At 70.2% G+C, this 56,880-nt stretch carries 54 protein-coding genes and 3 pseudogenes (2 of these 57 running past the window's edge); 21 read left to right on the top strand and 36 right to left on the bottom strand.

Translation table 11 applies throughout. The annotated features are described in order from the left end of the window. From QE381_RS11000 to dnaB, 3 genes are all read right to left on the bottom strand, one after another. Positions 1-1,209, bottom strand: the 5' portion of a protein-coding gene (locus tag QE381_RS11000; RefSeq protein ID WP_307218129.1) for a ThiF family adenylyltransferase. The gene continues 255 nt to the left of window position 1, outside the view; only the first 1,209 of its 1,464 coding nucleotides appear in the window; the start codon lies at positions 1,207-1,209; its stop codon lies off the left edge, out of view. Next, positions 1,206-2,213 carry a nucleotidyltransferase gene (locus QE381_RS10995; RefSeq protein ID WP_307218128.1) on the bottom strand — a complete coding sequence of 336 codons (1,008 nt, stop codon included), beginning with the start codon at positions 2,211-2,213 and terminating at the stop codon, positions 1,206-1,208. Before QE381_RS10995 ends, QE381_RS11000 begins: the two co-directional genes overlap by 4 nt. 358 nt (positions 2,214-2,571) lie before the next feature. Further along, on the bottom strand, positions 2,572-3,942 hold the full coding sequence (gene dnaB, locus QE381_RS10990; RefSeq protein WP_307218126.1) for a replicative DNA helicase: 1,371 nt from the start codon (positions 3,940-3,942) through the stop codon (positions 2,572-2,574). 683 nt (positions 3,943-4,625) lie between these two features. On the opposite strand from dnaB, the gene QE381_RS10985 reads away from it, so the two are divergent. Continuing rightward, positions 4,626-5,381: a hypothetical protein gene (locus QE381_RS10985; RefSeq protein WP_307218124.1), complete on the top strand. Its 756-nt coding sequence runs from the start codon at positions 4,626-4,628 to the stop codon at positions 5,379-5,381. A gap of 80 nt (positions 5,382-5,461) precedes the next feature. Next, positions 5,462-6,973, top strand: a complete 1,512-nt coding sequence (locus tag QE381_RS10980) for a chaplin family protein (RefSeq protein WP_307218122.1) — start codon at positions 5,462-5,464, stop codon at positions 6,971-6,973. A gap of 82 nt (positions 6,974-7,055) precedes the next feature. On the opposite strand, the gene rplI is transcribed toward QE381_RS10980, so the two are convergent. The 4 genes and pseudogenes from rplI to rpsF all read right to left on the bottom strand — a co-directional run bounded on the left by rplI (position 7,056) and on the right by rpsF (position 8,711). Then, on the bottom strand, positions 7,056-7,508 hold the full coding sequence (rplI, locus tag QE381_RS10975; RefSeq protein WP_307218121.1) for a 50S ribosomal protein L9: 453 nt from the start codon (positions 7,506-7,508) through the stop codon (positions 7,056-7,058). Positions 7,509-7,519: 11 nt separating this feature from the next. Beyond that, on the bottom strand, positions 7,520-7,774 hold the full coding sequence (gene rpsR / locus QE381_RS10970; protein ID WP_133541417.1) for a 30S ribosomal protein S18: 255 nt from the start codon (positions 7,772-7,774) through the stop codon (positions 7,520-7,522). A gap of 66 nt (positions 7,775-7,840) precedes the next feature. Further along, positions 7,841-8,348 (bottom strand): annotated as a pseudogene (locus tag QE381_RS10965) (single-stranded DNA-binding protein). Between the two features lie 6 nt (positions 8,349-8,354). Next, on the bottom strand, positions 8,355-8,711 hold the full coding sequence (gene rpsF / locus QE381_RS10960) for a 30S ribosomal protein S6 (protein ID WP_307220482.1): 357 nt from the start codon (positions 8,709-8,711) through the stop codon (positions 8,355-8,357). 229 nt (positions 8,712-8,940) lie between these two features. Here rpsF and QE381_RS10955 point away from each other — a divergent pair, with 229 nt between their 5' ends. Continuing rightward, positions 8,941-10,041, top strand: a complete 1,101-nt coding sequence (locus tag QE381_RS10955; RefSeq protein ID WP_307218118.1) for a hypothetical protein — start codon at positions 8,941-8,943, stop codon at positions 10,039-10,041. Between the two features lie 10 nt (positions 10,042-10,051). Here the strand turns inward: QE381_RS10955 and QE381_RS10950 are convergent, their stop codons facing one another. The 10 genes and pseudogenes from QE381_RS10950 to QE381_RS10910 form a co-directional block, all read right to left on the bottom strand. After that, positions 10,052-10,879 carry a DeoR/GlpR family DNA-binding transcription regulator gene (locus QE381_RS10950; RefSeq protein WP_307218116.1) on the bottom strand — a complete coding sequence of 276 codons (828 nt, stop codon included), beginning with the start codon at positions 10,877-10,879 and terminating at the stop codon, positions 10,052-10,054. 9 nt (positions 10,880-10,888) lie between these two features. Continuing rightward, on the bottom strand, positions 10,889-11,701 hold the full coding sequence (locus QE381_RS10945; protein ID WP_307218114.1) for a triose-phosphate isomerase family protein: 813 nt from the start codon (positions 11,699-11,701) through the stop codon (positions 10,889-10,891). Beyond that, the gene (locus QE381_RS10940) at positions 11,676-12,152 is read right to left on the bottom strand and encodes a ribose-5-phosphate isomerase (RefSeq protein ID WP_307218112.1); all 477 of its coding nucleotides are present in this window, start codon (positions 12,150-12,152) and stop codon (positions 11,676-11,678) included. Before QE381_RS10940 ends, QE381_RS10945 begins: the two co-directional genes overlap by 26 nt. After that, positions 12,152-13,909, bottom strand: coding sequence for a dihydroxyacetone kinase family protein (locus QE381_RS10935; protein WP_307218110.1), 1,758 nt, complete (start codon positions 13,907-13,909; stop codon positions 12,152-12,154). Before QE381_RS10935 ends, QE381_RS10940 begins: the two co-directional genes overlap by 1 nt. A gap of 89 nt (positions 13,910-13,998) precedes the next feature. Further along, a complete protein-coding gene (locus QE381_RS10930) occupies positions 13,999-14,982 on the bottom strand; it encodes a D-ribose ABC transporter substrate-binding protein (protein ID WP_307218108.1) in 984 nt (327 codons plus the stop codon). A gap of 14 nt (positions 14,983-14,996) precedes the next feature. Further along, a complete protein-coding gene (locus QE381_RS10925; protein ID WP_307218107.1) occupies positions 14,997-16,139 on the bottom strand; it encodes an ABC transporter permease in 1,143 nt (380 codons plus the stop codon). Between the two features lie 22 nt (positions 16,140-16,161). Continuing rightward, positions 16,162-17,688, bottom strand: coding sequence for a sugar ABC transporter ATP-binding protein (locus QE381_RS10920; protein ID WP_307218105.1), 1,527 nt, complete (start codon positions 17,686-17,688; stop codon positions 16,162-16,164). Then, a complete protein-coding gene (locus QE381_RS10915) occupies positions 17,685-18,116 on the bottom strand; it encodes a DUF2291 family protein (protein ID WP_307218103.1) in 432 nt (143 codons plus the stop codon). Before QE381_RS10915 ends, QE381_RS10920 begins: the two co-directional genes overlap by 4 nt. A gap of 10 nt (positions 18,117-18,126) precedes the next feature. Beyond that, positions 18,127-18,225, bottom strand: a pseudogene (locus QE381_RS17895) (DUF2291 domain-containing protein); the annotation flags it as partial. Between the two features lie 119 nt (positions 18,226-18,344). Further along, positions 18,345-19,379, bottom strand: coding sequence for a zinc-dependent alcohol dehydrogenase family protein (locus QE381_RS10910; protein WP_307218101.1), 1,035 nt, complete (start codon positions 19,377-19,379; stop codon positions 18,345-18,347). 243 nt (positions 19,380-19,622) lie between these two features. On the opposite strand from QE381_RS10910, the gene QE381_RS10905 reads away from it, so the two are divergent. Together QE381_RS10905 and QE381_RS10900 are read left to right on the top strand one after the other, a co-directional pair. Then, positions 19,623-20,636 (top strand): NAD(P)-dependent alcohol dehydrogenase, encoded by a 1,014-nt coding sequence (locus QE381_RS10905; RefSeq protein ID WP_307220479.1) that lies wholly within the window; start codon positions 19,623-19,625, stop codon positions 20,634-20,636. A 29-nt stretch (positions 20,637-20,665) separates the two neighbouring features. After that, positions 20,666-21,658 carry a hypothetical protein gene (locus QE381_RS10900; RefSeq protein ID WP_307218099.1) on the top strand — a complete coding sequence of 331 codons (993 nt, stop codon included), beginning with the start codon at positions 20,666-20,668 and terminating at the stop codon, positions 21,656-21,658. Here QE381_RS10900 and QE381_RS10895 read toward each other — a convergent pair. Then, entirely contained in the window at positions 21,655-22,338 is a 684-nt protein-coding gene (locus QE381_RS10895) for a DNA-binding response regulator (RefSeq protein WP_307218098.1), read from the bottom strand. The two genes, QE381_RS10900 and QE381_RS10895, sit on opposite strands and share 4 nt — an antisense overlap. 108 nt (positions 22,339-22,446) lie before the next feature. Continuing rightward, positions 22,447-23,826: an FUSC family protein gene (locus tag QE381_RS10890; RefSeq protein WP_307218097.1), complete on the bottom strand. Its 1,380-nt coding sequence runs from the start codon at positions 23,824-23,826 to the stop codon at positions 22,447-22,449. 106 nt (positions 23,827-23,932) lie between these two features. Here QE381_RS10890 and QE381_RS10885 point away from each other — a divergent pair. From QE381_RS10885 to QE381_RS10870, 4 genes and pseudogenes are all read left to right on the top strand, one after another. Further along, positions 23,933-24,872, top strand: a pseudogene (locus QE381_RS10885) (ABC transporter ATP-binding protein). Then, a complete protein-coding gene (locus tag QE381_RS10880; RefSeq protein WP_307218096.1) occupies positions 24,869-25,741 on the top strand; it encodes an ABC transporter permease in 873 nt (290 codons plus the stop codon). Before QE381_RS10885 ends, QE381_RS10880 begins: the two are co-directional and overlap by 4 nt. Positions 25,742-25,751: 10 nt before the next feature. Then, positions 25,752-26,954 carry a sensor histidine kinase gene (locus QE381_RS10875; RefSeq protein ID WP_307218095.1) on the top strand — a complete coding sequence of 401 codons (1,203 nt, stop codon included), beginning with the start codon at positions 25,752-25,754 and terminating at the stop codon, positions 26,952-26,954. A gap of 2 nt (positions 26,955-26,956) precedes the next feature. Next, complete coding sequence (locus tag QE381_RS10870) at positions 26,957-27,577, top strand: response regulator transcription factor (RefSeq protein ID WP_307218094.1); 621 nt, start codon at positions 26,957-26,959, stop codon at positions 27,575-27,577. Positions 27,578-27,586: 9 nt separating this feature from the next. Here the strand turns inward: QE381_RS10870 and QE381_RS10865 are convergent, their stop codons facing one another. From QE381_RS10865 to QE381_RS10855, 3 genes are read right to left on the bottom strand one after another with little or no spacing between them, the layout of a single operon-like run. Then, entirely contained in the window at positions 27,587-28,033 is a 447-nt protein-coding gene (locus QE381_RS10865) for a cupin domain-containing protein (RefSeq protein WP_307218093.1), read from the bottom strand. 32 nt (positions 28,034-28,065) lie between these two features. Beyond that, positions 28,066-28,551, bottom strand: a complete 486-nt coding sequence (locus QE381_RS10860; protein WP_307218091.1) for a DoxX family membrane protein — start codon at positions 28,549-28,551, stop codon at positions 28,066-28,068. Next, a complete protein-coding gene (locus QE381_RS10855) occupies positions 28,551-29,009 on the bottom strand; it encodes a DM13 domain-containing protein (RefSeq protein ID WP_307218089.1) in 459 nt (152 codons plus the stop codon). Before QE381_RS10855 ends, QE381_RS10860 begins: the two co-directional genes overlap by 1 nt. Before the next feature lie 138 nt (positions 29,010-29,147). Here QE381_RS10855 and QE381_RS10850 point away from each other — a divergent pair, with 138 nt between their 5' ends. Both QE381_RS10850 and QE381_RS10845 read left to right on the top strand, forming a co-directional pair. Continuing rightward, entirely contained in the window at positions 29,148-29,876 is a 729-nt protein-coding gene (locus tag QE381_RS10850) for a response regulator transcription factor (protein ID WP_307218088.1), read from the top strand. Further along, positions 29,873-31,006, top strand: coding sequence for a sensor histidine kinase KdpD (locus QE381_RS10845; protein WP_307218086.1), 1,134 nt, complete (start codon positions 29,873-29,875; stop codon positions 31,004-31,006). The genes QE381_RS10850 and QE381_RS10845 overlap by 4 nt, the downstream gene beginning before the upstream one ends. 22 nt (positions 31,007-31,028) lie before the next feature. On the opposite strand, the gene QE381_RS10840 is transcribed toward QE381_RS10845, so the two are convergent. From QE381_RS10840 to QE381_RS10820, 5 genes are all read right to left on the bottom strand, one after another. Continuing rightward, positions 31,029-31,415: a DUF779 domain-containing protein gene (locus tag QE381_RS10840; RefSeq protein WP_307218084.1), complete on the bottom strand. Its 387-nt coding sequence runs from the start codon at positions 31,413-31,415 to the stop codon at positions 31,029-31,031. Between the two features lie 148 nt (positions 31,416-31,563). Next, positions 31,564-33,111 carry an aldehyde dehydrogenase family protein gene (locus tag QE381_RS10835; RefSeq protein ID WP_307218083.1) on the bottom strand — a complete coding sequence of 516 codons (1,548 nt, stop codon included), beginning with the start codon at positions 33,109-33,111 and terminating at the stop codon, positions 31,564-31,566. A gap of 188 nt (positions 33,112-33,299) precedes the next feature. After that, positions 33,300-34,628 carry a GAF domain-containing protein gene (locus tag QE381_RS10830; protein WP_307218081.1) on the bottom strand — a complete coding sequence of 443 codons (1,329 nt, stop codon included), beginning with the start codon at positions 34,626-34,628 and terminating at the stop codon, positions 33,300-33,302. A 145-nt stretch (positions 34,629-34,773) separates the two neighbouring features. Next, positions 34,774-36,204: a CCA tRNA nucleotidyltransferase gene (locus QE381_RS10825; RefSeq protein WP_307218080.1), complete on the bottom strand. Its 1,431-nt coding sequence runs from the start codon at positions 36,202-36,204 to the stop codon at positions 34,774-34,776. Positions 36,205-36,264: 60 nt separating this feature from the next. After that, the gene (locus tag QE381_RS10820) at positions 36,265-37,557 is read right to left on the bottom strand and encodes a methyltransferase (protein WP_307218078.1); all 1,293 of its coding nucleotides are present in this window, start codon (positions 37,555-37,557) and stop codon (positions 36,265-36,267) included. 272 nt (positions 37,558-37,829) lie between these two features. Between QE381_RS10820 and QE381_RS10815 the strand changes: the two genes are divergently transcribed. The 4 genes from QE381_RS10815 to trxA all read left to right on the top strand — a co-directional run bounded on the left by QE381_RS10815 (position 37,830) and on the right by trxA (position 42,989). Then, the gene (locus tag QE381_RS10815; RefSeq protein ID WP_307218076.1) at positions 37,830-39,938 is read left to right on the top strand and encodes a DUF6049 family protein; all 2,109 of its coding nucleotides are present in this window, start codon (positions 37,830-37,832) and stop codon (positions 39,936-39,938) included. Continuing rightward, entirely contained in the window at positions 39,935-41,539 is a 1,605-nt protein-coding gene (murJ, locus tag QE381_RS10810; protein WP_307218074.1) for a murein biosynthesis integral membrane protein MurJ, read from the top strand. Before QE381_RS10815 ends, murJ begins: the two co-directional genes overlap by 4 nt. An 84-nt stretch (positions 41,540-41,623) precedes the next feature. Continuing rightward, positions 41,624-42,601 carry a thioredoxin-disulfide reductase gene (gene trxB, locus QE381_RS10805; protein WP_307218072.1) on the top strand — a complete coding sequence of 326 codons (978 nt, stop codon included), beginning with the start codon at positions 41,624-41,626 and terminating at the stop codon, positions 42,599-42,601. A 64-nt stretch (positions 42,602-42,665) separates the two neighbouring features. Then, complete coding sequence (gene trxA, locus QE381_RS10800) at positions 42,666-42,989, top strand: thioredoxin (RefSeq protein ID WP_307218070.1); 324 nt, start codon at positions 42,666-42,668, stop codon at positions 42,987-42,989. A gap of 151 nt (positions 42,990-43,140) precedes the next feature. On the opposite strand, the gene QE381_RS10795 is transcribed toward trxA, so the two are convergent. The 9 genes from QE381_RS10795 to rpmH form a co-directional block, all read right to left on the bottom strand. Next, positions 43,141-43,485, bottom strand: a complete 345-nt coding sequence (locus QE381_RS10795; protein WP_307218069.1) for a tryptophan synthase subunit alpha — start codon at positions 43,483-43,485, stop codon at positions 43,141-43,143. A gap of 20 nt (positions 43,486-43,505) precedes the next feature. Beyond that, positions 43,506-44,444, bottom strand: coding sequence for a ParB/RepB/Spo0J family partition protein (locus QE381_RS10790; protein WP_307218066.1), 939 nt, complete (start codon positions 44,442-44,444; stop codon positions 43,506-43,508). Beyond that, positions 44,444-45,370 (bottom strand): ParA family protein, encoded by a 927-nt coding sequence (locus QE381_RS10785; RefSeq protein WP_373426936.1) that lies wholly within the window; start codon positions 45,368-45,370, stop codon positions 44,444-44,446. The genes QE381_RS10790 and QE381_RS10785 overlap by 1 nt, the downstream gene beginning before the upstream one ends. Before the next feature lie 154 nt (positions 45,371-45,524). Further along, positions 45,525-46,166, bottom strand: a complete 642-nt coding sequence (gene rsmG, locus QE381_RS10780; RefSeq protein WP_307218062.1) for a 16S rRNA (guanine(527)-N(7))-methyltransferase RsmG — start codon at positions 46,164-46,166, stop codon at positions 45,525-45,527. After that, entirely contained in the window at positions 46,166-46,663 is a 498-nt protein-coding gene (locus QE381_RS10775) for a R3H domain-containing nucleic acid-binding protein (protein ID WP_307218060.1), read from the bottom strand. The genes rsmG and QE381_RS10775 overlap by 1 nt, the downstream gene beginning before the upstream one ends. Then, positions 46,660-47,793 carry a membrane protein insertase YidC gene (gene yidC, locus QE381_RS10770; protein WP_373426935.1) on the bottom strand — a complete coding sequence of 378 codons (1,134 nt, stop codon included), beginning with the start codon at positions 47,791-47,793 and terminating at the stop codon, positions 46,660-46,662. Before yidC ends, QE381_RS10775 begins: the two co-directional genes overlap by 4 nt. A gap of 3 nt (positions 47,794-47,796) precedes the next feature. After that, complete coding sequence (gene yidD, locus QE381_RS10765) at positions 47,797-48,159, bottom strand: membrane protein insertion efficiency factor YidD (RefSeq protein WP_307218058.1); 363 nt, start codon at positions 48,157-48,159, stop codon at positions 47,797-47,799. Beyond that, positions 48,156-48,491 carry a ribonuclease P protein component gene (gene rnpA, locus QE381_RS10760; RefSeq protein WP_307218057.1) on the bottom strand — a complete coding sequence of 112 codons (336 nt, stop codon included), beginning with the start codon at positions 48,489-48,491 and terminating at the stop codon, positions 48,156-48,158. Before rnpA ends, yidD begins: the two co-directional genes overlap by 4 nt. Positions 48,492-48,498: 7 nt before the next feature. After that, on the bottom strand, positions 48,499-48,636 hold the full coding sequence (rpmH, locus tag QE381_RS10755) for a 50S ribosomal protein L34 (RefSeq protein WP_022879826.1): 138 nt from the start codon (positions 48,634-48,636) through the stop codon (positions 48,499-48,501). A 290-nt stretch (positions 48,637-48,926) separates the two neighbouring features. On the opposite strand from rpmH, the gene dnaA reads away from it, so the two are divergent. The 6 genes from dnaA to gyrA form a co-directional block, all read left to right on the top strand. Continuing rightward, positions 48,927-50,333 carry a chromosomal replication initiator protein DnaA gene (gene dnaA / locus QE381_RS10750; protein ID WP_307218038.1) on the top strand — a complete coding sequence of 469 codons (1,407 nt, stop codon included), beginning with the start codon at positions 48,927-48,929 and terminating at the stop codon, positions 50,331-50,333. Positions 50,334-50,738: 405 nt separating this feature from the next. Then, positions 50,739-51,884: a DNA polymerase III subunit beta gene (gene dnaN, locus QE381_RS10745; protein WP_307218036.1), complete on the top strand. Its 1,146-nt coding sequence runs from the start codon at positions 50,739-50,741 to the stop codon at positions 51,882-51,884. Between the two features lie 28 nt (positions 51,885-51,912). Continuing rightward, the gene (gene recF / locus QE381_RS10740; RefSeq protein ID WP_307218033.1) at positions 51,913-53,070 is read left to right on the top strand and encodes a DNA replication/repair protein RecF; all 1,158 of its coding nucleotides are present in this window, start codon (positions 51,913-51,915) and stop codon (positions 53,068-53,070) included. Beyond that, a complete protein-coding gene (locus QE381_RS10735) occupies positions 53,063-53,542 on the top strand; it encodes a DUF721 domain-containing protein (protein WP_307218031.1) in 480 nt (159 codons plus the stop codon). The genes recF and QE381_RS10735 overlap by 8 nt, the downstream gene beginning before the upstream one ends. A 122-nt stretch (positions 53,543-53,664) precedes the next feature. Then, on the top strand, positions 53,665-55,695 hold the full coding sequence (gene gyrB / locus QE381_RS10730) for a DNA topoisomerase (ATP-hydrolyzing) subunit B (protein WP_307218029.1): 2,031 nt from the start codon (positions 53,665-53,667) through the stop codon (positions 55,693-55,695). 29 nt (positions 55,696-55,724) lie between these two features. Then, positions 55,725-56,880, top strand: partial view of a DNA gyrase subunit A gene (gene gyrA, locus QE381_RS10725; protein WP_307218027.1) — the 5' end (the start) only. Its footprint extends 1,385 nt past the window's final position; the window shows 1,156 of its 2,541 coding nt (coding positions 1-1,156); it begins with the start codon at positions 55,725-55,727; its stop codon lies beyond the right edge, outside the window.

The following is a 56,880-nucleotide window of genomic DNA, read 5'->3' as shown; positions in this document are numbered from 1 at the left end:
GGCGCCGTCGTTCTGAATCGAGGCAGAGATGATCCGTTTCCGCGCGGACCTGGCCGCGATATGCAGGAGCGCGGTCGTGGCGAAGTCGGCGCTGGTATCCACGACGAGATCGTGACTCGTCAGAAGCTCCATGGCGACGTCACCGGACGAGACAGCATCGTCGAGCTCTTCAATGCCGTCTGCGGCGATCTCATGCCGGACGATGAGATGTCGTCTGACCGCGGTGACTTTCGACAACCCGACCATCTCCGGCCCGACGAGGTGGCGGATGACGTTGCCAGGCATGACGATGTCGTCGTCAACAAGCGTCAAGTGGCGCACGCCGGCGCGCACGAGCAGATCGGCTGTGAAGGAGCCAAGCGCGCCGACACCGACGATCGCGATCCGAGCTTCGTGGAGCAGAGGCGCAGCTGCACCTGCGCGGGCCGTCTTCGCCGCGGTGGTGTCGGCTGCTGCGCGGAGGCGCCGGACGGCAGTGCCCCCATCCTTCGTCGGCCATACTTCGAGGACGATCGCACCGTCATGGATGCCGCGACGGTAGATGAGCACCACGATGTCGACGAGGTGGTTTCGGATCCGCCGGTCGAGGTCCACGTCGGGGGCGATGCGAACCGCCACGTCCTGCCAGGATCTCGGTGGAACGTCTATGTCGCCGAGATCGGCGACATAGCCAAAACGGTCCTTACTGTGCCTGGAGGCCTTCGGCGGGCGGGTGCCGCTTCCGATCCGCATCGTGTTATTGCTACTGGGGCGGAATCGCACGAAGCCGTTCGGGTACCCGGCGAGGTCGTCGTAGAGATAAAGGCGCCCGTCTTCAGATGCGCGGAAGTATCGCTCGAGATCCAGATCGGGCCGATCATTGGGCCACCCGGCATCCGCCTGCTCGAACCACGCGGTCACGTGCTCCAGGAAGGCCGACGCTTCTGTCCACCACAGGTCGTCGTGGTCGTCTTCCGCGACCAAACAGAGCGCGCCGTCCAGCTCTCGATGCCACGACCAGGCGACGCTGTCTGGGTCGACGGGAACGACGCGTGGCGGGTGGAACGGAAAACGGGCGCGAAACGAGATCACGACCTCTGTCGACCCGTCCGGATGTGCGATCGTGCCTCGCCACCCGGTTTCGCCTTCGACGAAGCCCCCGCGAATCAAGCCTTCTTCGAAGTGCTGACGGGAGTAGGCGACGTACTCGTCGTACTCGGCGATCGTCAACCGAAGGTCCTGCTTCCCGCCGGCACGGTCCGTTCACCAGCGGAGATAGCGAACTCCCGTTTCGACCCGTCGTCGTTAAAGCCTGGCGGCATCGGAAAGACGGTGTCGTCGTCGCCGTTCTTGCCGAGCAGCTTCTGGAACGCGAGGGCAGCTTTGCCCTCGTCCTCCTCCTGGAGCGCGTCCTGTGCGTCGGCGGCGGCGGCGATGAAGCGACTCCGAGCTGCCTCCAGTTCGTCTTCGGTCGCGCGGATGCGGATGGTGTGCCCGGGGAGTGTGGGGTCGCTAATCGCGATGCCGTATGTGACGAAGTTCTCGACAATCTTTCTCACCTCCTCGAGCGCCGACACGTAATACTCCGCGTGATCACTGCCCGTCACCAGACCCGAGGCGAAGGCCTGGTAGGTCGCGACCTCGAAGAAGAAACCCCCCGGCTTCTTCCTGCCGAGGAGCGCGCGCCTCGTCTGGCGAAGCAGCTTCACCGTCGGGACGTAAAAGCCGTCGTGCGCGGTGTTCATCGCCGTCGACAGCGATGTCAGCGATTCGGGGTTGGTGCGCACCCACTGGTTGTCGTCGCCCTTCTGCGGGATCTCCCACGTCTCGCCATCCCAATACGGACGCGCGGGAACGGCATCGACGTAGAGGTCGTAGTCGGGGAACGAGACCTGCAGACTTCGATCCTGTCGCTTGGTCCGCTGACGGCCGTCGTCATCACGCCCGAACTCGGCATGGAGAACGGTGAAGAACCGGTCGAGGATCTCCTTCGAGGTGACGTCGCTAGGCAGATCGGGGAGACGGACGAACACGTCAACGTCCTTCACCCGTTTGATCGACGTGCTTCGCTTGTAGGAACCGATTAACACCGGGTTCACTCCGTACTCGGAGAGCTTGACGTCAGCCAGGAGAGCTTCGCGGACTAACCGATGCGCCTCCGGTGCATTGGCTTTGTCGTCGCCAGGCTCGATGGAACTCAACGCATCCTTGAACTGCTGCTTCAGGTGAGCCATCGGGGCGTACTCCGCTTTCGGTCGGGCTTTTCTATCGAGTGTACGAAGGGGGTCCGACATCGCCGTCCGATGCTCGGGGACGCCAGCCTTCTCGAACTCACCGAGTGCACGGCTGTCCCGCGGGGCGTCGATTCGCCCTCGACGCGGCCGCCAAGATCGACCGACGGCGCCCTGCTAGAAGTCCGTGTTGTCTGCCTTGACCTCCTCGTACATGCCGTGACCGACGTAGCGGTTGAACTTGTCAGCGTCGTCAGCGAGCGACCGATCTCAACCGCCGAAGTGTCCATTTGGACACCGCGTGGACATCTCACCTGCGAAATGGACATTTCAGAAGAATCCCTACAAAACCTACAACGACCTACTGCATCCCCGCGGCCATGTCGGTGAAGCGCGAGAAATGGCCCTGGAAGGCGACCGTCACGGTGTCGGTCGGGCCGTTACGGTGCTTGGCCACGATCAGGTCGGCCTCACCCGCTCGCGGGCTCTCCTTGTCGTAGGCGGACTCGCGGTGCAGCAGGATGACCATGTCCGCGTCCTGCTCGATCGAGCCGGACTCACGCAGGTCGCTGATCGCGGGTTTCTTGTCCTGCCGCTGCTCGGGACCACGGTTCAGCTGTGACAGCGCGATCACGGGGACCTGCAGCTCCTTCGCGAGCAGCTTCAGCGCACGCGAGAACTCACTGACCTCCTGCTGACGCGACTCGACACGCTTGCCGCTCGTCATGAGCTGGAGGTAGTCGATCACGACCATACGCAGCCCCACACGCTGCTTGAGGCGTCGGCACTTGGCCCGGATCTCGACGAGCGTCATGTTCGGGCTGTCGTCGATATAGAGGGGAGCGTCGTTGATGCGGCCGCGCGTCGCGGCGATCGTCGTCCAGTCGCGCTGGTCGAGCGTGCCCTTGCGCATCGCCTGAAGCGGGATCGCCGCCTCGGCGCTCATCAGGCGCATCGCGATCTCGCTGCGCCCCATCTCGAGCGAGAAGAAGATCGTCGGGAAGTTGTGCTTGATCGCCGACGCGCGCGCGAAGTCGAGCGCGAGCGTCGACTTTCCCATCGCGGGACGCGCCGCCACGACGATCATCTGACCGCCGTGCAGACCGTTCGTCAGCTGGTCGAGGCCCTCGAAGCCGGTCGGGATGCCGGTCATCTGACCGTCGCGCCCCCGCGCCGCCTCGATCTCCTCGACCGCGGCGTCGACCGCCACCGTCAGCGGCACGTAGTCCTCGGCCGTTTCGGCGCCCGTCACACCGTAGATCTCGGCCTGCGCGTTGTTGACGAGATCGACCGCCTCGCCCTGACCCGAGTAGCCCATCTGCACGATGCGCGTGCCGGCTTCCACGAGCCGCCGCAGCAGCGCCCGCTCCGACACGATGCTCGCGTAGTAGCCCGCGTTCGCCGCGGTGGGAACGATCGAGGTCAACGTGTGCAGGTAGTCGGCCCCGCCGGCTCGCTGGAGGTCACCCGTCTTGATGAGCTCGTCGGTGACCGCGATCACATCCGTCGGCTCACCGTGGGAGTAGAGGGTGAGGATGGCCTCGAAGATCACCTCGTGCTTCGGGATGTAGAAGTCCGTGCCGCGGATCGACTCGATGACGTCCGCCACCGCATCCTTGGACAGCAGCATGCCGCCCAGGGTCGACTGCTCGGCCAGCACATCGTGAGGAGGCGTGCGCTCGTGCTCTCGGGGTGCACCCAGACGGTCCTGCGAGATGTCCGCAATCGACACGATCCGATCGTCCTCCCTCTTCCCACGTCGCGCGGGCACATTGCCGGAACCTCACGGCACGCGGAAACACCGTCACCTCGCCGGCACGGCCGACGACATCATGGGATCACGAGCCCCGGACATCGCGTCGGACACCGTGTCCCTGCGAGGTTGCCCCCACGCTAGGCGCGACCCGTCCCTCGACAAAATGACCCTGTGGATAACTGTGTGGACAAATTGCGGAACACGCCGCCGAGCTTGTGCACAACTCCTGTGGAAAGTGGCGGCCATAGCCGCCTCCCAGACTTTTTTATGCGACTTGATCTGGGATTTAACCGATCACACCCTGTGGGAAGTGCTGTGGTTGAAGTAGGAGTTGAGACTTGACAACTGCCCACAGCTGGGTGTGCACAACTCGGTTGGATCACGACGTCAGCGATTTCACAAGCCCCTTCCCCTGCGGGACCCGCATTTTCTAGCCTGATGGTGCTGCCCAGAGCGCTCCCTGGCGTTCCGCCGAGATGGAGGTGAGACCGTGGACGAGGTGACGACACCCGCACCCCGGTACCTCCTGCGCCTTCTCCTCGTAGCGGCAGGCGTGGCCTTCGGGTGGCTGATCCTCGCGTTCCTGCTGGCGCCCGGTTGCGGCTCACGCCGACGACGACACGCCGCACGGCGGTGTCCTCGGACTCACCGACACGGTGGTGGGCGCCGTCACCCAAGTGGTCGCGCCCGTCGCTCCTCCCCTCACGGCGCCGCTGGCCGACACGGTCGATTCGACCGTCGACACGGTCACGGGCGTCGTCGCCGATGTCGCGACATCCTCGCCCGTGACGAGCGTCGTCGCTCCCGTCACCGACACCGTGCAGGATGTCGTGTCCACCGTGACCGAGAAGGTGCCGGTCGTCGGTCACGTCGTGGAGCAGCTGCCGGTGGAGGAGATCCTCGCCGGCACCGTCGACACGGTGACGGGGACGACTCAGGTCGTCGATGGCACGGTCCAGACGGTCGTGGCGGGCGCGCCCGCGCCGCCCGTCACGGAACCAGGCAGCGACACCGACCCCGTCTCGCCCGAGGCGGCGGAGACGTCCGAGCTCGACCTCGCCCCCGCGGGCAATGCGACGCTCCCTGCGTCCTCGGCGGTGCCCTCGGTCCCGGCGGGCGTCCCCCTCCGGCACACTGCGACGGCGCTTCCGCCGGCGGGTGCCGCGTTCCTCGTCTCGCCTCCGCAGCCGCTCGTCACGGACGAGCCCACGGGGGACGTGCCCGGGTCTCCTCCCGCAACACCCGGATCCGGCTCGAGCTCGAGCGCCGGCCAGAGCGGTGGCGCCGTCGGCGCGGCCGCGACCGTCGTGCCGAACTTCGCCGTTCCCCGTGAGGACTACGCCGTGCCGCGTCCGCAGGCGGACGACGACCTTCCTTCCAGTCCTGTCTTCGAGACGGACACCTCCCCCGACTGATCGGTGATGGGCCACGCCTTGCCGTGGCAGAGGATCACGCGCGCTCGCGCGCACATCACCTACTCATTCAGGGAGAAATCATGAAAACGTTCGTTTCGCGCGCCCTCTGGGGTGCGCTCATCGGGGGCGGCATCGTCGTCCTCGGTGCCACCGTGGCCAACGCGGCCGAGACCACCGGGGACGATGGGCTGCTCTCCGGCACCCAGGGCATCATCGGTATCCACGTCCCCGTGACCGTCGGCGGCAACGCCATCTCACTCGTGGGCGACAGTGCCACCGAGGATGCGTCCACGCTGGTCCCGGCGCCGGCAGAGGCCCCCGCCGCCAGCACAGGCGGAGACGACGGCGCCGGATCGGGCACACAGGCCCTCGTCACCGTGTCGATCCCCGTCACGGTCGCCGGGAACGGTGTATCGGTCGTCGGCGACAGCTCGTCCACCGATGCCGCCACCGCGCCGGAGGCGGCCCCCGCCGTTGAAGTCGGCTCACCTGCCACGAGCGGCGACGACGCGATCCTGGGCGGAACCCAGGCGATCGTCGACGCGACCGTCCCGGTGACCGTCGGAGGCAACGCCATCTCGGTGCTCGGCGACAGCACGTCCACCGACGCGTCGACCGCGACCGCTCCCGCCACGGGCTCCCCGAGCGCCGGCGCGAGCGCCGCGCCCTCGACCTCGGGTGAGGACGGGGTCCTCAGCGGAACCCAGGTGCTCGCACCCATCGCCGCGCCTGTCACCGTCGGCGGCAACGCCATCTCCGCCCTCGGCGACAGCACGAGCACGGACGCCACCACCGCCACCGGCACGACCGGCACGACCGGCAACGCCACCACCGCAGGAGACGACAGCATCCTCGGCGGCACCCAGGCGATCGTCCCGGTCACCGCGCCCGTCACCGTCGGCGGCAACGCCATCTCCGCCCTCGGCGACAGCACGAGCACGGACGCCACCACCGCCACCGGCACGACCGGCACGACCGGCAACGCCACCACCGCAGGAGACGACAGCATCCTCGGCGGCACCCAGGCGATCGTCCCGGTCACCGCGCCCGTCACCGTCGGCGGCAACGCCATCTCCGCCCTCGGCGACAGCACGAGCACGGACGCCACCACCGCCACCGGCACCCCGGGCTCCGGCGCCTCGCCGGCCGTCACCTCGGGCGATGACGGGATCCTCGGCGGCACACAGCTGGGCCTGCCTCTGTCGGCGCCGATCACGCTGGGCGGCAACGCCGTCTCGGTCATCGGCGACAGCACGACGACGAGCCCTACCACCGGCACGCCGACGACTCCCGGCACCCCGGGGAACCCCGGCACGCCCGGCAACCCGGGAAACCCGGGAGACCCCGGCACGCCCGGTAACCCCGGCACGCCCGGTAACCCCGGCACCCCGGCCGACCCGGGCACGTCGAACGTCCCGGCGAGCCTGGTGACCGGCGGGCTGGGCACGCCCGCCGCGCTCTCGGTCGGCGCCCTCGCTCAGACCGGTGGCACGGACGCGCTGCCGGGAGCGCTCTGGGCGTTCGCCCTTCTCGGCGCAGGACTCGCTCTGCTTCTCGTGACGCGGCGCGGCCGCACGTCGGCGAAGGGCTGACCCGCGCAGAAGGACGGATGGCGCGGAGCCGTGTTCGGCTCCGCGCCATCCGCGAAAACGTGCCCGGGTGTGGGCACGGGCATTACTTGGCCGCGACCACCTGCAGGGTGATCACCGCGGTGAGGTCGTCACGCAGGCGAACAGTCGCCTCGTGCTCGCCGACGGCCTTGATCGCAGACGGGATCTGGATCTTGCGCTTGTCGAGGTCGCCGAGGCCGGCGGCCTTGACCGCGTCGGCCACGTCGCCGGTCTTGACCGCGCCGAACAGACGCCCCTCGGCGCCGGCCTTGACGGTCAGCTTGACCTTGTTGGTCTCGAGGGCGTCCTTCAGCGCCACGGCCTCTTCGTGGTCGTGGATCGCGCGCGCCTGACGGGCCGCGCGGATCGACGCGACCTGCTTCTCGCCGCCCCGGGTCCATGCGACCGCGAAGCCCTGCGGGATGAGGTAGTTGCGGGCGTACCCGTTCTTGACCTCGACCACGTCACCGGCGCTTCCGAGCCCGGTGACCTCGTTCGTGAGAATCAGCTTTGCCATGTCGGTGCCCCTTACCGGCCCGCACCCGCGTAGGGCAGGAGCGCCATCTCGCGCGCGTTCTTGATCGCCTTCGCGATCAGACGCTGCTCCTGCACCGAGACGCCGGTGATGCGACGGGCGCGGATCTTGCCGCGCTCCGAGATGAACTTGCGAAGCGTGGCGACATCCTTGTAGTCGATGACGCCGACGCGGATCGCCTTCGCGGGAGCGGCGTTCTTCGCGCCCTTCCGCGGCTTGCGGCGATCGCCGCTCGACTTTCCAGCCATGGTGTGTCCTTCAGAGTTGTCAGACGGATGCGGCTGCCCGCCGCATCCGGGATGTTCGTTGTGAGATCAGAACGGGGTGTCGTCGCCGTAGGCGCCGGGAGCGCCCCACGCGTCGGCGCCGTTCGACGAACCGGGGGTCGCCCACGGCTCGTCAGCCGGTGCCTGCGACACCTGGCCGCCACCGCGGGACTGACCGCCCCCGCCGCCACCGGCGGCACGGGTGATCTGTGCCGTGGCGTAGCGCAGGCTCGGCCCGATCTCGTCGATCTCGAGCTCGATCGCGGTGCGGTTGGTTGCCCTCGCGGTCCTGGTAGGAGCGCTGCTTCAGACGCCCGGTCGCGATGACCCGGCTGCCCTTGGTCAGCGAGCCCGCCACGTGCTCGGCGAACTCGCGCCAGACCGACGCGCGGAGGAACAGCGCTTCGCCGTCCTTCCACTCACCGGAGGCACGGTCGAAGTTGCGCGGCGTCGATGCGATCGTGAAGTTCGCGACGGGGAGCCCGTTCTGCGTGTAACGCAGCTCGGGGTCCGCCGTGAGGTTGCCCACGACGGTGATGATCGTCTCGCCGGCCATGTCCCGTTACGCCTTCGCAGCCTTGGCGGGAGCGGCAGCCTTGCGGGCGGCCTTCTCCTCGGCGCGCTTGGCCTCGGCGGCCACCAGAGCGATGGCCTCCTCGGCGCGGAGCACCTTGGTCCGCATGATGATCTCGCTCAGCTTCAGCTGACGGTCGAGCTCCTGCGTGGCCTCGCTGGTCGCGGTGAAGTTGACGACGGCGTAGATGCCCTCGTTCTTCTTCTGGATCTCGTACGCGAGACGGCGCTTGCCCCACACGTCGACGTTGTCGATCGAGCCACCATCAGCGGTGATGACCTTCAGGAACTTGTCGAGGTTCGGGGCGACCTGACGCTCGTCGATCGCGGGGTCGATGATGACCATGAGCTCGTACTGGTGCGTGTGCGTCACTAACCCACCTCCTTCGGACTGAACGGCTGTCGGGCATTTCCCGGCAGCAGGAGGGTTGATGCACGTGTCTGCCCGGCAGCCGCGGGTGCGGCGCAGACAGACAACCACAACACTCTACCCGATCCCGCCTCCACGTGTGGCGCCCACTGGCGCCGAGGGAGAAGCGGGGCAAGGGAGCACGGCGGCGCCTACGCTGGCACACATGCACGCAGGCCGCGCTGACGCCGTCCGGCTCGACACCCGGGCCCTGTTGGAGCCCGCCGACCGCGAGACGATACGCGCCGGCGTGCGCCAGCTCGAACGCGACCGGCTGCTGCCTCCGGGCGTCGCCCGTTACGGCCGAGGGCTCGGATGCCTCGGGGTCGCCCTGTTCGCGATCCTCTGGGGGGTGCTGCTGCTGATCCTCGTCGGCGGTGCCGGGGGAATCATCGCGATCCTGATCGCGGCCGGGGCACCGGCGTACGTCCCTCTCATGATCGGCGGCTGGGCCGTCTTCCTGGTCGCCGTCATCGCCGTGTCCCGGCGACGGAGACAGACCGGGGAACGCTGGTGGCGGTTGGAACGATTCGCCCGCGCCAACGGCATGACCTGGCGCTACGAGGACCCGAGACCGCAACTGCCCGGCCTGCTCTTCGCCGTCGGCCGCAGCCACACCTCGACCGACCTGGTGGACCGACCGGGCACCCACCCCGCGACGTTCGCGAACCACAGCTACACGACCGGATCGACCCGTCATCCCCGAACGCACCGCTGGGGGTACGTCGCCGTCCGCCTCTCCGCCCCGCTCCCGCACATCGTCCTGGACGCCAAGGGCAACGACTCGCTGTTCTCCTCGACGCTGCCGGTGGCGCTCGCCCGCAGTCAGCGCGTCTCGCTCGAGGGTGACTTCGACCGTCACTTCACGCTCTACTGCCCGGCCGGCTACGAGGCGGACGCCCGCTACCTGTTTCCGCCCGACATCATGGCGCGTTTCATCGACCGGGTCGCGCTGCTGGATGTCGAGATCGTCGACGACTGGCTGCTGCTCTACAGCCGTCGCCCGCTCGTGACGCTCGACCCGGCCACGTGGGAGTGGCTCGTCTCCGTCGTCGACGCGCTCGAGGGAAAGATCGGCCAGTGGGACCGCTGGCGCGACGGACGCCTGCTCCCCGCCGACACCGCGCCCGAGCCGGTCCCGCCGCCCAAGGGCGTCGCCGCCGCCGGCACCCGGCTGCGGCGCGCGCGCCGCTGGGTCCCGGTCGCGGCCCTCGGTGCGATCCTCGCCGCGCTCACGATCGCGCAGCTGCTCATGCTCGCGGCCTGACGGGGCGCTGTCACCGGGCGGTCGAGCGGCGGGCGACGACCACGTTGACGCCCGCCTGACGCAGCCGCGTCACATGACGCTCGTCCGTCGCGGCGTCCACGACCACCGCGTCGAAGTCGGCGAGGGGCAGCATCGCGTGGAGGGCGCGCTTGTCGAACTTGGTGTGGTCGGCGAGCAGGATGCGCACCCGCGCGGCGTCGAACATCGCGCGCTTGACGTCGACCGTCTCCAGCGTCTGGTGGAACGCGATGTCGTCGGTGATGGCCGAGGTCGACATCACCAGCACGTCGGCGCGCAGCGACGCGATCGCCTCGGTCGTCATCCGCCCCATGTAGGCGCTGCACCAGTTGTAGTACTGCCCGCCGAGTCCGAGCAGCGTCACGCCGCTCGTGTCGCGCAGCTCGTTCATGATCGTGAGCGTGTTCGTGATCACCGTGAGCGGCTTCCGCGCCTGCAGGAGCGGCACCAGCTTCAGCACGGTGGTCGAGTCGTCGAGCATGACCGCCTGCCCGGTCTCGATGAACTCCAGCGCGGCGTGCGCGATCGCCTCCTTCTCGGCGAGCTGGCGACCGGAGCGGTAGACATCGCTCGACTCGACGAGCGCCGTCGACATCGCCGTCGCGACGCCGCGGCTCTTCCGCAGCAGACCGCGCGCCTCCAGCTCGTCGAGATCGCGGTGCACCGTCATCTGGCTGATCTGGAATCGGGTCGCGATCTCCTCGATCCGCATCGCCCCCGCCGCCATGACCGCCTCGCTGATCTCGCGCTGCCTGGCCGCCTGGCGCCCCTGGCGAGAGTCCGGCGACACGTCGGACAGGCCGTCCGGATGAAGCGACATCGTGCCTCCTCAGGCTTTTCGAAGCGCGTGGGCCTCATCCAGGATGCGGGCCAGTTCGGCGGGATCGTGGGCGAACCGGCCGAGGAACAGCCCGTCCACGGCGGATCCGAGGTCTCGCAGGGTCCCCCGCTGCGCGCTTCCTCCGTAGATTACCGACGACTCGTGCACGCGGGGGTCATCAGCGAGCACGCTCCGGAGCCGCGCGACGACGTCGGCGACGTGCTCCGCGGTCGCGGGGGTCGGCATCCCGATGGCCCACACGGGCTCGTACGCGACCACGAGACGCGGGCAGTCGAGCGTCCCGATGCCCGCGAGCACATCGGTCAGCTGACGCGCGCACTCGTCGGCGGCCGCGGCGGGAGAGCCGGGGGCCGCCTCGCCGATGCAGAGCACCGGCGTGAGCCCGTTGCGCACCGCCGCCGCGAACTTCCGGCGGGTGATCTCCTCCCCCTCGCCGAAGACGAGGCGCCGCTCGGCGTGGCCGACCTCCACGAGCTCGCAGCCGACCTCGCGCAGGTCCGCACCGCTGACCGCCCCGGTGAACGGGCCCCGGTCCTCCCAGTGGATGTCCTGCGCCCCCACCCGCACATCGGTCGCCGCGAGCGCGTCCCTGACCGCCGGAAGCGCAGGCAGGGAGGGCATCACGAACAGCCGCACCGCGCCGTCTCGGACCGCGGGATGCGACCGCACGACGGTCGCCACCCTCCTGGCCCACGTCGTCGTGGTCGGCACATCGAGATAGAGCTTCAGACTGACGCCGAGGACGATCGGCGCGCGGCCGCCGTCCTCGGCGCGGTCATGCGTCGTCGCCGGAGTGCTCATACTCGGAGAGCACCGCGACCTTCTCGGCCGAGGCCGACGTCGGATCGAACTCGTAGCCCAGCCACTCGTGCACCAGGCGGCGGGCGAGCTCCAGCCCGATCACGCGCTGGCCGAGCGTCAGCACCTGCGCGTCGTTGCTCAGCACGCTGCGCTCGACACTGAAGCTGTCGTGCGCGGTGACGGCCCGGATGCCGGGCACCTTGTTGGCGGCGATCGCGACGCCGAGCCCCGTGCCGCACACGAGGAGCGCACGATCGGCCTCGCCCGCACGGACCTTCTCGGCGGCGGTGATGGCGACACGGGGATAGGGCGTGTGCCCGTCGGCGTCGACGCCGACATCGATCACCTCGGCCACCCGGGGATCGGCTTCGAGATCCTCGCGGAGCTTCTCCTTGTAGAGGTATCCGGCATCGTCGCTTCCCACGACGACACGCCACTGGCGTTCGGTCATCACTCGTCCTCCGTACTCTGCGTGTGTCCCGCCGCCAGCACCTCGCCGACGGCGGTCATGGCCAGGGCGAACGAGATCGCCCCGGGATCGGGGGTCCCGATGCTCTTGGCGGCGTGCGGGCGGGCGCGCCCCAGCCTCGGCGTGAGGGCGGCGGTGTCGGCCGCCGCCGTGCTCGCCGCCGTGGCGGCGTGGCCCCAGGCGACCGCGAGTCGCTCGCCGGCCGCGGTCCGCTCCCGGAGCTCCGCCACGAAGGGCACGAGCGCGTCGACGAGCGTCTTGTCGCCCACCTCGGCCTTGCCGTAGTCCTGCACGACGTCGCGCGCGGCGACGAGGGCCTCGGCCGCGGTCGCGGCGTCGGGCGCCTCCACGTCACCCAGGCGTGCGCCGACCGCCTGCAGCCCCGCGCCCCACAGCGCGCCGGAGGTGCCCCCGGCACGGTGCGCCCACGCGGCACCCGCGCGGGCGAGGACGCTTCCGGCGCCCGCACCGGCGTCCACGGCCTCGGCGGCCACCTCCGCCGCGGCCCGCGCGCCCCGCTGCATCCCGATGCCGTGGTCGCCGTCGCCGGCGATCGCGTCCAGCCGGCCGAGCTCCGCTGCGGCGTCGTCGATGACCCGCCGGATGGCGGCGAGCGCAGCGGCGGCGATGCGCCCCGCAGCGACCGACTCGGCGGTGGCGGTGGCGGCATCCGTGGCCTCCCCGGACGGTGCCGAGGACGTCGGAGTCGGGCTCTCGAGGGCCGCAGGGTCGAGCACGCCCTTGCGGTAGGCGGGCGTGTACGCCGGGGAGGTCCATGCCCGCTCCAGCTCGTCGTCGAGCCAGAGGAGGGTGAGGGAGAGCCCGGCCATCTCGAAGCTCGTCGCGTACTCGCCCACATCGGGCTGCACGATCACGAGCCCGTGCTGCGTGAGGAGCCGCTGCACGGCGCCGTAGACGACGAAGAGCTCCTCCGACTTGACCGAGCCGAGCCCGTTGACGATCACGGCGACGCGCGCGCCGTCGGCGCTCGGGATGTCGTCGGGCCGCTCATCCAGCAGGGCGGTCACCAGCAGTTCGGCCAGCGCCGACGCGGGAAGCAGCGGACGCACGTCCAGTCCCGGCTCGCCGTGGATGCCCATCCCGACCCCCATCTGTCCGGCCGGCACGGTGAACAGCGGCTCGTCGGCGCCGGGGAGCGTGCAGCCCGTGAAGGCGATCCCCAGGGAGCGGGTGCGCTCGTTGGCGCGGGCGGCGACGTCTGCGACCCGGTCGAGCTCCCAGCCCTGCTCGGCCGCCCACGCCGCGGCGCGGAAGACCGCGAGGTCACCGGCGACCCCGCGGCGCTTGTCCCGCTGATCACGGGGCGCGCTGTAGATGTCGTCCGTGACGCGCACCGTGCGGGCGGGGATCCCGGCCTCGCGCAGCTGCGCCTCGGCGCGGTCGAAGTTCAGGACGTCGCCCGCGTAGTTGCCGTAGCCGAGCAGGACGCCGCCGCCCGCCTCCGCAGCGAGCGCCACGTCGTGCACCTGCTGCGCGCTGGGCGAGGCGAAGACGTTGCCCATCGCGGCGGCGTGCGCGAGTCCCGGGCCGACCAGGCCCGCGAAGGCGGGGTAGTGGCCGGAGCCGCCGCCGACCACGACCGCGACGTGTCCGCGCGGGGTGCCGGACGCTCGGACGACGCCGCCCGGCACCGGCCGCACCAGATCGGGGTATGCCGCGGCGAACCCCGCCGCGGACTCCTCGGCGAAATCGACGGGATCGTTCAGTACGTAGCTCATGCTGCCTCTGTGTGTCGGTGGTGGGGGCGGATGCCGGCGGCACCCGCCCCGTTCCGCACGCACGCACGCGTGCGGTCGATCGGCTCCGGTCAGCCGGAGTAGGTGAACGGACCCGTCATCTTGCCGACGTTGTCCTTCGTGATGAGGATGCAGTCGAACGCCTGCTTCTCGGTGTCGGGGGCCTTGCCGGTGCGGATGTACTCGTCCGCGAGCTCGACGGCCTTCTTCGAGAACTCGGCGACGGGCTGCAGCACCGTGTAGGCGAGCTCGCCGGAGGAGATCGCGTCGATCGCGTCCGGGGCTCCGTCGAAGCCGCCCACGACGACGCCGTTGAGCTTGCCGGCCTCCTTGAGCGCCGCGATCGCGCCCAGCGCCATCTCGTCATTGCCCGAGATCACACCGTTGAGCGACGGGTTGGCCTGCAGCAGCGACTGCATCTTGTCGTGACCCTTCGTGCGGTCCCAGTCGGCGACCTCCTGGCCCACCTTGACGAGATCGGGGTACTGGCTCAGCACCGTCGCATAGCCGTTCGAGCGGGTCTGCGCGTTGTTGTCAGAGGGTGCGCCCAGCAGCTCGACGTAGGTGCCCTTGCCGCCCATCTGCGACTCCCACTGCTGCGCGCCGAGGGCCGCGCCCTGGGCGTTGTTGGAGACGAGCTGGGCCTTCGCGATGCCCGACTGGTTGATCTCGGCGTTGACCAGGAACACCGGGATGCCCGCGGCATCCGCCTTCTTGACGGCGGCGATCGAGCCGTCCGCGTTGGCCGGGTCCAGGATGATGGCCACCGACTTGTTCGCGATCGCGGTGTCGATCAGGGTGTTCTCGGTGTTCGTGTCGCCCTTGTGCGCGCCCACCGTGGCCTGATAGCCGAGCTGCTTCGCCTCGGCCGCGGCGATGTCGCCCTCCGTCTTCCAGTAGGGGTTCGCGGGGTCGTTGACGATGATCGTGATGAGGCCGCCGGCCGCGCCGCCGCTGTTCGTCGCGCCTCCGGTGGTTCCGCCCGCGCATCCGCTCAGGCCCATGACGAGCGCGCCCGCAGCGGCGAGGGCGACGAGTGCTTTTCTACGCACCATGTGATTGTCCTTTCTCAGTGATCGGCAGCGCTGTTCGCGGCCGGGGTGCGGTCAGGGGCGGCGCCGGCACTGGCCACCGCGCCCTTTCCCGACGTCGGGGCGCCCGTGTTCGAGGCGGGCGCGGACGGGCGTCGGCGACGTCCGTACTGGAGCGTGTTGAGCAGCACGGCCACGACGATGACGGTGCCCATGAAGACCATCTGCCAGTAGGCCGAGACGCCCACGATCACCAGGCCGTCCGAGAGGAACCCGATCACGAACGCTCCGAGCAGGGTGCCCCGCACGTTGCCCCTCCCGCCCGTGAGCGCGGCGCCACCGATGACGACCGCGGCGATCGCCGTCAGCTCGTAGGTGTTTCCGGCGGTCGGGCTGGCGCTCGTGAGCGTCGAGGCGAGGATCAGTCCGGCGATCGCTGCGCAGACGCCGGAGATCACGTAGACCGAGATCTTCACACGACGCACGGGGACCCCGGACAGCTCCGCCGCGCGCTCGTTCCCGCCGGAGGCGTAGAGCCAGCGGCCGAACCGGGTGCGGCCGAGGACGTAGCCGAGCACGAGCGCGACCACCGCCATGATCAGGACGCCCACCGGGATCCCGAGGATGCGGTTGAACCCGAGCCAGTCGAAGCCCGTGTTGCCCAGCTCGGGCTTTCCGGCGAGGTCGTTGATCGTGAGGCCGTTCGTCATCAGCAGCGCGAGCCCGCGCACGGCGTAGAGCATGCCGAGCGTGGCGACGAAGGGCGCCACGTTGAACCGGGCGACGAGGATGCCGTTGACGAGCCCGACGAGCGCGCCGACCCCGCAGGAGAGGAGCACGACCACCGGAACGCTCGGGTAGAGGGTGACGCCGAGGAACTGGATGGGCACGCCCTGCAGCAGGTACCCCGCGATGATCGCCGAGAACCCCAGGGTCGAGCCGACGGACAGGTCGATGCCGCCGTTGAGGATGACCATCAGCATCCCCATGCCGAGGATCGCGTAGATCGCGACGTGCGACGCCATGATCAGGACGTTGTCGACCGTGAGGTAGTTCGGCGACAGCATCGCGAAGACGACGACGATGATGATGAGGGCGAGGAAGGCCCGCCCCTCGAGGAGCAGCTTGGCCACCGAGAACTTCTTGCGGTTCTCGACGATGAGAGTTGTTGTCGTGGTCATTTGGTGTGGTCCGTTCCGGGCGTCAGGCGGCCGCGGCCTCGCCGGAGGCGGCCATGATCATGTCTTTGGATGCATCCGGCCCGAACTCCGCCGAGATCCGGCCGCGGCGCATGACGACGATGCGGTGCGCGATGCTGAGGCATTCGCCCACCTCTGAGGTGGAGTAGATGACGGCGAGCCCCCGCCGCGCGCGGTCCGCGAGCAGCCGGAAGACCTCGGCCTTCGCGCCGACGTCGATCCCGCGACTGGGCTCGTCGAGCAGCATGACCCGCGGCTCGGTCGCGACGACCTTGCCGATGACGACCTTCTGCTGGTTGCCGCCGGAGAGCGAGCCGATGGGCATCTCCGGTCCCGAGGTCTTCACCGTGACGGCGGAGATGAGCTCCTGCGCGCGCTGCCTCTCGCGTCGGCGCGAGATGACCCCGCGCACGAGGCTCTGCCCGAGGCTCGCGAGGGTGAGGTTGGTCCCGACGTCGAAGGTCTGCACCAGCCCGTCGCGCTGGCGATCCTCGGGGACGAGACCCACTCCCGCGTCGATCCGCTGGGCGATCGAGCTCGAGCGCAGGGACGCCCCCTCGAGCAGGATGTCGCCGGCCGCGATCGGCTCGCGGCCCGCGATCGCCTCCAGCAGCTCGGTGCGCCCCGCGCCCATGAGCCCGTAGATGCAGACGATCTCGCCGGCGCGCACGTCCAGGGAGAGGCCGTTCACGATCGCACGCTCGGGGTTGTCGCGGTCGAGCACCGTGATCTCGCGCACGCTGATCGCGGTGTCGCCGAAGTCGTAGCCGCTGGGCGGTGAGCCCAGATCGAAGTTCTCACCGACCATGTGGCGCACGATCCACTCCAGATCGATCTCGGACCGGTCGCCGCGCGCGGTCATGGTGCCGTCACGGAGGACGACCGCATGGTCCGTGATCTCGAGCGCCTCCTCGAGATGGTGCGAGATGTAGACGATCGCGACGCCGCGCGAGAGCAGCTCCCGGATCAGACCGAACAGCACCTCCACCTCGCCCGCCGCCAGGGCGGAGGTCGGCTCGTCCATGATCAGGATGCGCGAGTTCACCGAGAGGGCACGGGCGATCTCGACGACCTGCTGCTGTCCGACGCGCAGGTCGGCGACGATCGTGCTCGGGTCGACGTTCAGCTGCATCTCGCGCAGCAGCGCCGCCGCCTGCCGGGACTCCTCGGCGTAGTCCACGCCGAGCGGACCGGGCAGCTCGCGGCCCATGAAGATGTTGTCGCGCACGGAGAGGTTGGGCGCCAGGCTGAGCTCCTGGTGGATGATCGAGACTCCGCGCTCGCGCGCCTCGTTCGTCGAGCCGAACACCACCGGCTCGCCGTCCAGGAGGATCTGGCCGGAGGTCGGCTGCTCCACCCCGGAGAGGATCTTCATCAGCGTGGACTTTCCCGCGCCGTTCTCGCCGAACAGCGTCGTGACGGTGCCGCGACGGATCTGGAAGTTGACGCCTTTGAGCGCTCGCGTGCCGCCGTAGGTCTTGACGATGTCTCGTGCTTCGAGCACGACGTCGTCGTGTGCCGAGGTGCTCATCGCACCTCCAGCGACACCGGGGTCACGAGCCAGGCCGTCGGGTTGACGAGCGTGAACGCGCCCGTCACCGTGACGGTCTTGCCCGTGAGCGCCGCCGTGTCGACGGAGGCGAGCACCGTGGACTTCACCTGATCGTTGAGGGCCGCGGCCGCGTTCTGGTAGTCGATCTGGTTCTTGAACTGACCGAAGGCGATGTCACCGGTCGCGTCACGGAGGTCGGTGCCGTTGATGGCAGGGCCGGTCTGCACCCGGATTCGCAGCGTCGAGGGAACGCCCTCCACCGCGACGTCGTAGATCCCGGCGTTGCCCGTGCCGACGACACCGGTGAAGGTCACGCTGTAGACGGGCCCGCCCGAGCTCGTGACGGCATAGGTCGAGGGCGGCGGCGGCCGGGTCGGCGGCGATGGCGGACGCGAGAGTCGCCGCATCCACCGCCCGTTCGGTCACCTTCTGCTGCACGGTGGGGAAGTTCGTGGCCCCGAACGATGCCGGGTCGAAGGCGGCGTTCCCCTGCGCCAGCGGGCTGCCGCTGGGCACGACCTTCGTGCCCAGGACGATCCCGACGATCACGAGGACCACGACCGCAATCCACACGCCCCGCTTCGCCGCGGGCGAGAGCCCCGCCCGCGCGGCGCGCGCTCGCGTCTCCGTCGCGCTCACAGGAGGACTCGCGACTCGGTGTCGCCGGGTCGGATCTGCAGCTTGCGGCCTTCGCCGCGGCGGAACATCTCCAGCGCCTGCTCGTAGTCGTCCAGGACGAAGGAGTGGCTGACCATCGCCCGGGCGTTGATCGCCCCCGCCTCGAACAGCTCCACGGCGCGGCCGAAGGAGTTCAGCACCGCCATGGTCCCCACGATGGAGATCTCGTCCCGGTAGACCCGGAACGGCGAGAACCGCGCCGTCCGGTCCGCCGGGGCCACCCCGAAGTCCTGGAAGAAGCCCGCGGGCTTCACCCGGCTCAGCGCGTCCTCGATCGCGCCGATGCTGCCGGTGCAGTCGATGACGACATCCCACTTCTCCCGATCCGCCTCGTCCGCCGACGTGTAGCGCAGCGCGATCCCGCACTCGGCGGCGGTCTGCAGGCGGGCCTCGTTGAGGTCGACGATCGTCACGGATGCCGCTCCCGCCCGGGTCGCGAGCTGCGCCATGAGCAGGCCCATGGTGCCCGCGCCGTAGACGAGCACGTGATCGCCCAGCCGCCGCGGCAGCACGTCCCATCCGCGGATCGCGCACGCGAGGGGCTCGATCAGGGCTGCGAGATGCACGTCGGTGTCCGGCTTGAGCTTGTAGACGTTGCCCGCCGGTGCCGTGAAGAACTCCTGCGAGGCGCCGTCCGAGGCGACCACGCCGAGACCGTTCCAGAACCGGCACAGGTTCTGATGCCCGTTCTGACAGAACTCGCACTCCCCGCACGTCGTGCTGGGGTTGACGGCCACGTTGTCGCCGACGTGGAAGTCGAACACGCCGTCGTTGACGCCTTCGCCCAGCGCGACGATCGTCCCGGTCGCCTCATGGCCGGGGACGAGGGGGAACACCGTGCCTTCGAACTCGCCGTCGAAGACATGGGTGTCCGTGCCGCACAGGCCCACGGCCGCCGTGCGGATCAGGATCTCCTTGAATCCCGGCTCCGGGACCGGCCGCTCCTGGAGAGCGAGCCGCCCTTCGGCCTCGAACACAACTGCACGCATCATTGCTCCTGTTATGGCGCCGTCGGGTCGGCCGACGACGGTGTCTTCGCTCCCGCGGGACGGCGGCATCGCCGAGCCCCGTGAGGTCTGTGTTATCTTTCACGTGATTTAATCACGCTAACCACGTGATAAACAACATAGAAATGTCACATCGATGTGTCAAGGCACGTGAAGGACGAAGGAGACGACGTGGTCGCAGTGCAGCCGAACCAGCCCGGACGAGAGGCGGAGGAGGTGCCGGCCCTCATGCGTGCGAGCGTGCTCACCGCTCCCGGCCGCATCGAGCTGGCGCAGCGGCCGGTCCCCGTGCCGGAACGGGACGAGGTGCTCGTCCGGGTCACCGCGGTCGGCGTGTGCGGGTCCGACGTGCACTTCTACCATGACGGGCGCCTGGGCGACTGGCAGGTGGCCGAGCCGCTCGTGCTCGGCCACGAGTCCGGCGGACGCATCGTCGCCGTGGGAGCGGACGTCGACCCGGCACGCATCGGCGAGCGCGTGTCCGTCGAGCCGCAGCATCCCTCGGCGGGATCGGCGGAGACGCTGCGCGGCGACTACAACCTCGACCCCCACATGCGCTTCTACGCGGTCCCCGGAACGGACGGCGCGTTCCAGGAGTACGTCACGATCCAGAGCCACTTCGCCCATCCGGTCCCCGACGAGGTGAGCGATCACGCCGCCGCCCTGATGGAGCCGCTGTCGGTGGCCATCGCGACGGCGCGCAAGGCGGGCTTCGCCGCGGGCAGCCGCGTCTTCATCACCGGCGCGGGTCCGGTCGGGATCGCGATCGCTCAGGTCGCGCGCGCCTACGGCGCCACCGAGGTGGTGGTCTCGGACATCGCCGAGCAGCGCCGTGCGACCGCGCTCTCCTTCGGTGCGACCGAGACGGTGGACCCGACGGCCACCGATCCGGCAGAGCTCGGCTCCGGCTTCGACGCGTTCGTCGACGCCTCCGGCGCCGCCGCGGCCGTGCGCAGCGGCATCGCGCTCGTGCGGCCGGCGGGATCCGTCGTCCTCGTCGGGATGGGGCTGCCCGAGCTGCCGCTGCCGATCACGACCATCCAGAACCGAGAGCTCGTCGTCACCGGCGTGTTCCGCTACGCCAACACGTGGCCGACGGCGATCGCGCTCGTGTCCCGCGGCCTGGTCGACCTGGATCGGATGGTCACGGGGACGTTCGGTCTCGACGAGACGGCGGCGGCCCTGGAGTCGACCGCCGATCCGGGCACGATCAAGTCGATCGTGGAGCCCGGTCGCCGCTGAGCCGAGCATGCCCCGGTAGCGTGGGCCCCATGGAGTGGGTCAGCGAGGTCTCGGTCGGCGACTGGCTGCGGGAGCGGATCGACGACCCCTGGCGGACCACGATGCACGACGTCGTCCCCCGCGGCTTCGCCGCCTACGCGCGGGTGTTCCACCCCGCGACGCGATCGAAGCCCGTGGCGGCGGAGTGGCCGCCGCTGCCCCAGGACCGCCACCGACGCCAGTGGGAGGACTTCGCCGCGTCGCGTCCCGAGATCGAGACGCTGCCGGCCCGGTGGCAGGACGCGGCGGAGGCCTTCGGAACCACCATGCACCCGCTCGCGCAGTGGGGCGCGCTCGTCCGATCCCGGGGCGGCGACGGCTCGCCGTCGGACTGGCAGCAGGCGACCGCGCCCGACGGCTGGCAGTTCGACGCGCCGCTGGAAGGAGACCTGGACCCGGAGGCGCTCGCCGCGGTGATCGCCCGTCTGACCGGCGGCGCACCCACCGTCGGCTACGCCGCCGTCTGGGCGGGCTGGGGCGGGCTCCTCGGGCACATGGGCATCAGTCCCTCGCGCGCGATCCTCACCTTCGAGACCCCGGATGCCGACCGGCAGCGCACCCGCGACATGCTGGGGGCCGCGACCTCCGACCCCTTCAACCGGCCCTACGCGACCGAGACCTGGCAACCCGGCGTCCTGCCCGACGAGGTCTCCCGCGGTGCGCAGCTCGAACTGCCGGGTCGTGAGCACGTCCTCTTCCGCGGCGAGCTCGGCGTCTTCTCGCGGTCGGACTGGCCGACCGCCGTCCCGTGGGCCGACCGCGAGCTCGCCGAGGCCGGTTTCGCGCGTTTCGCGCAGTCGCCCAGCATCCTCTGGCCCGCGGACAGGTCCTGGGTGCTCGTGACCGAGGTGGACTGGGACTCGACGATCGTGGGCGGCACGTCCGAGGTGATCCGGGCCCTGTGCGCCGATCCTGCGGTCGAGGCGCTGCCGCTCCCGGCCGACGCCCGCCTCACCTGGGACTCCGACGAGATCAACCGCTAGGGCGTCTGCCCGTCGAGACCGAGGAAGCCGTCGCTCCGGGCGATCTGCGCGATCTCCCGCTTCGAGCGCGCCGGACGACCCACCGCCGCGTACTTCGCCTTCACCCGGTTCAGGTACTTGCGCGCCGTGTCCTCCTTGACGCCCATCTGCGCGGCGGTCTCGCCGATCGTGCACCCCGCGCCGTAGAGGGCGACGAGCTTCGCCTCCTGGCGGCTGAGCGCAGGCGTGGGCGGCATCGACTCCAGCGCCGTGCGCACGCGCGGAGAGCAGGTCCGCACGCCGCGCCGCGCCGCCTCGACGACCGAGACCAGCACGTCCTCGGATTCGTTGACCGAGACGATCCCGTCCACACCCGTCCGCACCAGCGCACGCATGTCGCGACCGTTCGTGGTCCCGGTCAGGACGACGAGCACGATCCCGGCGCCGCGCAGAGCGCCGAGCGCCGCGAGGGCACGCGGCTCGAGCGGGCGCGGCGGGAGCGCGAGCAGCACCATCTGGGGACGACGGAGCGCATCGACCTCCGCCATCCACGCGCCGAGCTGCGCGAGCATCGGCGAGAGCTGCACGACCTGCACCCCCGTCCGCTGCACCAGCACGTCACGCGCACGATGACGTTGCAGGACGGATGCGTCCACGATCGCGACGCGCGTGAGCGGATCGCCGAATCCCCGAGACTCCATAGTGCTCCCTGATCTTTCTCGGCGCACGCCGAGGACGGGCCCCTGACGTCCGTCCATGGAAGAGAGCGAGCGAGCAGCGAAAAGTGACGCGAAAACCGAAAACCGTTCTCAGCCGGTGGCTGCGGCGCACAGGTCGTCGAGCGCCGCCTGCAGCGTCGCCGGCTCCCGGGCCGCTCGCCGCGCCCGCCCCAGCGCCGCTCGGACGCCCGGTCGCGGCGGCCGCGCGAGCGCGTCGCACACGGATCGGGCCGCATCCGCCCACCCACACGGCCGCGGCCGCACCGCACCGGCCGAGAGGCGCCGAGCGGCCTCGAAAGGCGCCACGGCACGGTCCATCGCCCGCCGGGCATCGGCCACGCGCCGGCGGGACGAATCCTCTCCGGCCCCCGCCCCTGCCGCCGCGCTCCACGCCGCGAGCTCGTCGGCGAGCGCGGCGAGGACCTGCGCGACGCGGCGGCGCACGACATCCTCCGACCGGACCGGGAGCACGAGCCAAGACACTCCGATCGCTATCACGGCACCCAGCACGATCTCGGCCCACCGCTGCCACAGCTCGAACCCGGCGCCCCCGAACGACTGGGCGACCGCCAAGGCCATCGTCACCGAGAGCGCCCACCAGACGTATCCGAAGGGGCGCAGGACCAGGCCGGCGAAGAGCGCGACCGCCACGACGGTCAGCGCCCAGGACGCCGGGAGCGGAAGCGGCAGCACGAACACCAGGAGCGACCCGGCGCCGGCTCCGACCACCCGCTGCACGCCCTTGTACACGACATCCGCACGTCCGGCGTTTCCGAGCGTCACCAGCAGGCCGGTCAGCACGATCCACGCCCAGTGTTCGCGGAACGACACGACGCCGACACCGAAGGCGACCGTGAGCATGACGGCCATCTGCACGGCCAGGCGAACGGACGCATCCCGCCGTGCGGGCCGACGCCGCGCCTCGCGCTCGCCGGGCCGCGGGGACGGACGCGCAGCGGCCCGCGGCAGCATCCCCGCCCGCTGCGCCGTGATCTGCACGCCCGTCACCGCGGCCCACGCGACGAGCCCCACGAGGATCGCGACCGCGAGCCGGTGCAGCGGCGTGAGCGAGGGACCGCCCACCGGCGCGACCAGCAGCACCGTGAAGGGCAGTGCGATGAGCCCGCCCACCCGGCGGCCCGCCTCGCCGACACGGCGCAGCAGCACGGATGCCGTCAGCCCGGCGGTGAACAGCGCCGCGCCCGCGACCGGACTCGCCGCGAGCACCATGCCCACGCCGCAGCCCGCAAGGGCGACCAACGGCACGGCGATCCCCGCCTCCACACGCCCGCGCGCGTCGCGTTCGAGCTGGCTCCGCGACAACGAGATCGCCAGGAAAAGCGCGAACACGATGGTCCCGGGCTCGGGATCCACCGCCCACCCGACGAGGGCGGCGACCGCGGCGGCGACCATCGTCGTCGTCGCCTCGCGCGCCGCGCGCAAGAGGCGAGAGGGGCTGCCGCCGGTCACCTCGCCACCCTATGGCGCGGCGGCGATCCGGGAACATGACGAATGTCATGTCGTGAACGTGATGCGGGGCCGAGACGCCGCCCGCGCGCGGCGGCACGCTGGAGACATGGAAAAGACCTCCCCCTCCCCGCACCCGCAGACGGCGGCCGCGACGGATCCCCTCGCGGTCGACGCCCGCTCGATCACCAAGAGCTTCGGCGACGTGCAGGCGGTGCGCGGCGTCGACCTCCAGATCCTTCCGGGGCGAGATCGTCGCGTTCCTCGGCCCCAACGGAGCCGGCAAGACGACGACGATCGACATGATCCTCGGCCTGTCCCACCCCGACAGCGGCCAGGTGCACGTGTTCGGCGAGTCGGCGCGCGCCGCCATCTCGCACGGCCTCGTCTCGGCCGTGCTGCAGACCGGCGGCCTGCTCCGCGACATCACGGTGCGCGAGACCCTCCAGCTCACGGCGAGCCTGTTCGCCGACACACGACCCATCGACGAGGTCATGGCGCGCGCGGGCATCACCGCCATCGCCGACCGCCGCGTCGGCGTGTGCTCGGGCGGCCAGCAGCAGCGGCTGCGCTTCGCGATGGCACTGCTCAGCGACCCGGGGCTGCTGATCCTCGACGAGCCCACCACGGGAATGGACGTCGAAGGGCGCCGTTCCTTCTGGAAGGCCATCCGTGCGGACGCGGCACGCGGCCGCACCGTCCTGTTCGCGACGCACTACCTCGACGAGGCCGACGAGTACGCCGACCGCATCGTCCTCATGAGCGGCGGCCGGATCGTCGCCGACGGCAGCACGACCGAGATCAAGAACCTCGTCTCCGGACGCATCGTTCAGGCGACCCTCCCCGAGGCCGACACGGTCGCCCTGGCCGCCCTCACCGGGGTCGAGAGCGTCGAGACCAAAGGCGAGCGCGTCGTCATCCACACGAAGGACTCGGACGCCGTCGCCCGGCATCTGCTGAACCACACCGCGGCCCGCAACCTCGAGATCACCGCGCAGAGCCTCGAGAGCGTCTTCCTCGCCCTCACCTCCGAAGGAGCACAGTCATGAGCACCACCACCCCGGACCGGGTCACCCTCGACCGACGCGTGCCGCCCTTCGGCGGCTTCAACGCCACCTACCTCGCGATCGAGCTGAAGCGTCGCCTGCGCAACCGGCGGACACTGTTCTTCACGATCGCGTTCCCCATCGTGATGTACGTCCTCATCGGCCTTCCGCTGCGCGACGAGCAGCTCACGGCCACCCCCCTCTCACAGGGCGGCGTCTCGGTGGCGGCGTACATCATGGTCTCGATGGCGATGTACGGCGCCATGATGTCGGCCACTCAGACGGGCGCGGCCGTCGCTGTCGAGCGTTCGCAGGGCTGGAGCCGCCAGCTGCGGCTGACGCCGCTCAACCCGCTCGTGAACATCCTGATCAAGATGATCGCGGGAATGGTGCTGGGACTTCTCGCGGTCGGCGCGACCTACATCGCGGGCGCGATCAGCGGGATCGAGCTCTCGGCCGCGCAGTGGGTGGTCACCGGCCTCGTCGGCTGGCTGCTCGCGAGCGCCGTGTTCACGACCCTCGGGCTGTTCGTCGGCTACCTCATGCCGAGCGAGAACGCGGCCCAGGTCACGAGCCTCGTGGTGGTGCTGCTCTCGTTCCTCGGCGGCCTGTTCTACCCGCTGAGCAGCATGCCCGACTTCATGCAGTCGATCGCGAGGTTCACACCCGTCTACGGCATCGGCGAGCTCGCCCGCGCCCCCGCTCACGGGCGAGAGCTTCGACATCCTGTGGCTCGCCAACGCCATCGTGTGGCTCGTCGTGTTCGTCGCCGGCACGACGTGGGCGTTCCGGCGCGACACCAAGCGGGTCTGAGCGAAGAGGTCGGGATCGGCGGTGCTTCAGGCCCGGTCCCCGACCCGGCCGAGCCCTAGGGTGAGCAGCATGGAGAGCACGATGGGCGGGCGAGAGCCGACCGCGGCACACCGCGAACCCCGCCGTTTCGACCCTGGATGGCCGGTACGTCCGGCCATCCAGGGTGCCGACCCCGGCGCACGTCTCCCCCACGCGCTGCGGGGAACGGGAGCGCGACGGTGGTACTGGGGAGGAGCCTTCTCCCTCCTGTGGATCACCACGTTCTTCGGCGAGATCCTCCGCGCCGACCGCAGCGCGGTCGTCAACGTCATGGGCATGGCCGTGCTCCTCGTCTTCGCCGCCGCCTTCCTGGTCGCCGCTCCCCTCACGTGGTCCATGGGAATGGCCGGCCGGCTGGGGGTGTGCGCGACGCTCTTCGCGCTCTCGTTCACCCTCGTTCCCTGGATCGGCCTGTCGATCGTGGGGCTGTGGACCTACGTCGGCGTGATCGTGGGGATGGCCGTCCTCCCCTGGCGGATGACGTGGGTCATTCTCCTGTGCCTGAGCGGCGGCGCGCTCGGCGCCACCGTGATCGCGGCCGGCGAGTGGGACGACTCGCTCCTCTTCCTCCCCGCGATCGTGCTGTCCATCTCGATGATGATGGCCGCTTTCGCGCGCAACCTCGCGGCCATCAACCAGCTCCGCGAGACGCAGGACACCGTGGCGGAGCTCGCGGCCGAGCGCGAGCGCAGCCGGGTGGCGCGCGACATCCACGACATCCTCGGTCACTCGCTGACCGTGATCACGGTCAAGGCCGAGCTCGCCGGTCGCCTCATCGATGTCGATCGGGACCGCGCGCGCACCGAGATCGCCGAGGTCGAGCATCTCGCCCGCGGTGCCCTCGCCGATGTGCGCACGACCGTGCACGGCTTCCGCGGCGTGAGCATCAGCGGCGAGCTCGTCGCGGCGCGCGCCGCGCTCGATGCGGCCGGTATCGCAGCGGAGATCCCCGGTGCGACCGACCAGGTCCCCGCCGAGCGGCGAGAGCTCGCGGGCTGGGTCGTGCGCGAGGCCGTCACGAACGTCATCCGCCATTCCGGTGCGGCGCACTGCCGCATCCGCCTCGACGCGCGCGGCATCGAGGTGGTCGACGACGGCTGCGGGCCGGGCGCAGGCGACGGCGCAGGATCCGGGATCGCCGGGCTTCGCGAGCGGGTGGAGGCCTCGGGCGCTCGCATGACCGTGGGCCGGGCGGACGCCCGCGGCGGCTTCCGCGTGAGAGTGGGATGGTGACGATGACGAGCGGATCACCCATCCGGCTGCTGATCGCGGACGATCAGGCTCTGGTGCGCGGCGCCCTCGCCGCGCTGCTGGGTCTGGAGGCCGACATCGAGGTTGTCGCACAGGTGGGTCGAGGCGACGAGGTCGTGGACGCCGTCGCCACGACCCACGCCGACGTCGCCCTGCTGGACATCGAGATGCCCGGCGTCGACGGCATCCAGGCGGCGGCCGACCTGCGCGCCTCGGGGAGCGGATGCCGCGCGCTCATCGTCACGACCTTCGGGCGGCCCGGGTACCTCGCCCGCGCGATGAAGGCCGGGGCATCGGGATTCGTCGTGAAGGACACGCCCGCCACCGCGCTCGCCGATGCCGTGCGCCGCGTGCACGCGGGCCTGCGCGTGGTCGACCCGGCGCTGGCCGCCGAGTCTCTCGCACAGGGCGACTCGCCGCTCACCGAGCGCGAGACGGACGTGCTGGAGATCGCGCGCACCGGCGGCTCGATCGCCGACATCGCGCGCATCCTGCACCTGTCGGAGGGGACGGTGCGCAACCATCTCTCCTCCGCCATCGGCAAGACCGGCGGACGCAACCGCGCGGATGCCGCCCGCATCGCCGAGGAGAACGGCTGGCTGTGAGGGGGCGCCTCAGCCGACCCGTCCCTCGTCTTCCTCGGCCAGACGCCAGTCGTCGAAGCTGAAGCCGGGCGAGACCACGCAGCTGACCAGCACCTCGCCGTCGCCGACCGGCTCCGCCGCCTGCCAGGTTCCGGCCGGAACCGTGACCTGCGCGCGCTGGCCGGCGGCGATGTCCGGGCCGAGGACCACGGTCTCGGCCGTGCCCGGCCGATCGGCGTCGCCGCCCAGCGAGAGCGCGAGCGTGCCCGGTCCGTGCCAGAGCCAGATCTCGTCGCTCGTGACGACGTGCCAGGCGCTGCGCTCACCCGGCGCGAGGAGGTAGTGGATGCAGGTCGCCGCCGGTCGCGGGCCGTTCGGGGTCTCGACGGTCGCTGCCGCGGTCCACATCCGGCGGAACCGTCCCCCCTCCGGGTGCGGTTCCAGGCCGAGGTCGCGTGCGAGAGACGTGGGCTCCATGCCGCCCAGCGTATTCGTCGCCGGAGCGGGCTTCAGAGCCAAGGGCGCAGCGCCGGACGCACGGGACGCACGCGGAGCAGCATCGAGGTCAACCCGAGCCGGCCCGCAGCGCCGGACGCCGCGAGCACGGCGACCGAGAGCGCCGCCATCACCGGGTACTGGGTGATGAGCTGATCGCTGCTCCAGTAGAGCAGGAGGGTGCCGATCGAGACGATCGCGGCCGGCCGCGTCAGGATCCCGAGGACCAGGAGCACGCCGAGCGCGGTCTCCAGGAGCGGGATCCCCACGCCGAACAGGGGTTCCAGCGGCGCCATCACCTGCGATCCGAAGAGGGCGAAGTAGCCGGGGATGCGCGGATTCTGCGCCGCATTGGAGACGATGAACCCGATGTCCGCGGCGCCGAACCCGGCCCGGTACTTCGTGATCCCCTCCTCGAGCCACAGGATGCCGAGCGCGAGCCGTGCGGCACCGAGCACGATCGGTGCCGCACGGATCCGGCGACGCCGGTCGGTGTCCATCAGGACAGCGCCGCGGCGCCGAAGACGGCGTTCGCCTTGTCGCAGTGGATGACGACATCGGTGTACATCGACACGTCGACCCCCGACAGGGAGAAGGCCTGATCCGATGCCGAGAACGAGACGACCCCCAGCGCCCGGCCCGCGCCCACCGCCGCCTCATCGGTCCCGTTGGCGAGGTAGACGTGCAGGTCCGGTCCCTCATCGGACGAGAAGCCCGAGAGCACGAGCTTTCCGTCGCTCACGGTCACGGTCCCGGCCACGGACTTGCCGTTGCGTCCCGAGAACGTCCCGGTGCGATCCGCCATCGCGGGCGTGCTCCCCGTCGCCTGCGCCATTGGAGTCGTGGCAACGGGGGACGCCGCGCCGGCCGTGCCCGACACGGACGAGCAGGCGGCCAGAGGAAGCGCCAGGAGGAGAGTGAGTGCGGCTGCAGCGGACGTGGTGCGGATCTTCTTCATAGTGGTGTCCTTCGTCGATCGCCGGGTCGAATGCCCGGGCACTTCGGAACGCTAAGCGCGTCGACCCGGCGCAAGAGCGAAGGTTTCGGAACCGTAAGAAGCTCGACCGGACGCCCCGGCTGGTGGTTGGGTTGCGACATGGACATACGCGACGCTTCGACGGCGTCCCGCGGCGCGGGCGGCATGATCGCCGTCGTCGAGGACGACCGCACGGTGCGCACCGTCGTCGTCGACTATCTGCGCGGGCGCGGCTACGACGTGCGCGACTTCGCGGACGGTGCGACGGCCCGGCAGGCGCTGGCCTCGTTCGCACCGGACCTCGTGATCCTCGACCGGATGCTGCCGGGGATGCCGGGCGACGAGCTGCTGCGCGACATCCGACGGCGCAGCGACATCCCGGTGATCATGCTGACCGCGCTCGGCAGTGCCGGCGATCGCGTCGACGGATTGGAGCGGGGCGCCGACGACTACCTCGCCAAGCCGTTCGCGCTGCGTGAGCTCGAACTGCGGGTCGAGACGCACCTGCGCCGCGGACGCACGGCGCAGTCTCCCCTGACCCCCTTCGCCGTCGGGCCGTTCCGTATCGACCCCGCCGTCCGCCGCATCACGCGCGACGGCCGCGAGATCGTGTTGAGCGGGCGCGAGTACGAGCTCCTCCTGTTCTTCCTCAAGAACCCCGGCCGAGTCGTCGCGCGCGATGAGATCCTGCGGGACGTGTGGGGCTGGTCGAGCGGAGACGCCTCGACGGTGACGGTCCACGTGCGCCGCCTCCGCGAGAAGATCGAGCGCGACCCCGCCCTTCCGGAGTTCCTGCTCACCGAGTGGGGCCGCGGCTACCTGTTCCGCGTGGGAGGGACAGCGCCATGATCGCCCTCGCAGACCTCTCGGTCATCGCCGTCACCGCGCTCGTGTGCACCGCCCTCGCGATGGGGATCGCGCTGCTCCTGCTGCGGCTGGCGCGGGCGCGGTCGCTGGCCGTGCACGTGGGCATCATCATCGCCGCCGTCCTCTCGTCCGTGGCCGGCTCGACGCTCGCCATCTCCTTGGAGATGTACCTCTCGGCGCACGATCTCACCGTCCTGCTCTGGGTTCTCGGCATCGCCGCCGCGTTCGGCGCCGTCGGCGGATGGATCCTCGTCCGTTCCCTGCGACGGACCGTGGCGATGCTCGGCACGGCCGCGCGGCGCATCGGTGACGGTGAGATCGTGCGCCCCGGTGCGGACAGCTCCCGCGAGCTGCGCGAGCTGTCCGCGGAGATCGCCCGCTCCAGCGAGCGGCTCGCCGCCGCGCGCGCGGAGGTCGAACGGCTCGACGCGTCCCGGCGCCAACTCGTCGCGTGGATCTCCCACGATCTGCGCACGCCGCTGGCCGGGATCCACGCGTTGGCCGAGGCGCTGGAGCAGCGCGGCGAGGATGCCGACCTGGCCTACCTGCGCCAGATCCGCGTGCAGACGGACCTGGTCGGACGCATGGTCGATGGGCTCTTCGAGCTCTCCAAGATCCAGAGCGGCACGCTGCGCCTGCAGAAGGAGCCGGTCGTGCTCATGGACCTCATCTCGGACACCGTCTCGGAGATGCAGCCGATCGCGGCCGCACGCGGCATCCGCATCAGCCGCTCCGGGGTCGGCGACGTGATGCTCATCGCCGACCCGCGCGAACTGTCACGCGTCGTGTCGAACCTGCTGTCCAACAGCGTGCAACACGCCCCGGAGGGCTCGGAGATCCTCGTGTCCACCCTGCGGGAGGACGGCGACCGGATCGTGGTGTCGGTCTGGGACTCGGGTCCCGGCGTCGCCACCGAGGATCTCGGTCGGATGTTCGAGGCGGGATGGCGCGCGGACACGGCGCGCGCCCACGCCGCACCGGGGGTCTCGTCCGGCGCGGGACTGGGGCTGGCCATCGTGCAGGGAATCGTCGAGGCGCACGGCGGGGCGGTGCGCGCCGCCCGCGCCGACGGCGGCTTCCGGCTCGATGTCGTGCTCCCCGCCGCACCCTGAACACCGGCGCGGTCCGAGGCAGTCAGCGCAGGCGGAAGAAGGCGAGCTCTGCCTCATCCAGCATCCGGGAGCGGATGAGGAACCGTTTGCCCGTCGGACCCTCGACGCTGAACCCGGCCCCCCGCCCGGGGACGACATCGATCGTGAGGTGCGTGTACTTCCAGTACTCGAACTGGGACTCCGACATGAACACCTCGATGTTGTCCAGGCCCGGCACCTCGAGCTCGCCGAGTTTCACGTCGCTGGGACCCGTGAGGAACATGCCCACCGGATAACACATCGGCGCGCTGCCGTCGCAGCATCCCCCCGACTGGTGGAACATCAGCGGGCCGTGCTGCGCCGTCAGCTCGCGCAACAGGTCGGCCGCCGCATCCGTCAGATCCACCCGCTGATACGTATCGACGCTCACCGCGGCTCCCTCCCCTCTCCTCCGTGTCCCACTTTCCGACGTCCCTCTTCTTGATGTCCCACTTTCGACCGCCTGGTGTCCCACTTTGGACCGCTCAGCCCCTGCGCGAGCGGTCCAAAGTGGGACATGGTGGGGAAGGGGATGCGGCTCAGAAGAAGCCCATCGATCCCTCGGCGTACGAGACCAGCAGGTTCTTCGTCTGCTGGTAGTGGTCGAGCATCTTCAGGTGGTTCTCGCGACCGATGCCGGACTGCTTGTACCCGCCGAACGCCGCGTGCGCCGGGTACTGGTGGTAGGTGTTGGTCCAGACCCGACCCGCTTCGATCGCGCGGCCCGCGCGGTACATCGTGTCGGCGGAGCGGCTCCACACCCCGGCGCCGAGGCCGTACAGCGTGTCGTTCGCCGTCTCGATGGCGCCGTCGAAGTCCTCGAAGCTCGTCACCGAGACGACCGGACCGAAGATCTCCTCCTGGAAGATGCGCATCGAGTTCTGGCCCTCGAACACGGTGGGCGCGACGTAGTACCCGCCGCTCAGCTCGCCGCCGAGGTCCACCCGCTCGCCGCCCGCGAGGAGCTTGGCGCCCTCGGCCTTGCCGATCTCGATGTAGCTGAGGATCTTCTCGAGCTGATCGTTCGAGGCCTGCGCCCCGATCATCGTGGCGGGGTCGAGCGGGTTGCCCTGCACGATCTTGCCGACGCGCTCGAGACCGTCACCGAGGAACTGGTCGTAGATCGAGCTCTGGATGAGCGCGCGGCTCGGGCAGGTGCACACCTCGCCCTGGTTGAGCGCGAAGAACGAGAAGCCCTCGAGCGCCTTGTCGTAGTACGCGTCGCGCTGGCGGGCGACATCCTCGAAGAAGATGTTCGCGCTCTTGCCGCCGAGCTCCAGCGTCACCGGGATGAGGTTCTGCGAGGCGTACTGCATGATGAGCCGGCCCGTCGTGGTCTCACCCGTGAAGGCGACCTTGCGGATGCGCTTGTGCTGCGCGAGCGGCGCACCCGCCTCGATCCCGAACCCGTTGACGATGTTCACGACACCGGCCGGCAGCAGGTCGCCGATGATGTCGAACAGGAACAGGATGGACGCCGGGGTCTGCTCGGCGGGCTTGAGGACGACGCAGTTGCCGGCGGCGAGCGCGGGTGCGAGCTTCCACGTCGCCATCAGCAGCGGGAAGTTCCACGGGATGATCTGGCCGACCACGCCCAGCGGCTCGTGGAAGTGGTAGGCGACGGTGTCCTCGTCGATCTGGCTGAGCGTGCCCTCCTGGGCGCGCAGGACGCCGGCGAAGTAGCGGAAGTGGTCCACGGCGAGGGGGATGTCGGCTGCCAGGGTCTCGCGAACGGGCTTGCCGTTCTCCCAGGTCTCGGCGACGGCGATCTTCTCGAGGTTCTGCTCGATCCGGTCAGCGATCTTGTTGAGGATCACGGCGCGCTCGGCGGGCGTCGTCCGCTTCCACGACTCGAACGCCTTCCAGGCGACGTCGACGGCGCGGTCGATGTCCTCCACGGTGCCGCGTCCGACCTCGGTGAAGGGCTTGCCGGTGACGGGCGTGATGTTCTCGAAGTACTGCCCCTTGATGGGCTCGACGAACTCGCCGCCGATGTAGTGGCCGTAGCGGGGGCGGTACTCGGCGACGGAGCCGCGCTGGCCCGGGGCGGCGTAGACGCTCGAGACGCCTTCTTCGACGATGGTCATGTGAGTCTCCTTCGACGTTCCATGGACTGCGGCGCCAACACCGCATCGGATGCCGTCACGGTAGGCCGTCCCAGGTTGCATCACGTTGCGCCCTCTCCCTCCCGCCGCGAGACCAGTCCGCGCCGCCGAGACCGGCGGGAAAACCACCGGACTCGGCGCGCAGGACTGGTCTCGCGGTAAAGGCGGGGTCAGGCCTCGAGGCGCTCGATGCGGGCGACCAGGCCGGCCCGACGCGGCGAACGGGCCGGGAGCATCCCGAGGCACAGCCGCAGCAGCTCGGCGTCCTCGGCGCCCGCCTCGGTGTCCGCGTAGGCGAGGAGGACGTCGACGCTGCCCTCGCTCATGAGCGCCTCGCGCAGCGCCGCGCGCACCGTCCCGCGGAAGTCCTCGACCCCGGGGGCCACCGAGTCCGGCAGCACGGCCCCACGATACGAGGCGAGCGCGACGCGGTGGGCTCCGCGGTCGAGCAGCGACAGCACCTGATGCGCATCCGTCTCGAGCTCGGCGCCGAGTCGATACGGCCGGGACTGCGGCACGAGCGGCGGCGCGAGGCGCTCGAGCACCTTCCGCAGCCGCACCATCTCGGCGCGCAGGGTGACGGATGCGTCGACGTCGCCGTACACGAGCTCGCACAGTCGATCGGCGGAGAGTCCCTGCCGATGCGTCGCGAGCATGAGCAGCAGCTCCGCGTGGCGGGCGCTGACCTCGGAGACGCTCTCCGCGCCGTCGGCCGTGACGTGCAGGAGCGCGCGGTCGCGGCCGAGCACGCGCAGCGTCGCGTGGAGGGGCTCCGACTTCGGCGGACGCGCGCGGCGCGGTCGGGCGGGGGCCTCGGCCCGGGCCCGCAGCCGCGCGAGCAGCAGCTCCCCCTCCACAGCCCGTGCCGTGGCGTCGACGAGCAGCTGCGCCTGCGGGGTGACGGCCTGGTCGCCGCCCGTGACGTCGATGACGCCGAGCACCCGGCGGGTCTCGGGATCGTGCACGGGGGCAGCCGTGCACGACCAGGGCTGCACGAGTCGGTTGAAGTGCTCGGCACCGCGGATCTGGACGGAACGGTCGAGCGCGAGCGCGGTTCCCGGCGCCGAGGTGCCGACGGCCTCCTCGGCCCAGTCGGCGCCGGGCACGAACCCCATCGCGCCGGTCAGCGAACGGACGCGGCGGTCTCCCTCCACCCACAGGAGGCGTCCGGACGCGTCCCCCACGGCGACGACGACCCCCGACTCCGCGGGATCGCCGGGGATCAGCAGCTGCCGGATCATGTCGATCGTGCCGGCGAGCGGATGGTCGGTGCGCAGCCGGTCGAGCTGCTCCGGGGTGAGCGCGAGGGGCGGGAGGCCCTCCGGGCCCACGAGGCTCTCGACCGAGCGTCGCCAGCTGTCGCGCACGACGCCGCGCACATCGCCGAGACGGGCGTCGTCGGCGTTGCCGCGGACGAACTCCTCGTGCGCGCGCTCGATCATGAGACGCGAGTCCGCGGCGGGAACGTCTCGCGATGACGACCACGGCGATGACGGCATGGCCCTCCTATCGGCGCCGACACGAGGATACGCCCAGTGTAGGTGCCGCGCACGGTTCCCGGCAGGGGTCTGCGAGCAGCGCTCGTCCCGGTCCTCTCCGGCAGCGGCCGGCGCGCGTCACGGTCGAGGCGATGCGCCGCCGCGGTCAGGAGCGCGCAGCCCACCAGGCGCGCAGGCGCTCCTCGGCGGCCTCGGGGCCGATCACACCCTCGTCCAGCCGCAGGTCCATGAGGAACCGGTAGGCCTCGCCGACCTCGCGCCCGGGCGGGATCCCGAGGATCTCCTGGATGCGGTTGCCATCGAGCTCGGGCCGCAGCGCATCGAGCTGCTCCTGCTCGGCGAGCTCCGCGATCCGGCGTTCGATGTCGTCGTAGGCGGCGGCGAGGCGGGCGGCCTTGCGCTTGTTGCGCGTCGTGACGTCGGCCCGCGTCAGGATGTGCATCCGCCGCTCGAGCTCGTCGCCGGCGTCGCGCACGTATCGACGCACGGCCGAGTCGGTCCACGCCCCCTCGGCATAGCCGAAGAAACGCAGGTGCAGCTCGATCAGGCGGCAGACCGCATCCGTCGTGGCCGCATCGAACCTCAGCTCGCGCAGGCGCTTGCGCGCCATCCGCGCACCCTTGATGTCGTGGTGGTGGAAGGTGACGGCGCCCCCGGGCTCGAGGCGGCGGGTCGCCGGCTTGCCGATGTCGTGCAGCAGCGCCGCGAGCCGCAGCGCGACGTCGGGCTCGGCGCCCGGGTTCCGGCGCTGTTCGAGCTCGATCGCCTGTCGGACCACCGTCAGCGAGTGCTCGTAGACGTCCTTGTGGTGGTGGTGCTCGTCGACCTCGAGCCGGAGTGCGGGGATCTCGGGAAGGAACTCGTCGATGAGTCCCGTCTCCACGAGCAGGCGGAGTCCGCGCACGGGATCATCGGTCGCGAGCAGTCGCACGAGCTCGCCCTGCACGCGTTCCGGGCTCACGATCCGCAGCGACGCACGCATCTCCGCCATGGCGGCGAGCGCATCCGGGTCGACCTCGAACCCGAGCTGGGAGGCGAACCGGGCGGCTCGCAGCATCCGCAGCGGGTCGTCGCCGAAGCTGATCGCGGGCTCGGCCGGGGTGCGCAGCACCCCCCGCACGAGGTCCTCGACGCCGCCGGTCGGGTCGACGAGGGTCGGACCGGGGATCCGCAGCGCCATGGAGTTGACGGTGAAGTCTCTTCTGACCAGGTCTTCTTCCAGCTTGTCGCCGAACGAGACCGTGGGCTTGCGCGTCGCGCCGTCGTAGCTGTCGGCCCGGTACGTCGTGATCTCGACCTGTTCGCCGCGCACACGCGCGCCGATCGTCCCGAACGCGCGTCCGATGTCCCACTGCGTGGAGCTGATCGGCGTGACGATCGCGAGGATGTCGTCGGGCCGCGCGTCCGTCGTGAAGTCGAGGTCGTGGGCGCCGACGCCGCGCAGCGCGTCACGCACGGGACCGCCGACGATCGCGAGCTCGTGGCCTGCGTCCGCGAACGCCCGGCCGAGCGTCTCGACGACGGGGGATGCCGCCAGCGCACCCAGTCGCGCCACTCCCGCTGCCATGTCGATCACGGATTCGAGCCTATCCGGCCCGCGCGAGGGCACATCAGCGGCGGCGACGGACGCCCCCGCTCAGTCGAGCGTGAGGAAGCCGCAGAACAGCAGCTCGCGCACGCGCGGGAGGATGTCCGCCCGGAGCTCGGCCGCACCGACCTCGAGCAGATCCGCCACGGCGTCGATGAGGGCCCCGAGCGGCAGGTCGCCGTCACAGGCGCCCACGACGGCCGCCAGCGCGGGATCGACCGCGACCGTGCGCCCGAGCCCGCCGCCCTGGCGCAGCTCGATGACCGACGGCGCCTCCTCCCCGGGCACATGGTGCCGGGCCTCGGTGACGTCCGGCGCCACCCGGCACGCGGATGCCGCGAGTGCGACGTCATCCATCCGCTCGAGCCCCTCGTGCACCGCGAGCGCGGCGGCCACGTGGGCGCCGAGCCACTCGGATCCGACCTGCTGCCCCACCGCCTCGACGCGCCGCAGTGCCGGGTCCGATGCCGTCACGATGACCCACCCCATCCCGAGCTCCGACACTCCTCGGTCCTCGAAGTCGTCGAGCCAGGCGGCGAGGAGGTCGTCGTACTCCGCGCTTCCCGGCAGGGTGCCGCCGTCGCGGATCCACAGGTGCGCGTAGGCGGCCGGATCCATCCGTTCCCGCTCGACGACCCACGTGCCCACCCCGGACGCCCACCCGGCGACGCGGTCGGCGGCGCCCTCCCAGTTGCCGAGCACGCGCGCCTGTCCACCGGGGGCGAGATGCCCCGCGAGCCCCGCCACGACCTCGGCCATGAGCGCGTCGCCGGAGCGGCCCCCGTCGCGGTACTCGTAGCGCGTCACGCCCGCGCGTCGCGGAGTGACCACGAACGGCGGGTTGGACGCGATGAGCGCGAACCGCTCATCGGCGACGGGATCGTACAGGCTCCCGTGCCGCGTCTCGACGCCGTCCAGCCCGTTGAGGGCGACGTTGACCGCCGTGATCCGCAGCGCGCGTTCCGACACGTCGGTCGCGACGACGCGGTACCCGCGCAGGCGCAGCTCGAGGGCGATGATCCCGCACCCGCAGCCGAGATCGAGCGCGAGCCCGGATCCGGCACGCGGCAGCAACGAGGTGAGCGTACGTCCGGCACCGCCCACGCCGAGCACATGATCCGCACGCAACGGCGACACCCCGGCCATCTCGTCGCGATCGCTCACGATCCAGCCGTCGACCCCCGCCGGACCGAGGGTCTGCGGACGCAGGACCAGCTCGGGCACGACCTCCTCGCCCACCGCGCGCAGGATGCCGAGCTCCTCCGCCGCGCGCAGGGTCGCCGCATCCCATCCCAGCGCCCCGCGCGGAACCCGGTCGCCGAAGAAGAGGAGGCGTGCCACGGCGGCCTCACCCTCTCCCGGCGGGCGAGCGCCCGTCGGGCCGGTGCCGCATCCCCGCGGCGGAGGGCGGCATCCGCGGCGGGCCCCCACAGCCGCGCGAGCGCGGAGGTCGTGTAGCCGGTCAGCGCGGCGGCGAGGAGCGGGGCGGCGGTAAGGTCCACGGCTCCATTCAACCGTCGGTCGACGCGACGCCGCGCCTCACCGGGCCCACAGCGGCGTCACCGTAGAATCTCTCGCAGCGCGCCCGCACATCGCGCGCCACTCCCACCAGCATGAGCCCGACCTCAGCCCACGCGGGCACAATCGCGACGCGCCTCCGGCGAGGCGCTCTGGCGATCGTCGCGACGGTCGCCCTGCTGGCCGGTCCCGCGATGGCGACCGCGGCCATCGCGGCCGCGACGCCGTCACCGAGCGCCACCCCGAGCGGCGAGGTGACGGCGACCCTGTCCCCGGTCGGCAACGGCGTGGTGCCGGCCGGCGCGTCGTTGACGGCCACGCTGACCGTGACCAACGGCACGGGCGGCGGCATCGGCGGCGGCACCGCGAGCCTGTCGCTCGGGACAGCGCCGCTGGCCGACCGCGCTGCGCTGCAGGACTGGCTCGGCGGCGGCACGGCACCGGCGAGCGCGCCCGTCGCCACGGCCGAGCTCGCGCCCGCGGCGGCGGGCGCCACCAGCTCGGCCTCCTTCGTGGTGGCCGGCGACGACGCATCGCTCGCGGGACGCGCTGCCGGCGTGTACGCGCTCTCCGCGACCGCCGGCGGGCTCTCCGCCCGCAGCGTCGTGGTCGTCCCCGCCGGCACGCCCGCGGCGGTCGGGGTCATCGTGCCCATCACCGCCGACGCGCTCACGACCGGGCTCCTGCCAGCGAGCCGTCTCGCGGAGCTCACCGCCGCCGACGGGGAGCTGACGGCGCAGCTCGACGCCGTCAGCGGCACACCGGCGATCCTCGCGATCGATCCGGCGATCCCCGCCGCGATCCGCGCGCTCGGCTCCACGGCGCCTCCCTCCGCGTCCGCCTGGCTCGCTCGGCTGGAGTCGCTGCCCAACTCCCGCTTCGCGCTCCAGTTCGGCGATGCGGATGTCTCCGCCCAGCTGGCGGCGGGCCTTCCCACTCCGCTGCAGCCCACCGCGCTCACCTCGGCGCTCGACCCCGCGAACTTCCGCGCCGAGCCCACGCCCGCGCCGAGCGCGACGCCGACCACCCCGACGGCCGCCGTGCCCGACCTCGCAACACTGCTCGACATCGGGACGGCGGTGCCGAACGTCTACTGGCCCGTCACCGGGAGCTCCTCGGCGGCGGCCGTCGACACGCTCTCCCGAGCCGCACCGGGCGCCCTCACCCTCGTGCCCTCCGCCGGGACGGCGGCCGGCGGCGGCGAGTCGACCGTGATCGCCCGCGGCGTGACGGCGGCGGGTGCCGACGTGCTCGTCTACGACTCGGCGATCTCGGCGGCGCTGCGCGACGCGGCGGAGGCGACGGATGCCGCGACCCGCGGGAACGCGCTCGCCACGGCGGCCGGAACGCTCGCGTTGGCGACGGCCTCGGCAGCCGGCAACCCGCTGCTGGTGGTCGTCGACCGTCCCTCCGCGCCCACGCGCGCGGGGCTGCGTGCGGCGATCACCGATGTCCTGGCAACCGCCGGCGTCACGCCGATCGATCTGGCCGCGCTCGCGGCGGCACCAGCGCAGACCCTCACCCCCACCGATGGAACGGTCGCCGCGGACCGGATCGATGCCGTCCACGCGCTGCAGGCCGCCTCGGACCAGATCGGCGCCTTCGCCACGGTCCTCGAGGATCCGAGCCTGCTGACGGGCGCGGAACGCGCCACCGCGCTGCAGCTGCTGGGATCTGCCTGGCTCTCGCAGCCCGACGCGTGGCGTCAGGCGCTCTCCGACCACGCGCAGAAGACCGCGCAGACCCTGGCGTCGGTCGCGATCGTCCAGCCGACATCCGTCAACCTGCTGAGCGCGGACGCGACACTGCCGGTGTGGATCCACAACGAGCTGCCGTATCCCGTCAACGTCGTGCTCGTCTCCGCCCCCGACAGCCTGCGCCTCGCGGTCGAGCGCGAGACCCCGATCACCGCGTCCGCGGCCACCTCGGCGGGCGCGAGCAACACGTCGGCGAAGGTGCCGGTCCGCGCCCGCATCGCCAACGGCGAGGTCCGGATCGGCCTGAGCCTGCGCAGCCCCGCCGGCGTTCCGATCGGCACCGCGCAGCACATGGATGTCAACGTCCGCGCCGACTGGGAGAAGTACGGGCTCGTCCTGCTCGCCGTCCTCGTCGCGGGCTTCCTCACCGCGGGCGTCGTGCGCACGGTCCGCCGCCGTCGGCGTGCCGCCGCCGACCGCCCCATCGACGGCGAGGACACTCCGTGAGCGGTCTCGGGCGCGCCAGCGTCGTGCTCGGCGCGGGGACGCTCGTCTCGCGCATCACCGGCCTCATCCGGTCGATCGTGCTGGTGGGGGTGATCGGCTCGCAGGCGTCCCGCGTCGGCGACGCGTTCATGATCGCCAACCAGCTGCCCAACAGCATCTACGCGATCATCTCGGCGGGCGTGCTGACGGCGGTCATCGTGCCGCAGATCGTGCGCGAGTCCGCGCGCGAGGACGGCGGCAGGCGCTTCCTGTCGGCACTGTTCACCGCCAGCACCGTCATGCTCGTGGTCGTCACGCTGATCGCGACGCTGTGCGCACCGCTGCTGATCTCGGTCATCGCGTCCAGCACGTGGACACCGGAGCAGCACGCACTCGCCACGGCGTTCGCCTACTGGTGCCTGCCGCAGCTCCTCTTCTACGGCCTCTACGCGCTGCTGGGCGAGGCGCTCAACGCACGGCGGATCTTCGGTCCCTTCACCTGGGCGCCCGTCGTCAACAACATCGTGTCCATCGTGGGCTTCGTCGCCCTCATGGTCGTGTTCGGCACGGACCTCACGGACGTCTCACAGTGGACGCCGGAGATGATCGCGCTGCTCGGCGGCACGGCGACGGCGGGGATCGCCCTGCAGGCGCTGGTGCTCGTCCTGTTCTGGCGGCGCACGGGGCTCCGCATCCGCCCCGACTTCCACTGGCGCGGTCTCGGATTCCGCATGATGGCGCGGCTCGCCGGCTGGACCGCGCTCATGGTCATCGTGAGCGAGATCGCCGGGCTCGTGCAGACACGGCTCGTCACCGAGGCGTCCGGTACCGGCTCCTCGGTCGCGGTCATGCAGAACGCGTGGCTCGTGCTGATGCTCCCGTACTCGGTCATCGTGCTCTCGATCGGCACGCCTTACTTCACGCAGCTGAGCGAGCACGCCTCCCGCGGCGACACCGCGGCCGTGCGCGGCGACATCCTCGGCAGCATCCGCCTCATGGGCCTGTTCGTCGTCGCGGCCGCCGTGGCGCTCGTGGTCGCCGCCGTCCCCGCCACGCGCGTGTTCGTGAACTCGACGGGGGATGCGGTCGGCGCGGCCCCCGTGCTCCTCGCCTATCTCGTGGGGCTCGTGCCGCTGGGCGTCATCTTCATCATCCAACGCACGTTCTACGCCTATGACGACACGAGGACGCCGTTCCTGTTCACCGTGCTCCAGGGAGCCCTCGTGGTGGGAACGGCCTGGATCGCCTCGGCGACGCTGCCGCCCGAGCACCTCGCGGCCGGAATCGCGCTCGGTCAGTCGCTCGCGAGCCTCACGCAGCTCGTCGTCGCGGCCCTCCTGCTCCATCGGCGGATCGGCGGCATCCACGCGGCGCAGTGGCTCGTGTCGCTCGGCCGCTACGTTCTCGCCGCGATCCCGGCGGCGATCGTCGGCTGGCTCGTCTACACGTGGTCGGGCGGGGATGCGGGCTGGATGGCGGCCGAGAAGATCAACGGCGCCGCGGGTGCCGCCGTCATCGGCGCGGCCGTCGGCGTCGTGTACCTCGGGGCCCTCCTGGCTCTCCGCGCACCCGAGCTCGGTCCCGCGATCGCGGTGGTTCGCCGTGTCCTCCTCCGCCGGTGAGCGGTTCCGCGTGACGAAACCGCTCATGGTCGCGGAATGCGCCGCGACTAGCATGTGTTGAGCATCTCGGACAAGGAGAACCACGTGCGACAGCTCATCATCATCGGCTCGGGCCCCGCGGGCTACACCGCCGCCATCTACGCGGCGCGGGCCAACCTCAACCCGCTCGTCATCGCGAGCTCCGTCGAGGCCGGCGGCGAGCTGATGAACACCACCGAGGTCGAGAACTTCCCCGGCTTCCCCGAGGGCATCATGGGCCCGGACCTCATGACGAAGATGCAGCAGCAGGCCGAGCGCTTCGGCGCCGAGATCGTCTACGACGACGTCGTGTCCGTCGACCTCGACGGCCCGGCGAAGAAGGTCGTGCTCGGCAGCGGCGCGGAGCACAGCGCGGACGCGCTCGTCTACGCGACCGGCTCCGCACCGCGCAAGCTCGGGATCGAGGGCGAGTCGCGGCTCTCCGGGCGGGGCGTCTCGTACTGCGCGACCTGCGACGGCTTCTTCTTCCGTGAGCGCACGATCGCGGTCGTCGGCGGCGGCGACTCGGCGTTGGAGGAGGCCACCTTCCTCACCAAGTTCGCCTCCAAGGTGTACCTCATCCACCGCCGCGACGAGCTGCGCGCCTCCAAGATCATGCAGGAGCGCGCCTTCGCGAACGACAAGATCGAGCTCGTCTGGAACAGCGCGATCGTCGACATCGTCGGCGAGGACGCCGTGACGGGCGTCGTGCTGGAGGACACCGTCGACGGATCCCGCCGCGAGCTGACCCTCGACGGCGTGTTCGTCGCGATCGGCAACGACCCGCGCACGCACCTCGTGCACGGCAAGCTCGACCTGACCGCGGAGGGCACGGTCTGGGTCGACGGGCGCTCGTCGCGCACGTCGGTGCCGGGCGTCTTCGCGGCCGGCGACGTCATCGACCCCACCTACCGTCAGGCGGTGACGGCGGCGGGCAGCGGCACGGTCGCGGCCCTCGACGTCGAGCACTACCTCGCCGGTCTGGGCGAGGCGGGCGTTCCGGACGCCACCGCCGATCAGATCGAAGGCCTGCCCGCCGTCTGACGGGAACAAGGCCGCCATGCCGCACGTTCACCACAACACAGATGTCCCATCTAAGGAGAAACCCATGACCGCCAAGGCAACCAGCTCGAACACGTGGACGGAGGACGTGCTCGAGGCCGAGGGTCCCGTGCTCGTCGACTTCTGGGCGGCATGGTGCGGCCCGTGTCGCATGGTCGCTCCGGTCCTCGACGAGATCCAGTCCGAGAACGCCGGAAAGATCACGATCCTCAAGCTCAACGTCGATGAGAACCCCGACCTGGCGATGAAGTACCAGATCACCTCTATCCCGGCGATGAAGGTGTTCCAGGGCGGCGAGGTCAAGACCACGATCATCGGCGCCAAGCCGAAGTTCGCGCTCGAGCAGGATCTCGCGCCCTACCTCGGCTGAGACCGCTCCGACGAAGCCCGCTCCCCTCGGGGGCGGGCTTCGTCGTGTTCTGCGACATCCGGATCAGGCCATCTCGCCGATTCAGGACGTTTGTGGGCGATGGTCTCCTGTCCTCGCCGTATGGCCTGATCCGGTGATGGGATGTCGCGGGTCAGGAAGCCTCGGAGCGCACCGTCGCATCCCACCGTCGATGCGTGTTCGTCTCACCGAGCAGTCGCCACACCGCGGTCGTCAGCGGCGGATAGTCCAGCGCGATCTGACGCAGCACACGATAGTGGCGCGCCGCGGTCGGCTTGCCGCCACCCGCCTCCGCGATGTTCTCGGCGCGCAGTGTGAACACGACGAGCTCGTCGACCGAGGGCAGTTCCTCCATGAAATCCCAGGGGTCCTCCCCGGCGCGCAACCGCTCGGCGATCAGCACGGAGAGCTCGTCGGTCGCCTCGGCGCGCAACAGCTCGAGGCTGGCACGGCGGCGGATGCGGTCGTCCGGAGTCACCCGATCAGCCTACGCGTCGCTCAGGAACCGAGGGCGTCCTCGCCCAGCTCCGCAAGGATCCTGTTGAGATCCTGAATTGTCGCGAAATCTATGTTGATCTGGCCTTTTCTCGCTCCTAGGCTGATCTTGACCCGAGTGTTCAGACGGTCGCCGAGGCGCTGTGCCAGCTCATCGAGGTGTGCGCGACGGGCGCCCGCCTTGGGCGCGGGCGACTTCGGCGCCGGGGCGCCCTTGGCGACCGCCTCCGCCGCTCGGACCGACAGATCCTCGTTGACGATCTTGTCGGCCAGCCGCTGCATGCTCTCCACGTCGACGAGGGAGAGGATGGCGCGCGCGTGTCCGGCCGAGAGGACCCCGGAGGCGACCCGCTGCTGCACCGGCACGGGCAGACGGAGCAGCCGGATCGTGTTGGAGATCTGCGGACGTGAGCGTCCGATGCGCGTCGCGAGCTCCTCCTGCGTGATCCCGAAGTCCTCCAGGAGCTGCTGGTACGCCGATGCCTCCTCGAGCGGGTTCAGCTCCGAGCGGTGGAGGTTCTCCAACAGCGCGTCGCGGAGAAGATCCTCATCGGCCGTCTCCCGAAGGATCGCGGGGATCTTCTCGAGTCCCGCCTCGCGGGCCGCCCGAGTACGGCGCTCTCCCATGATGAGCTCGTAGACGCCGTCCTCGCGCTGACGCACGACGATCGGCTGGAGCACACCGAACTCCCGCACGCTGTGCACCAGCTCGGCGAGATCGGCCTCGTCGAAGACCTTCCGCGGCTGTCGCGGATTGGGGACCACCTCGCGCGGGTCGACCTCGATGAGCCGGGTGCCGGGAACCTCGACGAGCTCCTCCGCCACGGACACCGGCTGCACCGCGCCCGGGAAGAAGACGTCGACGGGTCGCGCCTCCGCCGTGTCGGTCGAGGTCGGGATCAGCGCACCGATCCCCCGTCCCAGTCCGGTCCGCTTCGCCATCAGGATTCCTTTCCGTTCTCGGCCGCCGCACCGCGCGCCAACATCTCCACCGCAGCCTCGCGATACGCGACCGCCCCCGCAGATCCCCCGTCATAGGCGATCACGGTCTGTCCGAAGCTCGGCGCCTCCGACACACGCACCGATCGGGGGATCACCGTCCGAAGGACTTCATCACGAAAGTGATCGCGCACCTCGTCGGCGACCTGCTGCGCGAGGCGCGTGCGGGCGTCGTACATGGTCAGCAGGATCGTCGAGACGCGCAGGTCCGGGTTCAGGTGCTTGCAGATCATCTGCACACTGCCGAGCAACTGGCTGAGCCCTTCCAGAGCGTAGTACTCGCACTGGATCGGGATGAGGACCTCGGTCGCCGCGGTGAAGGCATTGATGGTGAGGAGGCCGAGCGAGGGCGGGCAGTCGATCAGCACGACGTCGGGGCGCTCGGGCGTCGACGCGAGGTAGGCCTCCAGCGCACGGCGGAGACGGTGCTCGCGCGCGACCTGCGAGACGAGCTCGATCTCGGCACCTGCGAGGTGGATCGTGCTCGGCGCACAGAGCAGCTTCGGCGACTCCGGGCTGACCTGGACGATGTCCGCGAGCGGAAGATCGTCGATCAGGACGTCGTAGATGCTCTGGACGTCGGCGCTGTGGGGGACTCCGAGTGCCGTGGAGGCGTTGCCCTGCGGGTCGAGGTCGATCACGAGCACGCGCGCACCGACCGATGCGAGCGCGGCCGCGAGGTTCACGGTCGACGTCGTCTTGCCGACGCCGCCCTTCTGATTGGACACCGTGATCGTGCGGGTCTGCGCCGGCAGAGTCACCGAGACCGCCTCGAGCGCACGGCGTCGTGCGCTCAGATCGGCCAGTTCGCGGGCGAGCGGGGTATCTGCGAAGGATGCGGTCAGTGCCGACTCCTCGGAATGTTTCACGTGAAACACGACTCCTCTCGTCCGCCCCGGTTCGCGGCATCCACTCTAACGATCCGACCTGTGCGACGAGCCGGTGGTGTCACGCCGAGCACAGAGCTCTCGGTGCGTTCGACGGCTCGCACTCCGTGCACCGCTCGATGTTTCACGTGAAACATCACCGGCGTACACCGGCGCGCACGACGCGCGTCGGCTCCGAGATCACGCCGTCACCGACGATCTCGACGCGGACGTCGCTGAGTCGCGCGGCGCGGATCTGCTTCGCCGCCTTCTCGATCTCGGCCGAAGCCCCGACGCCCTTCATCAGCACGAGCTCACCGCCGTCGCGGACCAAGGGTGCCGTGAGGGGGATCAGTGTACGCAGCGCCGAGACCGCGCGGGCAGTGACCGCGTCGAAGACCGCGCCACCGTTCCAGTCCTCGCTGCGTGCTCGGACGACGTCGACATTCTCCAGCTCGAGCTCGGCGACCTGCTCGGTGAGCCACACCGTCCGCCGCTCCATCGGCTCGATCAGCGTCCACTCGACATCCGGTCGCGCAATGGCGCACACCAGACCGGGAAGCCCCGCGCCCGAGCCCACATCAGCCACGCGACCCGAGAACAGCGGGGCGATGACGGCACTGTTGAGCAGGTGGCGAGTCCACAGCCGGGGGAGCTCGTCAGGGCCGATCAGACCGCGGAGCTCACCCTCACGCGCGAGGTTGACCGCGAAGGCGCGAGCCCGTTCGAGCCCCGCCCCGAAGACGACCGCGGCCGACGACGGCTCCGGCTCGATGGATGTTTCACGTGAAACATCCATCACGGGCGACGGATGACCGTGTGGCGCTGAGGCCCCTCGCCATAGGACTCCGACACGAGTCCACGGTCCGCCGCGATGTCGTGGACGAGCTTGCGCTCGTAGCTGGACATCGCGGGCAGGGAGGCCTGGGACGCGCCGTCCTCGAGACGCTCCGCCGCGCGATCCACGAGCAGCTCCAGCTCACGCCGACGCGCGTCGCGCGAACCGGCGATGTCGAGGATGAGGCGGGAGAAGTGACCCGTGCGGTTCTGGACGGCCAGTCGCGTCAGCTCCTGCAGTGCCGCGACCGTGTCGGGGTCGGAGAGTCGATCGAGCGACGTGTCCTCGACGGACTGCACGGACACATAGGCGCGGCCGTTGCGGACGTCCAGGTCGAGATCGCCACCGATGTCGGCGATGTCCAGCAGGCCCTCGAGGAAGTCCGCGGCGGCGTCGCCCTCCTGCTCGAGGCTCTCCAGCGAAACGGGCGCGTCGGCGACGTCGGGCGCGTCGGTCATCGGTTCTCTCCCGGGTCGGAGGCGGCTACGCCGCCGGATGGGTTCTTGGTCTGTCCGGGCTGCTTCGTCCCCTGCTTCTTGGCACGCTGCTTGCTGACCGGCTGCTGACGCTTGGGCGCTGCCTCGCGCTTGCGCTCGGCCTCCTCGAGCAACCGCTGCTGCTCGGCCTCGTACTTCTCCATGGAGATGACGCGGCCCTGTGCGTCGAGAGCCTTGCCACGACGTGCGAGGCGCTCCTCCCGCTGCTTGGCCGCATCCGAGCCGGGCGTCGGCATGTTCCGGATGACCATGAACTGCTGCACCATCGTCCACAGGTTGCTGATGAACCAGTAGACGACGACACCGAGCGGGAAGAACACGCCCGAGAAGATCATTCCCAGCGGGATGATGAAGAGCATGATGCGCTGCATCTGATACGCCTGGCCGGTCTTCGCCTCGGGCGACAGGTTCTTCGAGATGATCTGCAGCTGCGTGTAGAACTGCGAGCCGATCATGAGCACCACGAGCGTCACGAGGATGGCGACGGTCGCCTCCCACCCGGCCTGGTGGTTCTGCAGCGAGTTCGCGAGCGTCTCGTGGAGCGAGGCGACACCGAACAGCCGGGCCTCGTAGAACTGCTCCGTCAGACCCGCGTCGAGCAGACCGACACCGCCGATGCCCGCCGTCGCGTGCTGGGCGACGTCATGCAGGACCGAATAGAGCGAGAAGAAGATGGGCATCTGCACGAGCAACGGGAGGCAGCCCGACACCGGCGAGGTGCCGTTCTTCTTGTACAGCGCCATCGTCTCGCGGCTCATCGCCTCGCGGGACAGCTGATCCTTCTTGCCGCGGTACTTCTCCTGGATCTTGCGCAGCTGAGGCGCGATCTCCATCATCTTCCGCTGGCTCTTGATCTGCTTGACGAAGAGCGGGATGAGGGCAGCACGGACGACGATGACGAGGCCGACGATCGAGAGCACCCAGGTGATGCCGTCGGCAGCGCCCATCCCCATGCTCGTGAACAGCCAGTGCCAGACGACGAGGATGAGCTCGACGACCCACTTGAGCGGCCAGAGGATGGTTCCGAGCAGATCGAAACCACCCCCGCCGGCCGCAGACGGGGAGGGGGTTGCCGCAAGCAGCTCCAGCAAGGATCAGTCCTTTCCGAGTGGGGACGGCACGACGAACCCGTGAGGGGTCAGTGCGTACCGGAAGTTCTGGTTCACGGGCACGTCGTCGACGCCGCCGGCCGCCCAGGGGTGACACCGCGCGATCCGAGCGGCCGCGCGTGCCGCTCCTCTCACCGCGCCGTACTGCTGGACGGCGGTCACGGCGTACGCGGAGCACGACGGGTAGTACCGGCAGACGTCGCCGTAAGCGTGCGAGATCGTGGCGCGGTAGCCGTGAAGTGCCGCGAGCACGATGTTCCGCGGCGCGAGGGGGATCGAGCGCATCCAGTGCTCGGCATCGAACCGGGCGTCGCCGACGGCGGAGCGGGGGAGCGTCGCGGTGCTCATGCGGCCACCCGTCGAAGACAGCGCGACACATCGTCGCGGAGGTCGCGGTACGGCGCGTCGGCGGAGCGGGGTAGCGCCCTGATCACGACCTGTGCCCCCGGTGCGAGCTGGGGCAGCGCCTCCGCGCAGATCGCCTTGAGACGGCGACGCACCGTGTTGCGCACGACGGCCGAGCCGACCTGCTTGCTGACGATGAAACCGAACCGGGTCTCGCCGTCCGACGCGTGCGTGACCGAGTAGGCCACGGCATGCGCACCGCTGCAACGGGCGCCCCGACGAACGACGGCCCGATAATCGGCGCCGTCGGTCAACCGGTTCGCCCGCGGAAGCACGGAGGCGTCAGGCGGAGAGTTCGGTACGGCCCTTTGCGCGACGTGCCGAGAGGATGGCACGTCCCGCACGGGTACGCATGCGGGCGCGGAAGCCGTGCTTCTTGGCGCGGCGGCGGTTGTTGGGCTGGAACGTGCGCTTGCTCATGGGATCACTCCGGATCGGATGCCCGCGCCATTGTCATGGCGTCGGCGGGGGACGGTTCTGCCACGAGGGCATAAGTCAACCGACTAAGGCTACGACGTCTGTCCACAGAACTCAAATGAGCGCAAAGAGCAATTATCCACATGAGTGTGCACGGCGACTGCCGGACACGCCCAGGTGCTTACAGTGGAGTTTGCCCTCAGAGTGATGCCTGACTAGCGTGTCACGGGCAGTTATCCACAGGTTTCGGACGTGAGTGCACATCTTCGTCCACAGAGCGCTCGAGAGGCGAGATGCCAACGCAGGAGATCCCGGACGTCCCGGTCTGGAACTCGATCCTCGCACTTCTCGCCGACGACGACCGCGTCTCGCCGCAGATGCACGGCTTCCTGAGCCTGGCGGTCGCGCAGGGCGTGATGGCGGGCACTCTCTACCTCGAGGTGCCCAACGAGCTGACCGCGGCCCAGCTGAACAAGCGACTGCGCGTGCCTCTGCTCGAGGCCCTCGCCCACTCGGGTGACGAGACGGTGACCTCCTATCGCGTCGTGGTCAACCCGGAGGTCGAAGACGTCCTGGAGCCGGCTGCGCCCTCGGCCCCTCGTCGCGAGCAGGCCGCCGCCGCCCCCCCTCCGCCCGTCGAGACGCCCACGGCCGCTCCGCTGCGCTCCGACACGCGGCTCAACCCGAAGTACACCTTCGACCGTTTCGTGATCGGCCAGTCCAACCGCTTCGCACACGCCGCGGCGGTCGCCGTCGCCGAAGCGCCGGCGAAGGCCTACAACCCGCTGTTCATCTACGGCGACTCGGGGCTGGGGAAGACGCACCTGCTCCATGCGATCGGCGACTACGCGCTGAGCATGTACCCGGGCGTCCGGGTGCGTTACGTCTCGAGCGAGGAGTTCACGAACGACTTCATCAACTCGATCGCGAACAACCGCGGCGCGGCCTTCCAGGCCCGGTACCGCGAGGTCGACATCCTGCTGATCGACGACATCCAGTTCCTCCAGGGTCGCGCCGAGACCCAGGAGGCGTTCTTCCACACCTTCAACCAGCTGCACGACCACGACAAGCAGGTCGTCATCACGAGCGACGTGCCGCCCAAGCACCTGACCGGCTTCGAGGACCGCATGCGCAGTCGCTTCGAGTGGGGCCTCATCACGGACGTACAGGCCCCGGACCTCGAGACGCGCATCGCGATCCTTCGCAAGAAGGCCCAGAACGAGCGCCTGCAGATCCCCGACGAAGTGCTCGAGTACATCGCGAGCGTCGTCTCCAGCAACATCCGCGAGCTCGAGGGCGCCCTCATCCGCGTGTCTGCGTTCGCGAGCCTCAATCGCTCGGCGCTCGACATCTCGCTCGCGCAGACCGTGCTGCGCGACATCGTCGACCAGGACGACACGAACGTCGTCTCGCCGACCGACATCATCGCGGCCACCGCGCAGTACTTCAAGCTGTCCGTCGACGACCTGTACGGATCGAGCAGGTCGCAGGCCGTCGCGATCGCACGGCAGATCGCGATGTACCTCTGCCGGGAGCGAACGAACCTCTCGCTGCCCAAGATCGGACAGCTGTTCGGCAACCGCGACCATACGACGGTGATGTACGCCTACAAGAAGATCAGCGACCTCATGAAGGAGCGCCGCTCGATCTACAACCAGGTCACCGAGATCACCTCACAGCTGGGACGCGTCGGCCGCTGAGCCTCCCTCGCGCGAGTGTGAAGCACCGACTTGACACGCGGCGCGCGCGGCCGCATCATGCGCTTCTGCACAATGTGGACAACTTGTGGATAACTGTTGATCGCGGGCCCAAACGTGTGAACGAACGGGGCCAGCCTGTGGAATCGGCGCCGAACCGCAGCGGACCGAACAGTGGCGCATCCGCCGTCTCTCCGCAGCCGCTCCACATCTCACACGGATGTAGTTCCGTTGCCACGAGAGCGATCCGCCGACTTATCCACAGTTCCCACAGCCGTTAACACCATGACAGACCTCTCTCTAGGAGAAGCTCGCTCGATCACCTTGAGCGGCCGAGCCCCCTCGCTGCGCCGCGACGCCGCGCCCGGCTAGCATGGGAGCTCCCAACCCGATGACGAGGGAGAGTCCGTGAGATTCCAGGTCAACCGCGATGTGTTCAGCGAAGCGGTCTCTTTCGTCGTGAAACTGCTCCCGCAGCGCAACCCGCAGCCGATCCTGGCGGGCGTGCTCATCGAGGCGACGGATGCCGGGCTCTCCCTGTCGGCCTTCGACTACGAGGCGTCGGCGCGCACCACGATCGACGCGACGGTCGACGAGCCCGGCACGATCCTCGTGCACGGCCGGCTGCTGTCGGACATCGCGAGCCGCCTGCCCAACGCCCCCGTGGAGATCGCCGTCGATGACGACGGGATCCTCCTCACGTGCGGGTCCGCGCGCTTCACCCTCGCATCGATGCCGGTGCAGGAGTATCCCGCGATCCCCGAGGTGTCCGGCGAGTCCGGTCTCGTCCCCGCGGAGCTGTTCGCCACTGCGATCGCGCAGGTCGCGTTCGCGGCGTCCCGCGACGACGTCACCCCCGTGCTCACCGGCGTCCAGCTGGAGGTCTCCGGAACCCGTCTCAGCCTGGTCGCGACCGACCGCTACCGGGTCGCGCTGCGCGACGTCCCCTGGGACGGCGGCAGCTCCTCGACCGAGGAGGCCACCGCGCTCGTCCCGGCACGCACGCTGCAGGAGGTCGGGAAGACCTTCTCGCACGGGGAGAACATCACGGTGTCCTTCTCCGGCTCCGGGGACCGCGAGATCATCGCCTTCACCTCGGGCAACAAGACCGTCACATCGCTGCTCATCAAGGGGAACTTCCCGCCCGTGCGCCGACTGTTCCCGGAGCAGACCGACCACCACGCCGTCGTGAACACGGCCGAGCTGGTCGAGGCCGTGCGTCGCGTCGCGCTCGTGCTGGACCGATCGGCGCCGCTGCGCTTCACCTTCGGCGCCGACGGCGTCGCGATGGAGGCATCCGGCACGGAGCAGGCCCGGGCGACCGAGCAGGTCGACGCGACGCTGACGGGCGAGGAGGTCACGCTCGGGCTCAACCCGCAGTACCTGCTCGAGGCGCTCGCGGCCGTGCGCAGCGAGTTCACGCGGATCACGTTCACCTCCAGCGACAACGCGAACAAGCTGAGCCCGATCCTGGTCACGCCGCAGACGTCGGTCGACAAGGGCGGCGAGGACACGTTCAAGTACCTGCTGCAGCCCAACCTCCTGCTGCGCTGACGTCGGGGCCCGCGGGTAGGCTTCCCCGGTGATCGTGGAGCAGCTGAGTCTCGTCGACTTCCGCAACTACGTCTCCGCGGATGTCGCCCTCGTCGCCGGCTCCAACCTCTTCGTCGGCCGCAACGGTCAAGGCAAGACGAATCTCGCAGAGGCGATCGCGTTCCTCGCGACACTCGGATCGCATCGCGTGTCCGCGGATGCTCCGCTCGTCCGGGCCGGTGCGGACGCTGCTTTCGTCCGCGCCCGGCTCGCACACGGCGAGCGTCGCGTGACGCTGGAGGTCCAGATCGCCCGCCAGGGCGCGAACAAGGCCCGGGTCGGCGGATCGCCGGTGCGCACCTCGGAGCTTCCCCGGTATGCGCAGGTCGTGCTGTTCGCGCCGGAAGACCTCCAGATCGTGCGCGGTGACCCGACATCGCGCCGCCGGTTCGTCGATCAGCTGCTCGTGCAGCGCCTTCCCCGCATGGCGGGGGTGCTCGGCGACTACGACCGCGTGCTCCGGCAACGCACCGCGCTCCTGAAGTCGGCGCGATCCCGCGGCGTACGGGGCGATGCGCTCTCGACACTGGATGTGTGGGACGACAAGCTCGTGACCCTCGGGGCTCAGATCATCGACGCGCGCGCGGCGCTCACCGCCGATCTCCGTGCACCGGTCTCGCAGGCGTATGCGGCGATCGCGGGGGCCGATCACCAGCCCGAGCTCGAGTGGGCGACCTCGATCTCCGGCGGCGACCCCGAGGAAGGGGCGGATGCGGACTCCCCCTCGCGTGCGCTGGGCGACACGGCCGCGCAGTTCCGCTCCGCCCTCGCGCTGCGCCGCGGCGCCGAGCTCGACCGGGGGCTGACGCTCGTCGGGCCGCACCGCGACGACCTGGTCCTGCGGATCCGCGGGCTCCCGGTGAAGGGCTACGCGTCGCACGGCGAGTCGTGGTCGGTCGCGCTCGCGCTTCGACTGGCGTCCGCCGAGCTGCTGCGAGCCGAGTCGATGCTCGGCGATCCGATCGTGATCCTCGACGACGTCTTCGCCGAGCTCGACGCCGACCGTCGTTCCCGGCTGGGCGAGCTCGTGGGCGGCTTCGAGCAGGTGATCGTCACGGCTGCGGTGGAGGCTGACATCCCCGCCGGACTCCGCGGCCGCATGGTCCGCGTCGAAGCCGGGACGATCAAGGGGGTCGGCGATGAGTGACGAGATCCCCGAGACGCTGGCGACGTATCTCCGACTGCGAGGACTCGAACCGCGCCCGACGGCACGTCGCCGGCGGCGACGTCTCGATGACGACGAGAACGCCCCGTTCTCCGCGGGCCGCGACCCCAGAGGGCTCGGTGAGGTGCTCTCGGGCTGGACCACGGAGGTCGGCTGGGAGCACGAGCTCTCGCGCGAGGACCTCGTGCGGCGCTGGGCCGAGGTCGCCGGCGCCGAGACGGCGGCGCACACCCATCCGGTCTCGCTCGAGCGCGGCGTGCTGACCGTGCGGTGCGACTCGACGGCGTGGGCGAAGCAGCTGCGGCTCATGCGCGCCCACATCGTGACGACGATCGGCGAGCGGTTCTCCGAGGCGGGGGTCGAGGACGTGCGCTTCGTAGGGCCCGACGTCCCTTCCTGGAAATGGGGCACCAGAGCCGTTCCAGGGCGCGGTCCGCGAGATACCTACGGCTGACGCACGTCCGTGGGTGCCTCGAGCTCTTTCATCACGCCACACGGGCGCACAAGCCCCCGCGCCGATCCGCCGCGCGATAGACTCGTAGTCAACTGTCTACCGATCCGGAGCGCTCGAAACCTATGACGAACGATATCCCCGCCGACGTTCCGGAACCGACACCTCCCACCGACACCCGGGGCGACTACGGGGCAGACGCCATCCAGGTGCTCGAAGGCCTCGAGGCGGTCCGCAAGCGGCCCGGCATGTACATCGGCTCGACCGGCCCCCGCGGCCTCCACCACCTGGTCTACGAGATCGTCGACAACTCGGTCGACGAGGCGCTCGCCGGGTACTGCGACACGATCGAGGTCACGATCCTCGCCGACGGCGCCGTGCGCGTCGTCGACAACGGCCGCGGCATCCCCGTCGACCCGCACGCCTCAGACCCGCGCAAGTCGACCGTGGAGGTCGTGCTGACGGTGCTCCACGCGGGCGGGAAGTTCGGCGGTGGCGGCTACGCCGTCTCGGGTGGCCTGCACGGCGTCGGGTCCTCGGTCGTCAACGCGCTCTCGCGCCGGCTCGAGGTCGAGATCCGCCGGCAGGGTCACGTCTGGCGCCAGTCCTTCCGCGACGGCGGCGTGCCCGCGGGCCCGCTCGAGCGCGGCGAGGAGACCGACGAGACCGGAACGGTCATCACGTTCTGGCCGGACCCGACCATCTTCGAGACCATCGACTTCGACTACGACACCCTGCGCACACGGTTCCAGCAGATGGCCTTCCTCAACAAGGGGCTGACGATCGCCGTCCGCGACGAGCGCCCCGACTCGGCCTCCGAGGAGGACGTCGACGGCAAGCCGGAGCTGCGTCAGCCCGCGGACCGGTTCCTCTACGAGCGCGGGCTCGTGGACTATGTCGAGTACCTCAGCAAGGGGCGCAGAGCCGAGTCGGTGCACCCCGACATCATCGACTTCGAGGCCGAGGACTCGGTCCGCAAGATCTCCGTCGAGATCGCGATGCAGTGGACGACGTCCTACACGGAGAACGTCTTCACCTACGCGAACGTCATCAACACGCACGAGGGCGGCACGCACGAGGAGGGGTTCCGGGCGGCCCTGACGACCCTCGTCAACAAGTACGCCCGCGCGAACAACCTCCTGAAGGAGAAGGACGACAACCTCTCCGGCGAGGACGTGCGCGAGGGTCTCACCGCCGTCATCTCGGTCAAGCTCTCCGAGCCCCAGTTCGAGGGCCAGACCAAGACGAAGCTCGGCAACACCGAGGCCAAGGCGTTCGTCCAGAAAGTCGTGGGCGATCAGCTCGGTGACTGGTTCGACCGCAACCCCGCGCAGGCCAAGAACGTGATCCGCAAGGCGATCGATGCGGCGACGGCCCGCATGGCGGCCCGCAAGGCGCGTGAGACGGCCCGCCGCAAGAGCGTCTTCGAGTCGGCGTCCATGCCCGACAAGCTGAAGGACTGCACGAGCAAGGACCCCTCGATCAGCGAGATCTTCCTCGTGGAGGGCGACTCGGCCGGCGGCTCCGCCGTGCAGGGGCGCGACCCGCACACACAGGCGATCCTCGCGCTGCGCGGCAAGATCCTGAACGTCGAGCGCGCGCGCCTCGACCGCGCGCTCGGCAACAACGAGATCCAGGCGATGATCCAGGCCTTCGGCACCGGCATCGGCGAGGACTTCTCGATCGAGAAGGCGCGGTACCACAAGATCGTCCTGATGGCGGATGCCGACGTCGACGGTCAGCACATCACGACGCTCCTCCTGACCCTCCTCTTCCGCTACATGCGCGGGCTCATCGAGGCAGGTTACGTCTACCTGGCGCAGCCGCCGCTCTACCGCCTGAAGTGGTCGAACTCGCCGCACGAGTACGTCTACTCCGATCGTGAGCGCGACGCGCTGCTGGCCGATGGGATCGCCGCGGGCAAGCGCATCCCCAAGGACAACGGGATCCAGCGATACAAGGGTCTGGGCGAGATGAACGCCAAGGAGCTGTGGGAGACCACGATGGACCCGACGACGCGGACCCTGCTCCAGGTCACCCTGGACGACGCGGCCGCGGCGGACGAGATCTTCTCCACGCTGATGGGCGAGGACGTCGAGTCCCGCCGTCACTTCATCCAGCGCAACGCCAAAGACGTGCGCTTCCTCGACATCTGATCCCGTCGAGACGAGAGAACTGAGTATCCATGGCTGATGACGAGCGTCCCGACGCGGCACCCGAGCACAACCACGGCAGGATCGACCAGGTCGACCTGCAGTCCGAGATGCAGCGGAGCTATCTCGACTACGCGATGAGCGTGATCGTCGGGCGCGCGCTGCCCGACGTGCGCGACGGGCTCAAGCCCGTGCACCGGCGCGTCGTGTACGGCATGTACGACGGCGGGTATCGTCCCGACAAGTCGTTCTCGAAGTGCGCACGCGTGGTCGGCGAGGTGATGGGTCAGTACCACCCGCATGGTGACGCCCCCATCTACGACGCGCTCGTGCGCCTCGTGCAGCCGTGGTCGCTGCGCTACCCGCTGGCGCTCGGCCAGGGCAACTTCGGGTCGCCGGGGAACCAGGGAGCCGCGGCCCCCCGGTACACCGAGACGAAGATGGCCCCGCTCGCGCTCGAGATGGTGCGCGACATCGAAGAGGAGACCGTCGACTTCCAGGACAATTACGACGGCCAGACCCAGGAGCCCGTCGTCCTGCCGTCGCGGTTCCCGAACCTCCTGGTCAACGGCTCGGTGGGAATCGCGGTCGGGATGGCGACCAACATCCCGCCGCACAATCTCCGTGAGGTCGCCGACGGCGCCCTCTGGGCGCTCGATCACCCCGAGGCGACGCACGCGGAGCTGCAGGAGGCCCTGATCCAGCGGGTCAAGGGGCCCGACTTCCCCACCGGTGCGCAGATCCTCGGCACCCGCGGCATCCTCGAGGCCTATCGCACCGGTCGCGGATCGATCACGATGCGCGCCGTCGTCAACATCGAGGAGATCCAGGGCCGCACGTGCCTCGTGGTCACCGAGCTGCCCTACCAGGTGAACCCCGACAACGTCGCGGTGAAGATCCGCGACCTCGCCCGCGACGGCAAGATCGCCGGGATCGCCGACATCCGCGACGAGACGAGCGATCGCACGGGCCAGCGGCTCGTGGTCGTCCTCAAGCGGGACGCGGTCGCCAAGGTCGTGCTGAACAATCTGTACAAGCACACGCAGCTGCAGGAGAACTTCGGCGCGAACATGCTCGCGATCGTCGACGGCGTGCCCCGCACACTCCCGATCGACGGCTTCATCACCTACTGGGTCACGCACCAGATCGACGTCATCGTGCGGCGCACCGCGTTCCGGCTCCGCAAGG

The organism is Microbacterium sp. SORGH_AS_0888, assembly GCF_030818905.1.
Taxonomy (GTDB): Bacteria; Actinomycetota; Actinomycetes; order Actinomycetales; family Microbacteriaceae; genus Microbacterium.
The sequence above is the reverse complement of the archived record's forward strand: the minus strand, read 5'-3'. Positions and strand labels throughout refer to the sequence as shown.

Bases quoted from the DNA above. Each gene is read 5' to 3' on its own strand.
- QE381_RS10905 (WP_307220479.1), top strand. From the start codon at position 19,623: ATGCGTGCGAGCGTGCTCACCGCTCCCGGCCGCATCGAGCTGGCGCAG.
- gyrB (WP_307218029.1), top strand. From the start codon at position 53,665: ATGACGAACGATATCCCCGCCGACGTTCCGGAACCGACACCTCCCACC.
- QE381_RS10980 (WP_307218122.1), top strand. From the start codon at position 5,462: ATGAAAACGTTCGTTTCGCGCGCCCTCTGGGGTGCGCTCATCGGGGGC.
- QE381_RS10835 (WP_307218083.1), bottom strand. From the start codon at position 33,111: ATGACCATCGTCGAAGAAGGCGTCTCGAGCGTCTACGCCGCCCCGGGC.
- QE381_RS10855 (WP_307218089.1), bottom strand. From the start codon at position 29,009: ATGAAGAAGATCCGCACCACGTCCGCTGCAGCCGCACTCACTCTCCTC.
- QE381_RS10955 (WP_307218118.1), top strand. From the start codon at position 8,941: ATGCACGCAGGCCGCGCTGACGCCGTCCGGCTCGACACCCGGGCCCTG.
- QE381_RS10870 (WP_307218094.1), top strand. From the start codon at position 26,957: ATGACGAGCGGATCACCCATCCGGCTGCTGATCGCGGACGATCAGGCT.
- QE381_RS10865 (WP_307218093.1), bottom strand. From the start codon at position 28,033: ATGGAGCCCACGTCTCTCGCACGCGACCTCGGCCTGGAACCGCACCCG.
- rplI (WP_307218121.1), bottom strand. From the start codon at position 7,508: ATGGCAAAGCTGATTCTCACGAACGAGGTCACCGGGCTCGGAAGCGCC.
- QE381_RS10950 (WP_307218116.1), bottom strand. From the start codon at position 10,879: ATGTCGCTTCATCCGGACGGCCTGTCCGACGTGTCGCCGGACTCTCGC.
- QE381_RS10790 (WP_307218066.1), bottom strand. From the start codon at position 44,444: ATGGCGAAGCGGACCGGACTGGGACGGGGGATCGGTGCGCTGATCCCG.
- QE381_RS10880 (WP_307218096.1), top strand. From the start codon at position 24,869: ATGAGCACCACCACCCCGGACCGGGTCACCCTCGACCGACGCGTGCCG.
- rpsR (WP_133541417.1), bottom strand. From the start codon at position 7,774: ATGGCTGGAAAGTCGAGCGGCGATCGCCGCAAGCCGCGGAAGGGCGCG.
- QE381_RS10735 (WP_307218031.1), top strand. From the start codon at position 53,063: ATGAGTGACGAGATCCCCGAGACGCTGGCGACGTATCTCCGACTGCGA.
- QE381_RS10845 (WP_307218086.1), top strand. From the start codon at position 29,873: ATGATCGCCCTCGCAGACCTCTCGGTCATCGCCGTCACCGCGCTCGTG.
- QE381_RS10860 (WP_307218091.1), bottom strand. From the start codon at position 28,551: ATGGACACCGACCGGCGTCGCCGGATCCGTGCGGCACCGATCGTGCTC.
- QE381_RS10875 (WP_307218095.1), top strand. From the start codon at position 25,752: ATGGAGAGCACGATGGGCGGGCGAGAGCCGACCGCGGCACACCGCGAA.
- QE381_RS10915 (WP_307218103.1), bottom strand. From the start codon at position 18,116: ATGCGGCGACTCTCGCGTCCGCCATCGCCGCCGACCCGGCCGCCGCCG.
- rpsF (WP_307220482.1), bottom strand. From the start codon at position 8,711: ATGGTCATCATCGACCCCGCGATCGACGAGCGTCAGGTCGCCCCGAAC.
- QE381_RS10930 (WP_307218108.1), bottom strand. From the start codon at position 14,982: ATGGTGCGTAGAAAAGCACTCGTCGCCCTCGCCGCTGCGGGCGCGCTC.
- QE381_RS10935 (WP_307218110.1), bottom strand. From the start codon at position 13,909: ATGAGCTACGTACTGAACGATCCCGTCGATTTCGCCGAGGAGTCCGCG.
- dnaA (WP_307218038.1), top strand. From the start codon at position 48,927: ATGCCAACGCAGGAGATCCCGGACGTCCCGGTCTGGAACTCGATCCTC.
- rpmH (WP_022879826.1), bottom strand. From the start codon at position 48,636: ATGAGCAAGCGCACGTTCCAGCCCAACAACCGCCGCCGCGCCAAGAAG.
- QE381_RS10895 (WP_307218098.1), bottom strand. From the start codon at position 22,338: ATGGAGTCTCGGGGATTCGGCGATCCGCTCACGCGCGTCGCGATCGTG.
- QE381_RS10945 (WP_307218114.1), bottom strand. From the start codon at position 11,701: ATGAGCACTCCGGCGACGACGCATGACCGCGCCGAGGACGGCGGCCGC.
- QE381_RS10815 (WP_307218076.1), top strand. From the start codon at position 37,830: ATGAGCCCGACCTCAGCCCACGCGGGCACAATCGCGACGCGCCTCCGG.
- trxA (WP_307218070.1), top strand. From the start codon at position 42,666: ATGACCGCCAAGGCAACCAGCTCGAACACGTGGACGGAGGACGTGCTC.
- QE381_RS10995 (WP_307218128.1), bottom strand. From the start codon at position 2,213: ATGGCTCACCTGAAGCAGCAGTTCAAGGATGCGTTGAGTTCCATCGAG.
- yidD (WP_307218058.1), bottom strand. From the start codon at position 48,159: ATGAGCACCGCGACGCTCCCCCGCTCCGCCGTCGGCGACGCCCGGTTC.
- QE381_RS10900 (WP_307218099.1), top strand. From the start codon at position 20,666: ATGGAGTGGGTCAGCGAGGTCTCGGTCGGCGACTGGCTGCGGGAGCGG.
- QE381_RS10925 (WP_307218107.1), bottom strand. From the start codon at position 16,139: ATGACCACGACAACAACTCTCATCGTCGAGAACCGCAAGAAGTTCTCG.
- QE381_RS10850 (WP_307218088.1), top strand. From the start codon at position 29,148: ATGGACATACGCGACGCTTCGACGGCGTCCCGCGGCGCGGGCGGCATG.
- QE381_RS10940 (WP_307218112.1), bottom strand. From the start codon at position 12,152: ATGACCGAACGCCAGTGGCGTGTCGTCGTGGGAAGCGACGATGCCGGA.
- QE381_RS10830 (WP_307218081.1), bottom strand. From the start codon at position 34,628: ATGCCGTCATCGCCGTGGTCGTCATCGCGAGACGTTCCCGCCGCGGAC.
- QE381_RS10775 (WP_307218060.1), bottom strand. From the start codon at position 46,663: ATGACCGACGCGCCCGACGTCGCCGACGCGCCCGTTTCGCTGGAGAGC.
- rsmG (WP_307218062.1), bottom strand. From the start codon at position 46,166: ATGGATGTTTCACGTGAAACATCCATCGAGCCGGAGCCGTCGTCGGCC.
- QE381_RS10920 (WP_307218105.1), bottom strand. From the start codon at position 17,688: ATGAGCACCTCGGCACACGACGACGTCGTGCTCGAAGCACGAGACATC.
- QE381_RS10910 (WP_307218101.1), bottom strand. From the start codon at position 19,379: ATGATGCGTGCAGTTGTGTTCGAGGCCGAAGGGCGGCTCGCTCTCCAG.